Source organism: Dyella mobilis (assembly GCF_016904945.1).
Lineage (GTDB): Bacteria > Pseudomonadota > Gammaproteobacteria > Xanthomonadales > Rhodanobacteraceae > Dyella_B > Dyella_B mobilis.
Genome location: NZ_JADIKF010000038.1, coordinates 113,432 through 170,616, shown reverse-complemented (window position 1 = coordinate 170,616; position 57,185 = coordinate 113,432). Strand labels below are relative to the sequence as shown.

The window sequence follows — 57,185 nt, the reverse complement described above, 5'->3', positions numbered from 1 at the left end:
ATCAAGTGCCGATTCCTGCTTCGACAAGTTCAAGTTGCTTCTCCCCAATGCGGCCATTGAGAACCTTTCCTCGGCGTCGATGACTTCCGCTATGCCGCCGTAGGCAAATAGGGATTTGTGCCGATCATGCGGATGCATTGCTTTGCGCGTCCGATGCTGGATCGCGCTGCCGCCGGGATGCCTCCAATGCCTCACGCTATTCATGGGTAAGCTCCGTCGTCGCAGCCGATTTTAAGCGGCACGGAAAGCGGTGCTGCCCTAAGCAGATATTTGGATCTCATTTATCGGGCTGCTTCCTGTAAACGAAATTAAGGCTGACGTGCTTTCTTTTGGCATCATCGCCCGGGATCAGGACGATCTGATTCTTGTATGTTTGTGTAAGTGCAAAGGTATGGAACGGCTTTCCACCTCGTGCCAGCACGGCGTCGTGAAACGTGATCTTTTCGGCGTCGAGTGTCCACGTGCCGCCAGATCCGACTGGTTTGGTGATCAGGTCTCCACTTATAGTGCTGTCGAATGTGCCGTTGCTGTGAAGCACCAATTCTTCACCAGGACCGATCCCATCACCGAAGTAATAGGTGCCGACAACCTCGGATTTAGCGAGGCGAACGGACACTGAGTCGCTCGCACACGAGGTTAGGATAAGCATGGTTGCGAAAATGAAGGCCTGACCAACTTTTGCCGCGCGAAATATCAACCATCCCAACTGTGCGGTCTTGCCAGTCGTGACTATTCGCCCCGGCACATACGAGGACACCAGGCGTTCAATCATTCCGAGATCTCAACGGGGTGAAGTGTCGACCAGCGGCCTCGTTGAAACGTCCGCGTGGCACCGGTAGCCAATAGTCTATTTCCAATTAGCACCATAGTTCCTGCCCAACCAGCCGCGGCTTTGCACATTTTCCAGTTGGAAGGGGGAGTGCCATGCCGGGATGCCAGAGATTGAGCTGCCTCAGGATGTTCGGCATTTCGGAGTCGATAACGGGGAGGGTATTGCCGTCGCCATATCGAGTCGCACTGCGGTAGCGCAGGATTTGCTCGTATACACCTGTAGCACCAAGCCGGTCGACAATGACCCAGAAGCCAAATGGTGCGTCTTCGGTCGGTTCGGCGGAAATGATTGCTCCCTTTAGCGGACCCTCGGCGAAATAGCGGATTTCCTGATCGTTGTTCCTGTTTGTCCGCTTTTCATAAACGGGGGTGAAGGCGTCTCGGGTAGAGTCGTAAGCCAGGGCCACGGTTGCCTGACGCTGATCGCCGTCCATGGAGTGCTGGCTGGCGACCCGGATGAGCAGGAGGGGCCGGTCGTTACGAGGACGCACGATCCGCGCATCGATCAAATAATGCGGATCGGAATACCCGTCGCCTCCCGAAGGCGGGCGCAAAATGTGGTCAAGGTCGGGAAGGCACGATGCCCCGCCGTCGTGGGTAATGCACAGCGTGATTTTCCCGGGCATTGGTCCGACCACCTGATCAGTGGTCTCGGGGCTCTGCACAACCATGAAGCGCCAGTTTGATTTGGCGCCAAAAGATCGCGCCAGGTCGATCGATGAGAGGAGCGTGTCTCGCGCAGGGCGCGGTTTCGCGTCCTGTGCCTTTGCTCCACCCACGGAAACCGTCAGCAGGAAAGCTAAAAGCAGCGCTTGCGTGGATACGGTCATTCCCGACTCTCCAATCTCTTCGTTCCGTGAGTGTTGAGTGCCTTTCGCATCGGACGAGGCGGGTACGTTACGGGGTCGACTGCTTCGTTCCCTGAGCGCATCCAATGCTTTGTTTGCCAGGCATTGCGCCAATCTGTCCAGACAGCAGGGAATGAGGTTGGGTGCTTGCCGCTGTCCGGGAAGCCAACACTGCAAATAGCCCCAACGAGTCTGCAATGGTCCGTTTCATCTTGCCTCCCCTGTTTGCACCATTATGCAATGGCACCGGTGCTGTTCGAGTGGCCGGTGCAGGGAAAAATTCTGACGGCAGCGGGGGAGGGCGCTACGAGATGGATGCACCTCACGCCGTCGGGAACACGAGAGCATTAGCCTGCTGGACGCTCGCCTGCGAAGCCGGCGTCCATTACCCTAATCGGCGGGAATTCTCGGGGACTTCATCATCGTGACAGCATCGAGCAGCACGGTTGCCAGCCAGGGGGAGCCGGCGCGCGTCTCGCGTTATTGGCAGGTCTTCATCGTCGTGCTCGGGCTGTTGGTGCTCGTCCACAACGCTGGGTCGATGTGGGATGTATCAAACGGCTTCTCGGGTGCAGGATCGGTGGCCGAAGGCAGTGTCTTGGGCGATCTCAATCGACCGGACCCGGACGGTTACTGGTCCGTCATTGCCGTGATGCCGGGCAGTCCGCTGGCGATGGCCGGCGTGCGCCAAGGTGACGCCATCGGCTACGACCGAGCCATCGATGGATTCCGCTCGTTCCGGGCCGGCCAGGCGGTCGGGTTCACCCTTCGGCGCAACGGCGCAGTTTCACATCACGAAATGATCGCCGTGCCTGTCCCGGCTGCTTCGCCAGCCCAAGTTCGCCTGGTTGTGTTCTTGAGCGGAATCATGAGCATTCCAGGCCTCATCGGCGTGTTTGTGGCGTTGCGCAGTGGTCGCCGCGCGTCGACCCTGCTCTTGGGCGCTGCGCTGATCTGCCTCAGTTGCTCCGGCAATGCTCCCAATCTGGCCGAAAGCGCCGCCTGGTTCTTCCCTGCGTTCTACTGCGTCGCGACGGCCGTGAAGTACGCGCCGCCGGTATTGTTCCTCGCCTTCGCCCTCGTTGCGCGCCGGGAGACCAGCGGCAACATCCCGCGGGGCTGGATGATCGCCCTGGGCGCCTACGCCCTGATGCCGGCAGTCTTGACCGGCAACGATGTCTGGTCGGCCCTGGTGGGAAGATCGCTGCTGAATGCTCACGCGGTGGTGGTGGGGCGAACCACGTTGCTGGGTGCGGGTCTGCTGCTGGCGATCTTCGCGCTCGGTGCCGCATGGCGCGAAGCCCGCGGCATGGATCGCACGCGCTACGCCTTCATGCTGGTCGCCATCGGCCTGCTGTCGTGCCTGGAGCTCATGGGCGTCCTGATCAACCTGACCGGTACCCAATGGACGCTGGCCAATCCGCTGGTGCTGATCCTGATCGTGTGCACGATCATGGGCGCCAGCGTGTTCGCCTACGCGGTGCTGCGTCATCGCGTCATCGATATCGGTTTCGCGGTGAACCGCACGCTGGTCTACGCGGTGGTGAGCGCAAGTTTGCTCGCCACCTTCGGGCTAGTCGAATGGGCCGTGGATCACTTCGTGTCCATCGGCGGACGCGAAAAGAACGTACTGGTGGATGCGGCCGTCGCGGTCGGCGTGTTCCTGGCCTTCCATCGGGTGCGCGACTGGGTCGAGCACGTGATCGAGAGCCTGTTCTTCAGCCACTGGAAGAAAGCCGAGGCGGACCTGCGCCGGTTTGTGAAAGAGGCTTCCTTTGTCACCGAGGCATCGTCGCTGGCATCGGCTTTCGCCCGCGCCCTGAGTCATTACACAGGTGGCGCCGAGGCGGCGGTCTATGTGGCGGAGAAGGGCAGCTACACGCGAGCGGCAGGCAGCATCGCCAGTGCGCCGGCCGAGCTCGACGTGAATCTCCCCGCGCTGGTGAGCGTGCGTGCCGCGCCGGAACCGATCGAAGCGCACGAGGGTGCCCTTACCGGCTGCCTGGTCGCACCCATGATCAACCGCAACGAGTTGATCGGCGTGGCCATCGTCGGCCCCAAGCCGTCGGGACACGCGCTAAGGCCCGACGAAATCGAACTGATCGGCTGGGCGACGCGCCACGTTGGCCTGGACCTGCATGCGCTGAAGATCGAGCAGTTGAACGGTGAAATCGATCGGCTGAATGGGCAGATCGCGGCGTTTCAGGCTGAAACGGCTACGCTGCGTTCGCTCGTTACGCAGCGGGCATGAGTGAGGCTGGTTGCCTGGATTGTCGGGTTTGGGTCGAAAGCGGACATGCTGGCTAGGTGTCTCACCTGAACGAATTGCCAGAAAGAAGTCTTCGAATCAAAAGGTACGAAACCAAAGCGGTAGATGGAAAAGCTATGGCGTGCCAGAGCGGGAACAGGCCTACCAACCCTGCAAGCTCACCCCAAGACCAAGTGAATAGTGTAACGGTGAACAAGAAGCCGAACGGGACAGGTACCACGGTGATAGTTGCTGGGCCCAACGACGGCGTCAGCAGAAGCGTAGCCATCGCAACGAGAACGAGCGACCTCCAAGGATCATGCATACGCCTGACCGCGTACCAAACACCAATGAGCAGAAGAAACATGGGCGCGGCGAAAGCCAGATAAAAAAATAACGCGAAGATCATTTCGCGGCCCTCCGCTTAACCATACTCACCTCATACGTGAACTTCGGGCCGCCGTCGGAGGCAGACCTCATCTATCTGCACCTATCTTGATATTCCTCGATGTAGTGCTGGATAGAGTGCACCGTTCCCGTTTCTACGATATCCCCGCTATCGCGATCAACGATAAATGGTGCATTCCCCGCCAGAGCATATTCCAGAACCCTGTTTCGAGATATTGCTTCGATTGATAGAAGAATATCCAACCAGAATCGGTTTCTGTGGTTGAGGCGTCGACGATCACAATTTCGGCCCCAGGCGCCATGGGTCGCCACGTTGATATCCTCGCCTCGACCAGCCTTCGAGCCTCATCTTTCGTCACCTTGTGTCCCTCTAATTAGGTCTGCATTGGGTCGGAAGCGAACTCTTCACGACATACCGTCATCGCCTGATGACTGCTGCTCTCCAGGCACCAACACCCGTAGACAGATCGTCAGCCCTGTCGAAAATGGAAAGGTTCCTTCCCTGGAACCTGTGAACTGTACGACTGGTTCGATCTAGTCGTGAATTAGCGGGGCGATCTGCGTCTTCAGCACTTTGAACTGTGCGTCGATCATGAGCGGATTGGGATCATGACCTACCTTGTCGAGCACGATGTATTTCTTGGTCGGCGCCTGGATGCGATCGAAATACGCCTTGGTAACGACCGGCATGGTGAGGAGATCTTCTTTGCCCTGGATGATGAAGATCGGCATAGGAAAGGTCGTGCCAAGGGCTGGCAAGTCGATGCGCGAGAGCATGCCATCGCCCCTCATGCCCACGAACTGCATGTATGAATAGTCTTCGCCGGCGGTATAGGCCGCTTGGTAGGCCGCGGTCCCGTACTGCGACGGGTACTGCCACCACGAGTCCGGTGCAGGTTGAGTGGCTTTTGCCTCGTACCGACGGGTAATCCGGCGGACAATGCCGAAGGCGCGCGGATTTTCCCAGGGTGGTGCGCCAAGAGCTTTGAGCGACGCAATCGCCTTGTTGTCGCCAGCAGCGCGCGTCAGCTCCAAAGCGCGCTTGTAGGTCGCGTCCTGATTCGCGTGATATTCGACCAGCTGTGATGTGCCTTGATAGGCGGAGAACAGCTCGGGCCTCAGCTTGAGCATGTTGACTGCCAGCGCCGAACCCCAGGATCCGCCGAACAAGATCACCTGTCGCTTGGCCAGACGATGCGTCGCATAGGTCGCAACATCAACGCCGTCCCTTGCCATCAGTGCCATCGTGAGCGAGCTGTTGGCCGTGTCGGGATTTTGCGCAAACGTCTTGCCGCTGCCGCGCTGATCCCATTGAACGAGGGTGAAATCCTTTTCCCACGGACCATAGAGCTTTTCTGCAAAGGGTGTCGATGGATTGCCCGGGCCACCATGCACCATCAATACAACAGGATTGGCGCAATTCGCACCATGGATGGTCACCCATTGTTCGATCCCGTCGATCGGCACGAAACCTTCTTCCGAGATCTCTGTACCTGGTTTACATGCTGCGGGCGCGTGAACTGCAGCCGAAGGCGCAGACGTCAGCAATCCTGCGATCAGGCCGGCCGCAATCAACCAATTGTTCATACGCTCACCAAAGGTAGGCACGGTTCTGCCGATGGCACATTAGGACGAGTTGTCGGCTAGGTGCGTGGGTAACAAGTCATACGACGATACATTGTCAGTTTTGGGCCGGAAGCTGAAGTTGCCTTGAAAAGCGCAGCTCAAAGCCCTTAGTCCGGCAGACTGACCACCGTCTTGAAGCCGCCAAAGATCATGCGCTTGCCATCGAAAGGACAGTGAGCGGCGGCTTCCATGCGCGGGTCTTGCATGAATTTCGCCATGCCGGCATCGCGAGTGGCCTTGTCGGGCCATTCCACCCAGGAGAACACCACCGATTCATCCTGTGTCGCCTGCACGGCGCGGCGGAAATCGGTGAGCTTGCCGTCGGGCACATCCTCGCCCCAGCACTCCACCACTCGGATGGCGCCAAACTCCAGGAAAATGGCGTCGAAGGTTCGGGCGTGCGCGATGAACTGTTCGCGGTTGGCGTTGGGTACGGCGATCACGAAACCATCGATGTAGGACATGATTGTCACCTTGGCGAGAAGGGTGGCCGACACGGTCACCTGCATGTACGCGACGAATGAGCGCCTGCGGGATCGACACGGGGATTCTGGAGAGGCTGTCCGCTCCGGCTCGGAAGCGGGTGTACCGAAGTTTTCATTCAACCCTTATCAGACCCCAAAGCTCTGAGAAATTGTCTGCCACTTTCTCGATGCTGCCGTCAGGATCGATCGGGTCGAAGGAGATCACGGGCCATGGTTCTTGACCGCGCATATCAAATGCAAGATAGACGCCACCCTCATTCCCAAAAAAACAAATACACCCTACATGGTGTAGGTTCCGCTTCGCCAATAATCCAGAGCAAGCTCGGCGGAATCAATACGAAGATTAGGAGGTGAAACCGTTAGCTCGACTTCGCCACCATCACCTCTAGAAAGTAGGTCGAGATACGCCTCAGGAAGTGAAGGCACAGCATCTCGAAGTGCTTTCAAGGCGGCGTGGCTCGCAGGTTTGTCCGCCAACCATTTTTCTCTAGGCATTTGACTTTCTTTGATCAAAAAAATGGCCGCTTAGGGTCGAAAGCGGGCACTTACCTAGCAACCCAGCCTGCTTGAACCCTTCGCGCATAGATATCATGCCGCGGCCAGATATTCCGAAAACTTCTCGACTAACTGACCCTGAGCTTCGGGACGCCAAATCAGCGGCACCTCGCACTGCGAACCGTCCCTGAGTGTCACGCACAAGGTCACCAGGTCGTCGAACTTCGAGAACATGCTGCCGAGCAGCCGCCAGCTTTCCCCGGCCCTATGTTCATCGCCATCCGCATCAACGAATGACCTGAGGACCGAATAGCTTCTACCCGCTTCAAGCCCCTGAAATTCCGTGATTACGTGCTGCCAGTCCATCCGTCTCGCATGCATCGCCATGTCCAGCCATAGGTAGATTTCAACGTCGACCAAACCGCATAAGCCACTGCCAGGAACTGTCCGTTTTGGGTTGCGGATTCAGCCGGTCGATGCAGCGCACTAAAGACTGCGCGAGTAGCTGGGGTGTTGCATCGACCGGCTTAATCTGCAGCCCGCTCATGATAAAGCGAAGCATTCCAGTCAGATATCTATGCGCGTTTCAAGGAAATCCAGGTACTTGGGGTCATCTTCCAGAAAGATGTCCAGCCCGGCACCCATGTAGGCCCTGGTCAGCTCATCTGCCGATTTATCCAGGTTCCCCGCCTCGAAATAACTCTGCCCCAGGCGAAGATGGATAAAGGGATTGCCCAGGCCGTTGGCGCATTGCACCGCATTGAAAAAGCACTTGAAGCACTTTTCATAATCGGCAGTGCGAAAATGCACGTCACCAATGGCGACATAGATCCAGGTTGCCGCCTCCCACTGCTTATGGTCGCCGGGCAGGAGCTGTAGCGCAGACTCGTATTTTTCGCGGGCCAAATCAAAGTGCCGCGCCGTGGCCAGTTTGTCACCCTGTTTGCACAGGGCTTGTATTTGAGCGTGAACGGAATCATCCAACTCCATGGTTCTCTCCCCGGGTTGCTGATCGATTCGGTCATGGGTAGGAAGCGGACATCGTCCCTCAGACGATTTGTCGCGACTCTACGTGCCGCTTGAAGATATCAAGCGTTCCGGCCCAATAGAAGTGCAAATGCCTGTAGATGGCCACCGTGGGAAATCCGGATGCTTCGAACTTCAGAACCGTTCGGTCCCCGTCCGCCTGGATGACGAAGCTTAGTTTCGTGTCGCTCGACGGCTGATCCGGAAGGCGGGACAAAGAACTGCAATGAGTGAAGCTCAGTTCTTCGCATGGTTGGAATGCCAGGACTACGCCCGTGTTTTCGAATGAAAGATGGTGCCTGCCTCGGATGACAATGGTGCTCCCCGGTACCCAGGTCGTTTCCACTTCGACGGAATAATCGTCGCCGCCGAGCCATTCGCGCATGCTGTGAAGGTCGACGAGATGCTTCCAGACCGCGGAAGCGGGTTTATCCAGAACCACTTCTTCGTTGAAGCGTGCGGGGATTTCGCTGTCGTGGCGAGGTGCTGGATTCATGGCTCGAAGTCAAAAGCAGCGCATTCGTGGTCTTCAGGTTACCGAAGCTCCGCACACACCTGCGGTAGCTCCCACGTGCTCCCATGGAGCAATAGGCGACTAAGGGTGCGGCTAGCCGAAGAAGTGTTCAATCGCGGCGACGGGAAGTAATAAGGTGGTCGCAAAATAGACTAGGCCGAACACGCACGAACGCGCCAGGGGCGTCGCTGGATTCATCAATTGAAAGGTGAAATGCGCCATATTCGTCTGCGCCCAGATCGTCAGCGGCAATGCGATGCATAGCGCGACGCCTGGATGGTCGGGATGGTCGTACACGACGCTGCCAAAGCCCGCCGCGATTAAAACGACGATAAACTGCAGCATGAATGACACCGCAAAGGCCTGCACGAACCTCCAGCGTGTAGCTGCAGCAAACCTGGCGCCCCACGTGACAACGAAAGTGCCGACTAACTGCGCCATGGCAAAGCCGATTGCCGCATGCTTCAGAAGCAACTGCAGTTGCTCAATATCAGACATCGCCGCTCCCCTGTCGTCCCGGCTGCGGACAGTCTAGCGGATGCGCTGGGGTGGACGGCAGGGTAAACAACAAGCTCCGCCGATGCGGGGTTGATTCAATTCGGCGGGAACTTGGCCTGGACGCCGTAGTCCCCGTGCTTCGTGTCGAGTATGCCGGGGCGCAATCCTCTGTGATGGCACATTGAGCATCCGTTATAGAGATTGGCCATGCCCCTCAATCCTCCAGCAATGTGTTGCGCTGACCGGCTGAAGTCGCAGTCGAAAGCGGAAACTTCATGTCGCCCCGTCTACCGGCGCATCAATTTTCGACGTCTTTCCATCGGGCAATTCTTTGCATATACCGAGCGAGTAAATGCTCTCCGCCAAACAAAGTCACGATCGCAAATGGCCAGAGGACGGCATTCTGGTGTTCTCGCACCGGGACGCCCAAGGCGATCAACAGCTTGAGGTAGATGACGCAGCTTACTATGAGGCCCATGGATGACACGGCAATGAGCTTGATTCGGGATCGGAGGTCGATGGTGAGCCAAGTGCCGCAGTGCTCGCAGCGGTACTGCTTGAATGTTCCTGGTCGGGGGAAATAGTCCTTCGTCTTCGGGTAAATCGCTTCACCACAACATGGGCACGACACGGTTTCGTCACCCGTTTGGGGCCCATTCTTGCCAAGCATTGGCGTAAGCGCGCTGGGCCGAATCTTCTTCTTCGCCTGGCGATCAGCCAATCGATGTTGTTGTCGCGTTAATGGCATCGCCATCCTCCCAAAGCGAATGCTAAATGTATCTACGGACGCCCACCACGGGTCGTAAGCGGCTGTCTCCGCGACTCAGGTGACAGCATCTCTGCCCTCCAAACCCTTGAGGAGTCGCCAAGTCAGCCAGTAACACAAGGCACACCCGGCACCCCAGAAAGCCATTTGTGTAACCGTATCGGCATACAATTTCCAGCCCGCCAAAGTTGGCTTTCCATCCACGACATAGGCGACAAGCTTCGTTCCATCCCAAGCCGAGTATCCGCTGCCTTTCCCTGAAAAATAAGGCCATGAGCAAATGGCAGATGGCACACCCCCAACGAGCGCTCCCGCAGCGATAACAAGCCACCAGCGGAACCATTGGCGCTTTTGAAGCAGGAGAATAATTGGAAACGCAAGTATCCAAGCGTATGCCAGCGCGATTACGAGAGCGATCACCGCGACAAGTACCGAATGGGTGGCAAAACCAAAGAATAAGGCGGGAAGCATCGAAGCTGCCAACAGGGAAGCGCCGTTTGCGCTCAGTTTTTTCATGCTTTTCCCCCTTGAGCCAGATCGTGACGTTTTATTGGCTGGCCGTTGATCGCGGTATCGGTGTTGAATGAAAAACTCGTAGAAATTCAAGATTTCCAACGGGGGACTTGGTGTGGAAGTGGAATGAATCTTGCTCCAAAGTCACCCAATGAAAAACAACCTCCGCGTCCACCCAATGACCAATACCCGGCGCGGATCGCATGGCTGTATCCACCACGGCCTGGTTGAACTTTGCCACTGATCCGTCAAGATCGCTTTGCTTGACTCCAAGATCAATGAAGCAACGGTCGTTCTTGGCATCTACCAACATAGCGAAGTGCCTGAAATCCGTTTTGTAGATACCGTCGACGCGAAATATCGCTCCCTCTTGCGCTGGCCCAAAGCGAGTCAGTTCACAAACGGTGGCCACCTCGGGCGCGACCGAGGACGCCACGGATGGGGTGGACGTCAATATGGCCAAAATCGTGATGGCGAAAGTGAGTTCAATCGTTCTTGTGATCATGACTTATCCACGCGCGTCGTCGCGCCTGGTGACCGCTTGGGGCGAAAATAGGTGTCGTGCAACTTCATGATCGGTCGGAGATCCAGGTATTGGCGCGATGAAAGATCAGCCGTGCTCGATCGTCAAGTCACATTTCTGCCGAGTGATGCCTCCGCATGCGCCGCATCGTTGAAGATGTGAACGGTCAGCGGAAATTTCTCATTGACCCTGGCTACAAACTCCAATGTGGCGTCCTGGAATGTCACGAGATAGTGGTCCATGTCGGCAAGAAATCTTGCCTTGCTGTGCATTGGATGTACCGCATTGCGCATTTCAAGCATTTCTATGAGGCTTGAGTTTCTTATTCTATGGATCGAGTAATAGTCCAGTCCCGACTTGAACAGTGGGTGTCCATGCAGCGACTCATCATTGGGATGGCCGTAGACCAGGTAATGGCATTGATGGATTTCAATCACCGCAAGTCGTGCGTCACGTGTCGCATACGAGATCAGGTACGGACTGCGGCAAGCGTTGATACTGGCTTCGCCTACCGTTGACGGCTGGGGCCAGTCGTCGATTTTTTCGATGGAATCACGGGCCATCTGTATTCCTTGTATGGGGAGATTTTCTCCGGATGAGAGACGGACATCGTCTGCATCAGGTCGAAAAATGTCCTTCAGTAGTTGAAACAGGCCTGCTGCCCCGGCTTGAGCCTTAAAGTCGCAGTGGAAAGGTTGGGCGAATCTGCGAACTTCCCGGCCGGGAACACCCAGTAGACGGGCGCCTTGATCTGGCCGTTCGCGTCTGCGTGATAGGCATCGATGAGTATGGAAGCAATGCTATCCGCGGAAATACCTTCACTCGTCGTGCCGTCGAGCGTCAAGGCGAAGCAGTTGAGGTTCGCACTTTTGAGTTTCCTGGACGCGTCACTCAAGGTGAGTTCTCCATGGATGAAGAGCGAGTCCTGATGATGAGAAACGTGGTTGAGCTGCGCAGAGACGTGGGCGCTGCCAACAGTTAAGAGGGCTGTAGGAGGCGCTGCGGCCGAGCAGCCAAGAATGAACGTCGCGGCGAAGATCGCCAAAGCCTTGGAAAGCACGTGCATGATTCCTCTCAAGAACCGATGTGGTCTTCAAATATCCTCAAGCCCAGGCATCCGCCAAGCATCGGCGAAAAATGCCATTGAGTGCATCGAGCGTCGCCGAACCATTCGGCTTTGATGGATTCAGCCTGTCGAGGCGTTCCAGTTCAATCTCGATAAATGCCTGAATGGAAGGGACGGGAGGCTCGAGCCCCATTTCCGGAGCCGCTCTTTTCCTTTCCAGCAATGCGTGGATATCGGCCAGCAGTGCCGGCTGGTCTTCAATCAGATGCAGGAGCTTTTGGAACTCGATCGGCGCCGCATTGCCGTAGCGCTCCAGCCAACGCACGGACAACAGCGGTCGCAACACGTAGAAATATTTCTTCAACGGCACCAGCTCCGATTTCAGGTAGCCGCGATAGTTTCTCTTCGCCATGCTTCGATAGTGATAGACGCCGCTATCGCAAGAGTATGTGGAGGGCAGCAACTCCAGCGCGCGTTCGCGAAAAGCGGCGAATTGTTTATAGATTATCGGCGATTGAATCCACTCCACGAAGGCTGGATTGGATTTCCAGAACAGGCGCAGTGCCTTTCGCAGATCCCAGCCGTTCAAGTCGATATCGTCGACGATCTCGTATTCGATGACGTCGCGCTGGTCTTCCAGGTCGATCGAGGCATACCAGTCCCTTCGATGCACATAGATGAATCGGGCGTCGTAGTCGCTATTGGGCGACTCGAAACCCCAGGCACGGCTGCCCGATTCAACGGCCAGCAGCACTCGCACGTCGTGTTCCGACTCGGCTCGCTCGATGCGTCGTTTTATTTCGTTACTTACAGATGCTGGAATCATGATCTTTGCTATTCAGGCCGGACGGCCTTTCTCAAGTGTGGCTGCCCTTTCATGCCATCTCCGGCACGGAGGCAAGGCTGTTTCAAATCGATTCTACGAAGATAGCGCCGTCCGGGTGATGCTCCCGGATGGTCGTCACGGCCACTAAAACGGCTTCGCGGTCGAACGGGTCTATCCAGCGAGTGAAATGCGTGAGGTCGATGCCATCGGCTCTCAGCCGCTCCAGTTCCGATGCATCCACTATCCCGTGATTCACCCAGATCAGCGTTCGGCTTTGACGGGCCACGGCGAGCAAATCGCCGAGGCCGCGTTTTGTTAGCGCAAAGAGAATCAACGCGTTTTCCATCGGTAGAGGCATCCTGGCACTTCGTTGTTGCAAGTCGAAATGGATGGCACACGGACGCTCGTCACTACAGTTTGATTCCCGACCCGAGCACGAGGACAAAGATCGCCGATAGGCACACTGCGGGAGCGGCCCAGGCCCAGGACCTCGTGAAGGCGATGCCGCTGCCCGATGTGGGCATCCGCTTCTTGGCATAGATAGCCGCCAACAGCTATCAAAAGCCTTCTCACCGAGATCCCCTTGAGCCATCCGATTGCAGCGCGTTCCTTTCGGCCGAGTCGCCAGGATTCGAAAGCCGTCCTGAAACATCCGCCCCCCAAGGCATCAGGAAGATGGCCAATGGCGGATCCGGGCCGAAACCGGACTCTATCCCTGGATGCAAAAGAAGTCGAATGCGCGGCCTTCCCTGGCGCGCTTTGACACCGTCAGTTTTTTGCGCCCTCCGCGGCGAGCAGGTCGGCGATATATTCGGCCAGCAACCAGTGCTGCGACATGCCTTCATTGCTGGTCAGGGCGACAGCCGCGCCGGTCTCCCACACCATCTCCAGGTCTGTCGTCGTCCCTTGGATACCACCCTGATGACCACGGATGTGGCGGCCGTGCGAAAGGCGTTCGTCGATGCCGGCTCCGATGGCGCCGGCGCCGGCGGGTATGACGCCGTCGAACATCTTTGCCAGCGTTGCCGGGCCAAGCAGCTTGCCGCCCTGCACGGCCTTGGCGAACCGCAACAGATCGGCATTGGTGGAATAGCCGCCACCCGCGGGACTGCCCTTGTAGACGTTCTTCACCCAGCAGGCCTTCCACGTAGGGGAGAACACGCCATCGTCGTGGTAGTAGCCCACTGAGAGCTCCGGCACGATCTGGTCCGCGCTGTCGAAGCCGCTGGAGGTCATCTGCGCGGGTTTGAAGATGTGCTGCTGGATGTAGTCGAAATAATTTTCGCCCGACACGTTCTCGATGATGCGCCCGAGCAGCACGTAGCCGGCGTTGCTATAGCTCAACCCCTTGCCGGGCTCGCCCATCTTGGGCTGGCGGGCGATCAGGCCGAGATAGTCGGCCGGGTTGATGAAGTTCGTGGAGTGGTCGAAATAGTCGGGCACCATGAAATCGCCAAGGCCCGACGTGTGATGCAGGAGTTCCCACACGGTGATCTTTTTCGCCGTTGCCTGGTCGGGATATTCCGGCACCAGTTTTGCCAGCGTGTCGTTCCACGACAGCTTGCCGGCTTCGACCAGCTGCGCAATGGCAACCGCGGTGAACATCTTGCCGACCGAGCCGATGTGAAACTTCGTCTGGTGATCGATCGGCACGTTGAAGCTGCGGTCCGCCAGGCCGCGGCATTCGTCAAATACGATCTCGCCGCCATCGGCAACGGTGACGCAACCGGAGAAATCGGATTGGCTCACGAGCTTATCCAACACCACGTGAATCAGCTTTCCCAATTCCGCGTGCGACACCGGCCCCTTGGGCCAGTTGTCAAAAAGCGGGTCGTCCATTTCGACCAACATGGCCTGTGCCAGCTGGTCCGGATGCGCCGGATCGGTCTGCAGCCAGAACAAGGCGGCGGCCTGAGCATGACGGTGTGCCTTGACCGCTACTTCGAGCATGCCCGGTTGATGCGGGTCGGTGCGCACATCGAACACATTCACGCCGCCGCTCTCGCTCGCGACAGAGGCGAGATCGGTGATAAACGCGGCTTTGTCGTCGGAGGCGACCGACGACGACAGGACACCTGATGCCCATTGACGGAGCTGCGCGGGACTGTCGGTATTGACGTGACGGATCAGCTCGCCGGCGAGCCGGCCCACCGGCGAATCGGGCAATTGCGGGTGCATGAGTGGTGCGGCGATGGACGGAGCCGATGCGCAACACAGCGAAATGGATGCCCACAAGGGAGCGAGCCGGAGCGCGCGAGCCGTAGCCCGAACGATAAAAGTGCGGTCGATCATGGAGAGTGCTCTCTGGATTACCGGCCGACGTGGCGGTATTGATCCCTTGGATGCGGCAACTCCGCCGATCGGATTCAACCAGATGGGTTTTAGCCGGAGCCTGGCAGGAAACGAGTGACCTTCTGGCGCAGCAGCTGCACGAGCGCGGGTTCCATGAAGTCGTATTGGTCGGGGATATCCAGGCAAATCACTCGCTTGCCGCCCAGGTATTTTTGGAATTTCGCGGAGAGCTTGCTGCGATGCGCCTTCTCCATCACGAAGATCAGATCCGACCACGCCAGGACTTCCGGCGAAACGGGCACGTTGGCGTCGTGGCCGAGCCCCGCCGATTGCGTCTCGATCCCCGGCCAATCCGCGAAAACCTGCTCGGCGGTCGGACTTCGCAGGCGATTTTGCGTGCAGATGAAAAGAACGTGGCGTGGCAAAGGTGACCTCGAGGCTTGGCTGGCTGATGGACTTGCCTGCACGTAAGCGAACGCCGGGTTCGTGCTCAAGTCGCATCAGCCAGGCATGTTACGTTGATCATTGCTCTTGATGCGTCTTCGCATAGTCCTGATGAAGAAATTTCGCCACGGAAAAACAACCAGGCGGGCTTTGGTTGCTCAGCGTGACAATCGTTTCGCCAGTAAGTGGATAGGTGCGTATATCGGTGCACACGCCACTGGCAGAGCCGCCATGTCCCCAACGAAAATCGCGCTTGGGAATGTTCGGGCCATAGTCGGTCGCGAAGAATCCCAGGCCCATGAACATGCGGTAGGTCTTCGTGGCCCGTGCGAACAGCGCGGGCGGAATGAGCTTGCCGGTCTGCAAGGCTTGAACGAAACGGTACATGTCGCCGGCCGTCGCTGCCTCGCCGCCGGCTGGAAAGCCGGGCAAGGTTTCGCAATCGAATTCCAGCTTGCCATCGTCGGCGGTGTAGCCCCGGGCGAGATCCGGAGCCGTCGATGCGCAGTCGATAAATCCGCTGTGCGCCATGCCGGCCGGCTCGAAGATGTGGCGGCGCAGGTAACTCTGGAAGTCCTCGCCCGAGACGACTTCAACCATGCGGCCTAGCACGACGAACCCGAAATTGCTGTAGACCTGCTTGGTGCCGGGCGGGAAGGCGGGCGGGTTCTTGCTTTCCAGCGCGACCATGTCGGCAACACTGTGCACGCGTGCCCGATTGGCCGCATTCTCGGTACCCAACAGCCCGGCATCGCCCGCGCCACTGGTGTGCGTGAGCAGTTCGCGCACGGTGACCGTGTCGGCAAAGCTGCGGTTGGGGTAATCCTTCAACACGTCGCCGACGCGGGTATCAAGCGACAGCCGTCCCGCCGCTATTTGCTGCAACACCGCCACACTGGTGAACATCTTGCCGGCCGAGGCGAGATTGAAGCGCGTATCCAGCGTGGCCGGATCATCACCCTTGGCGTCACGCTTTCCGTAGGCCTTCTCGAACAATACGTGCCCATGCTTCGCGACCAGCACGACGCCCGAGAACTTGCCTGCTTTAGCCAGGTCCGCCGTAAACCCATCGAGTCTTGCCAGCGCAGGGTCACTCGAGTGTGCTGGTCCTGTATCGGGTTGAGCAAGACACGCCGTCGCCAGAGCCGTTAAAAGCATGGCGGCAACGCAATGAGCTAAGCGACTGTGAGTTGCGTGCAAGTGTCACATCTCCAAAAAGGTAGGTGCGTTGCAGGGGATTGTTTCGGTGGTTTGCGCGACGAGGCTCAGTCGCGCGAGGGTGGGTGAGGGATATCTCTTTGGAGCCTGTGCACATAGTTTCTACTATGAAGTCAGTAGATACTCGGGGCGAACCGGCTTGTCAACTATAGATATAGTTGAAGAGATGCTTGTCGTGCGGCGAGGCAAATATTTGCTGCCCGATGGCGCTCACGGTTACGCCAGCTTCGGAAAGTGACAGCAACTAAATCGATAGCAGGCGGTGTGAGCCAAGCACATTCGCGTCATCGTTCTCTGCGCCTCAATCTATGATGAGGCGCTTTTTTATCTGACTAAGATTCCGACGCCGCAATGAGCGCCGTCTGCAGATCGTCCACGATGTCCTGTCCGCGCAAGCGTTCGCGCCACGTTGCGGGTATGCCGGACAAACCGAAGCGTATGCCGGCCATGCCGCCTGCGACAGCGGCGGTGGTGTCGGTGTCATTGCCCAGGGCAATCGCTCTTCGAACGGTGCCTGCATAGTCGTTCGCCTCGTCGAGCACCAGGCGGGCCGACCACAACGTGTCTACGACGTAGCCGCTCCCGCTTGCCCGTTGCAGATGCGCGGGATCGAGCACCAGCTCGATCTCTTCGGAGGGAAAGCCGGCCTCGGGGCCAAGACGGCGCAGTGCTGCCTCGGCCTGCTGCCAACTCGACGCCACACCGGCAAGTTCCGCGCGCGCCCACAGGCAGAGCAGGGCGCAAGCCACCGCGGAGCGTGGGTGTCCATGCGTGGGCAAACATTGCTTCGCCGCCATGGCGATCAGCGACGGATCATCGCCGGTATGCCACAGCGCAAGCGGCAATACGCGCATCAATGCGCCGTTGCCATTGTCGTATTCGCCCGCCGGTCCGGATTGCTCAGGCGGAACGCCGGCCTTCAGCGCTTCCACCGCGCGAAACGTCTGCACGCCGATATCGAAGACGTAGCCGTCGACCGCGAGATAACCCCAGCCCGCCCAGTTGAGCAGCCGGCCCGCGAAGTGGCGCAGATCCAGTCCGTTGCATGCCAGCAGCGAGGACAGCAGGCACAAAGCCTGGGCGCCGTCGTCCGACCACGTGCCCGGAGGAACGCCCAGGTGGGATCGAGAGAAGCCGGCGGGAGGGTTGAAATCGATGAGCGCCAAAGCAGGGATGTCCGCGGCGTCGTGAAACTCATAAGGAACGCCCAGCGCATCGCCGATCAGCAGTCCTTGCAGTCCGCCAACGATGCGATCCTTTAGTACGTCTTGTGTTGTTGGCTCCATCGTGTTCGCTCCGTACGAGGCTAGTTGATATTGCGCAATTCCTTCGCGGGGAAGGTTTTCATGACCCCTTCTCTGGATAGCTGGAACGAACTTGGAGACTCGAGCTTGCTATCCATTCGTTGAGCTGCTCGACGGCCAACCGCTTTTTACACAGGCACGGCTTCGACGCCAGCCACACGGGCCGCCGTGACCTCGGGCACATAGACGCTCTCGCTTGGCACCTCAAGAAGTCGGATATCGCTTTCGAGGTGTCGGCGTTGTACCGCGACGAAGTCGGTGATGTCGGTGATGGAGAGTACCTCTCGCTCGCCGTATCGACGCAACATCTCTCCCCGAAGTCCCAGCTGGACGGCGCGCCGCTCCAGCGCGCGCCCGCTTGGGTCGTGATCAGGGTCCCACTGCATTCGCACGTCCGATTCCGCAACTGCCTGCCGCCACGACGCGTCGGAGTCGAATCGCTCAGGGTCACGGGACGAGGGGACGGAGGACCGCAACAATTCATCGAAAAAGGTGACGCCAAGGCGGATAGCCAGGATGCGTTCTTGCCCTTCCTTCGTCGCCCATCCCGAGCGATACATCATCCACAAGAAGTTCGGTTTGATCCAACTCATGCGTGCATAACTGAAGTCACCGCCAAAACGCTGGTTTGCGACGGCATATTCGGCAATGGAAGGCCGGTAGGCCTGGTATACATAGATGGATCTTTCGTCGAACTGCCCCAGGATGTGGCGTCCAACCTGCGGCCAGCTGCGTACCAGTTCCAGATAGTTTTTTGTTTTCATTGGCGATCCGTTCGTTGCTGCATCGCATTCGCGTGGGTCGATGAAGTCATTCTTGAAGAACCAGTTCTCGACGCTGCACATCCATCGTAACCACGCGACGATCAGTGCGCGCAGGCCCCCACGCTTCTGCCGCCAGTGCAATACCTACGGCTGCGGCGGTGGCGACAGCCAGGTCGGCAACGGGCACGCTGGTGCCGTTGCGCCGAAACACCGTTGAACCCATCTGGTCCAGGCAGGTGACTTCCAGCATCGGATGCACCGTCAGCGTTTCGTTGCGATCTGGCGTGCTTGAAGTCTTTGATATCGCGATGCGTTGCAGGTCGCTGCGAATATCCCTGCGCAGCGCGTCCGGATCGAGATGCGCAAAGCGCAAGGTACCTTGGTATGGGTTCAGCCGATTGGTCGGGTCGGAGAATCCCGGTGCAGGCGGGGCAGGGAGTTCGTCGGGCAGAGGGCCGGCGCCATGACGGGTCAGGTAGGCACGCGTCACGTAATGCGCCTGGAGCGGGGCCAAGGCGCACAGTCCCGCTTCGCGGGCCATGCGTGCGATGCCGGGCAATCCCGTCTGCGAGCGGGTTACGTAGGGAAACTCGCCCAGGTCCTGGTCCAGGCGCAATCCCTGTGCAGCTTCGAATACGAGCGCGTCCTGCTCCGCCAACACCAGCGGAGTACGCCATTCGAATCGCCGGCCCAGGCTCAGCGCATCGGCCACGAAGCGATCGACCAGCGCCGGGTTGTCGACGAACGTACCCAATGCATCCAGAGGCAGACCGACTTCTCGCAGTCTGCGCGGCAGATACTCGTGGCGTATCGCTGTCAATCGTGCGCGCACACGTGCTTCGGACATCAGATCCGCGCCTTGCAGTGCGTAGCCGGGATGTTGCGAGCGCTGTACGGTTTCGCCGAAACCTACGCCGCAACTTCCATGGCGCCCCGCACCACGTGCGTGCTCCAGCGCCTGGTTGATCATCGCATCCCACGGCACCGAAACAGGCGCGCGCGGATCGGCCAGCAGGCGCGGTGCACGCACACCCAGATCGGCCAGGGCTTCCAGCTCGGCATCCAGCAACCAGGGATTGAGCACCACCTCGGCGCCCAGATAAGTCGGGGCGTCGAGAAACGTGCCGCTGCCCAGTTGATGAAACACGTGCCGGCGGCCATCCGGAGTCACCACGGTGTGCCCCGCCTGGGCGCCGCTGTTGAAGCGCACGACCCAGGGGCGCAATCCGTCGCGTTGCGCGTTGGCGACGAGCGCATCGACCGTGCGGCCTTTGCCTTCGTCGCCGAATCCCGCACCGATGACCGCCTGCATACGCGTGAGCATGACCGATCCCGAGGCTCAGAACCGCGTCAACGCAGGCGCAGGGCCCGCGCTGGGGCTGGTAAGCCCGGCAAGCGCGTGACGCACCACCAAGGCGGTGTCGCCCGACCAGCTGGCAGCGACGTCCGCAACGTGAGCGCCCTCGTTGGCCTGGATGGTGGAGACCAGCACCTCGGACAACCTGGTGTAATCGGATAACGGGATGACGCGCTGGCCCATCAGTTCGCGCCACGTTTCGAACACGGCGGCGCGACTGGCGGGCGCGCGGCAGGCATTGCCCTGTTCCACGATGATGTGGAACACGTGATACGACCGCTCGGCCAGCGCCAACAGGTCGGCAGGGCTGTAGTCGCGCTCGATGGTGTCGCCGAAGACTGCCTGCGCCTGCGCTACGGTCAAGGCCGGAGGCACTTCTTCGTCGCCGACGGTGAAGAGATAGCCCTTGGTATGGCGCTTGGCCATGGAATCGATCTTGGTGCGCAGGCCGGCGAAGTACCACGGCAAGTGATAGGACTCGCTCTTGTTGCCGCCGCCACCGCCTTCCAGAAACATCGCGGCCAGCTGTTCGGCAATGCGCAGGTCCGCTTCGAACTGGGTGACCTGCAACGGTGCGCGATCGTAGAACGCATCGCCCACGCCCATGAACATCAAGTGCGGGTCGGTCACCGGCTTGCGGCTGTAGACCTCTTCGATGAAGGTGCCCAGGCTGCCCTTGATCAGCGCTTCGGGAATCGTGCCCATGGACCCGGTGACATCCAGCGCAACGATGAGCGGCGTCGATTGCGGATTGACGTCCGAATCGACCGATTCGCGCACGCTGATGTGCTTCGGATCGAAGGCGGGATTCATGCCGCGCGAAGCGAAGATGGCATCGCGCGACTTGCTGCTGGTGCTGGCGGCATAACGATCCCAGTCGGCGGGATTCCAACGTGCAGAGCCCATGTCAGTTCTCCGGATAGATGAGGGTCGGGGGAAGATTCCAGGCCGAAAAGCGACGAGGACCGAAAGCGGCCTCTATGGCCTTTTGCCAGGATCGGTATTGCTCGACCGCGGTGCCGGCGGCCGGACTGCGGGCGAAGGCGGCGAGCGGTGCCGGTGCGCAAGCCGGCACGGGGCCCATGCCGGTGACGTCGCCAAGCAACTCCCGCAACAGGCGGCGGATCTTGATGTGGCCCAGCGCGCTGCGCTGCACGGGATCGCTGCGCCACACCGGCGTGACATCGGCCAAGGCGCTCGCGGGAAGCGCTGCCCACCGTTCGCCCAGCGCACCGGCGTAAGCCCATCCGCCAAGTAGCGCCACGCGATGACGAGCAGTGTCGATCCACACCGTGGAGGCATCGATCACCGGATGCGCGCGCTGCGCGTATTCCAGATAGCAGGCGAGATTCCACAGTCCGCTGCCGATCCACGCCACGTGCGCGGGCGGAACCGTGCCGACGTGCGCCACCACATCGGCGAGGCGTATCAGGTCGGGGTCGCGCGAACGCACCACCAGCACGGCGTCGGCGGTGCGATGTACCGTGGCGGCGGCGGGCAGGCAGGGGCGAATCTGACGTTCCATGTCGGAAGAGACAAACCTCCAGTGAGCCGTCTGCGCGGCGTTGCGCGCGGCCAGATCGGCGAGATCCGGCGAGACTACCTCAAGCAAGGTGCGCCGGCCGATATACACCGTGCCGAGTTCGTCGGCGTAACTTGCCACATACGGCATGGTCCAGCGCCGGCCGTCGGCGGCCATGGTGCTTGCAAATACCGGGTGCGCTTCCGTCGCGCGGCGATCGGCGGCGAGCGTGCGCGTGTCTCCCGCTACGTGCCGGCGTTGCAACTGGATTCTGGCAAACACCGCGCCGGCGTCAGGGTCGGCACAGTGGTCGGGATGCCAGCGGCCGGCCAGGCGGCGCAGGGTCATCAAGCGATCGGAAGCCGCGGCAGGCAGTGCTGTTTCCCACAGGCTATCGGAGGCGGCAAGCAGATCGGCGGCGGTGGCGTTGAACAGGTCCATGCAAAATATGCTAGCAAATATTTGCTATTTGCAATTAAATAAATACGAGGCAAATAACAAGGCTAAAGCCGTTGTTATAGTTAATAAAAAGGCATACTTTCTTGCAAAATGAAAAGAAATCCGGAGGGCCGTTTCATGAGCGAGGATTTCCCCAAGCCGATCGTGACTGTCGATGTCGTCGTTCTCACCTTGAAGGACGGCGTGTTGCAGTTGCTGCTGGCACAGCGGGCGAAAGATGCGGCCATTGCGCCCGGGGTGTGGACCCTGCCTGGCGGCTTCGTGCACGTGGATGGCGACGACTCGCTCGAAGACACGGTGCGCAGAGTATTTCGCACCAAGACCGGCGGAGAAGTGGCCTACATGGAGCAGCTTTGCACCTTCGGCAACGCCAGGCGCGATCCGCGCGGCTGGTCGCTATCGGTGGCTTACCTGGCGCTGCTGCCCGAGCACAAGGTCACCGGGCTCGACGAGCAGCGCACCCGATGGGCAACGGTGCGCCCTTGTCCGGACCTGCCGTTCGATCATCGCGCCATCGTGGCGCAGGCGCTGGCGCGTGTACGCGGCAAGGCCGCCTACTCATCGTTGCCGGCGTTTTTGCTGCCGGACACCTTTACGCTTCCTCAGCTGATGGCGGTCTACGAGGCTGTGCTGGATCAGCAACTGGATCAGTCGACGTTCCGGCGCAAGGTGGCCGAGCAAGGCATGATCGTCAAGGCACGCGGTGCACACTTGCATACGGGTGCGGGGCGACCGGCGGCCCTCTACAAACTCTCGCGGCCTGCGCTACAGGATTTTGGACGCGTGTTGCTGGGCACGCGGGATGCGTGAACAGACGGCCGCGAAGCTACCGCGAGCGGCTCGCCAGTCTCGGAAATCGCTTGCGCAGCGAGTCGTCCAGTTGCAGCAGGAATGGCTGGCCGTAGGGCCCCGCTTCAAGGCCTCGCCGTAGTACATCCGGCGTGTCATCGACATAGTCCAGCGACACCGACGCCACCCCCATGGCGATCGCCGCCACACTGTCCACGTCGCCGCCGTAATTGACGCAGTCACGCAGCAGGCCCGACGTGGAACGGTTGTTGAGCAAGGCGGTATGCACCGCGTGCAACGTTTGAATGGCGTCGCACTCCACCTCGCCGTGCCAGTCGCCGCGCAAGCGGAAACCCGTATCGCGTTCGACGAGCCGTGCAAGCTCGGCTACCGCTTTGTCCTGGTACAACGCGTAATGCACCATTAAGGCGACCACCTTGGACGAAAGAATGCCCTCGGGCGTGTCATGCGTGACGACCGCCTGCGAACGCGAGACCTGATCGATCTCGGCAACCGATGCCAGCAAGCCAAGCGGAACCGAGCGCATGGCGGCACCGTTGCGCCGGCTGCCCGGACGGATCAGCGAACGAAAGTGTCGACCATCGCGGCTTTGATCGAAAAGGCCTTGCAGCCCTTTGGCATAGCCCTGCCGCGGATCGCGGCGATAGCAGCGGACAAATGCCTCGGCGAATTCGTCGCTGCTGGCTGGCCCACCGGACAACAATACTTCGCAGACGGCAATGCTCATCTGCGTGTCGTCGGTGTAATGGCCCGCAGCGATGCCCGTTTCGTGCGGCACGAAACGCATCAATGTATTGAAGCGTTCGATTTTCTCGCGGGGTGCGAACTCGAAGCCGGCACCATAGGCATCTCCGATGGCGATATCGACAATCACGACGAAACTCCCGATGACGCGCTTCTAGCGACTGTAAGACGGCGCTTCCATGTTCATGGGGGCGGGATTCAGAAGCACCCAGGACACCGCCAATTGCGCCAGGCGCTCCGGATCACCGGATTTGCGCTTCACCGCCGCGACCAGCGAACGGGTCTGTTCGATATCGTCCGGCGGCAAGGCATGACCTCGCTGCACGATTTGAAGGAACGCATCAGCCATCTTTTTGAAGTCCGTATCCCAGTTGTTACCGCCGTTGTGGTGAATTTCGCGAAATATGCGCCCCGTTATGCGAATGGCTTCGCCTTGAGCCGTCATCGCGTGGCCGTTTGAAGGAACCAGCAGCTCCCACAACTCCTGATGTTGCTCCTGCCACGTGTTCGACTTCACGCGGATGGGTGATTTCGAATCGTGCATGACGCGACGCTCCACGGGTTGCACCGAGAAAAGGTCGTAGAGCTTGTCCAGGCCGGTGCTGGCGGCATCGATCAGGTCGGGATTGAAGCCGCTGCGGTGAAACTCGAAGCGTTTACCGATGGCTTCCACCAGCTCCTGCATTCTCGCGGTTCGCTTGGCGCCAAGTTCGAGCAGGCACTCGCCAAACTTGGCCATGCGCTCCAGATCGGCGTTGTTGCATCGGCTCAATGCCAGCTCCAGGGCGGTCAATCCCTGCTTGTTCGGTCGATCGATCTCAGCCCCCCAGTTAACGAGAAGCCGCACATTGTCGACGTGATAGGAGCTGGCTGCGCAGTGCAGCGGAGTGCCCAATGAGGACGTATCGCTGTGGATATCGGCACCCAGGTCCAGCAGCACGCCAATGCTGCTTCGGCGGCTGCGCGCCCTGGCGTGCAGCGGCGTAAAGCCCCAGGTATCGGCAGCCAGCAGGTCTGCACCTTGAAGAACGAGCCACGCCGCCAGCTCATCGGGGCAATTGTCAAAAGCCAGTGTCGTTTGTTTGGCGAATCCGCCGCGCGCATTGACGTCGCAGGTGTCGAATACGGCCTTAAGTTCGGCGACATCGCCTAGCTCCAACAACTGTTCGATGTCCTTGGGCAGAGATTTCTTCTTGGTCTTGGTCATGCAACGGGATCTCTTTATTTGGTCGCTGGCCCGGGAGCGGCAACCGGTATCGCTCCCATCTTTTTCAGCGATTCGCGCAGCGAGGGAATGCCGTTCCATCCGGCGAATTTGCCCGACAGTTGCCCATTCTTGAAGACGTAGAACGTGGGCATTGCCCACGAATCCAGGCGGGTCCATTCGCGCTCCTGCCATGCAATGTCGATAGGCATGTCCGGAAACTTCGTGTTCCAATCCCTGACTTGATCGAACGCTTCGTCTTGCGAAGCCAGCCAGATGGCGTGCTTGACGAACAATGCGTGCAGCGAGGGATCGCTTTCGATCGCCCGCGTCGCGTCCTGCGAGAAATGGCAGGACGCCACCACCACGATACGCAGCGGCGTCGACAGATCGAAAGCCTCGCGGGTGGCCACGTTGGTCGTGCGGTCGAGCGAAAGCGCAGTGGGCCAGCCCTCGTGCAACGGGCTTTGCACGTGGATCGTCGGCAGGCTGTCGCCGCCCATCTTTGGATGTTGCGCGGACAGCTGGCGGGCGGCATCGAACTGACGCAGCGTAATCAAGGCGTGATACAGACCGGCATAATCCGTGTCATCGGCCATGCCGCGACGACCCATTTCGGCGAGATCGAAGTGAAGCTGGCCGACTTCTTCATCGTGCGGATCGAGCGAGACGGCCGCCTGCGCGGCGCGCTTGAGCAAGCGAAGGTCGGGAGCGCTCACCGACCGGATGGTCGCCGGATTCTGATACATGCCAAAAAGCTGCTCATAGTGCTGACGGTAAGCGTCGAACCGGGCCTGGTCGGGCAAGGCAAAATTTTCCTTGGCAAGTACGAGATGATCGTAGCGCTGCTCGATGTCGCTCTCCGGGCATTGATCGACGGCACAGCCGCGCCGTTTCGCATCCGCTTCTCGTTCGCCACGCAACTGCGCTGCCTTGGCGTCGTCCAGGCCGATTCCTTGCGTATAGGTCTGCAGGCCGAACAGTGCGTACACCGCTGCGGCTTGTGACTTGGTCAATTCATTGGACGCATCGTCCATGCCGAATGTGCCGAGGCCCCGTGGCGTGAAACCCAGGGACGCCAGGAAACGCGTGCGTGCGCCCGGCGAAAATTGATCGAGCGGGGAAGCACCTTTGGGTGTTTCCTTCAGGTACGCATCCAGTGCCGCTTGCGTCGTAATGACGGATCTCGCCGTTGCCGCGGCCTTGGTGACGATGAACAAACGGCAGCCCGTGGCGCAGGCGAAATAGGCCTTGCCGTGCTGGTAATCCAGCGTCATCACGAAGTGCTGGTAGATGTTGGCGCCTGCCGAGCCCTGCACCGGGCCGCTCATATAGTTTTCGAGGTTGTCGATGTTTCGGTCTGGCCGTTCGGTAAACCACACAGGGCCGACCGACCAACCGGCGATTTGTACTTGCGGTACGCGAATCAAGCGCGAGTGGCCCACCAGGTCGTCGCCGTTCTCGACAACGGGCCACTCCGGATGATGTGTATGCCAGCGGTCGATGAGGCTGCGCGGGGCGTAGCTCGTTACCCCATAGCCGTGCACGGTAGGCGTGCCTGCGGCCTGTTCGCCTGCCGCGGTGGGCTTGGCCGTGGCGCCGGTATCCAGCAGCATCGGCAGGTCTTCGCCGTCGATTCGCAGATGAATGCGCGGCAGGCCCGCCGGATGGCCGTCGGGATCGTGCGGCAGTTCCATCGCTATTTCGTGGTACCGGGGTGTTGGCGTCCAATGGCTTGCTTCGCGCCACAGCTGCTGGTGCGGATAGTCGAACGTCCACGTCTGGCCCGGCAAATAGCCGGCGCCGAGAATGCCATCCAGGTTGCCGGCGCCAAACACCTTGTCGGGCAGCACCATGGCCGTCGCGTGGCAGGGCGTCGCGCGTGACGGCGACGGCAGCGATGCCGCCAGCAGCGGCGCGTCGACTACGGGTATTTCAGCATTGCCGAACCCGCACGACCTGGTGTTCCATCCAAGTCGTTTTACGGTTGCGGCGGCAAGCACGAACAATCCACTTCCGCCGGCTCCACCCGTATCGACCAGCAAACGCAGCGGCTTGCTGCCGGGAATGGAAGGCAGGACATAGAAATGGCCAACCTCATACACCGCGTTTATCTGCTGGCGAACATCTGGCTCGCCGGCCGCTACGTTGCCGGCCATGGCGGCAAGCGCCATCCACATCACTGCATGTCTCACTAACCGATCTCCTCGTGGTGCTGCTCGGCGATGGCAGCGACGGTGATGGCCTTCATCTATGCGGTTGCCGCAGAGGCTGCCTCGTTGATCAGTGCGGCGACCTCGCCTGGCCGCGAAGCAAGCGAGGCATGGCTTGCTTCGAGATGGATGGTCTTTTTGGCGTTCATTCGCCCGGACATCTTTTTCTGGTTTTCAGGATGGATCATCCGGTCGTGGTTGGAAATCTGATACCACGACGGTTTGTGCCGCCAGGCCGGATCGGTCACGGTGTTGCCGAATGTGGTCGCCAGCGGTGCCTTCTGGGTCACGGCCATGATCAGGCCTTCGTCGGCGCTCAGATCCTGGCAGAAGCTCTCGTGAAACTTGTCCTGCTTCAGCCACAGATATCCGTCGCTGTCCGGCGCCAGGTTGGGCGCGGCTTCCGGCGGGTTTTCCTGCGTGATGCCACCCGGGCTTTCGCCGGCATCCGGCGCAAAGGCCGCGATGAAAACCAACGCACGGACGTTCGGCTGGTTCCCCGCTTCGCTGATGACGGCGCCACCGTAAGAATGGCCCACCAGTACCACCGGCCCCTGGATCTGGGCCAGCATCTTGCGCGTGCGTTCGGCATCGTCGGCGAGAGAGGTCAGTGGCATCTCGACCGCATGAAGCTCGTCGTAGCCCAGGCGTCTGAGTTCCAGAATGACCTTGGCCCAATGAGCCGCTCCGCCCCAGAAACCGTGAACCAACACGACAGCAGGCTTGTTGCTCATGATCTTCTCCACCCCTGGATGTGGTTGAAAAGAGGTCGTTTGCCCATTTGCAGACGGCGTGCAGCAATCGCTCCGTCCGGGATGCACCATGCCAACTGAGGACATTGGACCCTCTGCCCCGGCAGGAACCTCAACCGGGGCAACGATTCTGCGCCCAAAGAAGAGCGCTCACCAAGTGGCAAACGCGCAAAGTGACGAAGTGGTTGTCAGCGTTGCGAACGACCCAAGAAGGACCCGCACCACGCCACTATCGCTTGCGCGAAGCCCATGCCTCGCATCGCCGAACATCCGCCTCGCCGATTCTTCGCGCCACGATGATTTGGTTATCGGGCTGCCCCGATGCCGCCTCGACGGCATTCCAGGAATCGCCTTCGCCGAACAGGCCGTTGGGCGTCGGCTTTACCGTGACGCCGTAGCCCGCATCCGGTGAACGAAAGAGCTCCAATGTCACCAAGCTGTCCAGGTAACGCCAATCCGTAATGCCAAACGGCGAAAGACCCGCGTATCCGTGGTATCCGCGCTGACTCATGCGCGTCAATGCGTAGCATGCATTGGGTCGCGCACCCGGTGCCGAAGGGGAATACGACGAATCCAGGCGACTCACCGTGGATCGGTCCAGCGTTTTGTCAAAGAGCACCACGTGCCCTTTCACCAGGACATTCGAGCTGTCCGCCGAAGCGCACAGCCCGCGGCAAATCCATATCTCGTAAGTGCCCGCTATCGACGGTGCCTGGGTATCCGCCGCTGCGGCCTGCCTGTTTGCGCCAACCAAGCTGCAGGTGCCGAGTGTCAGTACGAGAAGCCAGCATCGACGGACCTTTGCAACCTGTGTGGCGATGCTCACGTTGCTCCTCCTTGATGTGATCGATCGCAGCGACGAAATTAACTAGTAATGATGTTCAATGTCTGCAGGCATCGATACCCAGCCGTGCATCCGTTCTTCGTAATTGGATGCGACGGGCGCGGGAAAGCGCGGGTCCGCGAACGCACCTACGGGAATGGCGACGAGATCCTCATTACCTTCGGTGACGTAGTAAACCGTGGTGCCGCAGTGAGGGCAGAACTCGAAGTGGGCTCTATTGCCCTCGTCGCTGATCCGAACATACCGGGTCGACGTGCCCGACAGCTCCAGGCCGTCCCGGCGAAAACGCGCCTGTACGGCGAACACGCTGCCGGATCGGCGCTGGCAGTCGAGGCAGTGGCAAATCGACACCCGGATGGGGTCTTCGGATGTCGTCACGGACAGCTGGCCGCAGCTGCATGAGGCGATGCGTTTAGTCATGGGCAGACCCAATGGTTGAACCGGCGACGAGCGCTAGTTACTGACGAATTTCGGCTTCGACCAGCTGCGCCAGCAACACCAGCGACTCCTGCCAGCCCAGATAGCACGCCTCCGCGGGAATCATCGGCGGAATACCTTCCTGCACCACGGTCAGCTCCGTACCGCAGAAAACCTCGCGCAGCGATACCGTTGTCTGCATGGTCCCCGGCAGATTCGGATCGTCGAATACGCCCGTGTAGCGAAGCCGCTCGTTGGGCACCAGCTCCAGGTATTCGCCGCCGAACGAGTGGCCGCCGCCGGTGGTGAAGTTGGTGAAGGACATCCGGTAGTTCCCCCCCACCTTGGCATCCAGCGCGTGGACCTTGCCGGTAAAGCCGTTGGGCGGCAACCACTTGGCCAGGGCTTCGGCATCCAGGAAGGCGCGATAGACCCGCTCGGGCTTGGCACGGAGAACGCGGTGGAGCCGCACGGTTTGAGTCGACATGGATTAACTCCGCAAGTAGAGGACAGCCCTCTGATCTCTACGACGAATGTGGCAAGCCGAAATGGACACGCCTATTCGACGGCTTCCCGCAACGTCGCGCTGGACAATGCCGCGACGTAGAGAGGGAATAGCGCATAGCCAGACAGCATCGACAGGACCTGCGCGATCGAGCCGTATGCGCCACCCTGCTCGTCGCCGACGAAGAACGAAAAGAACCAGAACGCCCCCATGGCGATCAATGTAACGCGGCTTGCTGTCGAATGGCCGGTGGTTGCCAGGCATGCGGCTGGAAACAGCCGCGCCAGGAAATGCCAGATGATCCAGCCGGCGGGCAGAAGCAGGCACAACAGCAGGCCCCAGCCCGGCAATCCCAACCCCTGGGCAGCGAGCGCCATGTCCGCATGGGTGGCAAAAACCCGCATGGGCACGTAGCTCCATACATTACCGGCGCACATCAGCGCGAACCAGAAACAGGCGAGTGCGGCCCAGCGGCGATTGGCCAGGCGATAGAAAGCGGCCATGGCCAGCAGGTAACCGAGGCCATTGCCGAGGAAGGTGCCGGCGAGCGCGATCATGGCAGCAGCGACGCGATGGCCACTGGCGAAGATCGGGGTGTAGCTCACGTTGTCGGAAACGTCGCCAAGAAAAATGACGTTGGACAGCGTGGGGCTCCCATAGTCGATCCCGAACGGCGAGGACATCCAGCCAAGCGACCACGCCAGCACGCTATGTGCATATTCGTGGATCAGGTAGGCGGCGGCGTGCGCGGCGATCGAGAGCAGTATGCACATCAGTGCAAAGCGAGCCAGACCATCACGCAGGTGCATCGAGGGTGCTGCACGTTTCATTGACCTTCCTCTGGTTGTGGCTGGAAATATCCCTTTCGGGTCGGAGCTGTTGCCTCAGGCTGACACGTGGCGAAGCATCGATGTCCTAGCGATCTATTCGTGAACGGAGCGGATGAAACGCGCGGGATTGCCGCCAACGAGGCTGTTGGGAGGCACATCCCGGGTGACCACCGAGCCTGCTGCGACGACGGCATTCTCGCCCACCGTTACCCCGCCAAGAATCGTAGCGCCGGCCGCGATCCAGACGTTCCGTTCGATCACGATCCGCTTGCCGATCGTAACCGACCGGCGTTGCGCCGGATCTAGCGGATGGCCCGACGTGATGATGCTGACATTCGGCCCGATCATCACGTCGTCGCCGATGTGCAGGCCGCCCAGGTCGTAGAACGTGCAGTTCTGGTTGATGAAGACATTTCGCCCCACGCTTATCTCATCTCCGCCGGAAGTGTAGAAAGGCGGGATCAGGGTGAAGCCCGGGTCGACCGGTTTGCCGATGAGTTCGCCGAACAGGGTGCGAATGTCGTCGCCGTCGCTGAATGTCAAACGGTTGAGCGCGGCGGTGATCAGTCCCGCTCTTTTGACATCGGCGACCATCTTTGCCGATTCCGGCGTTCTGCCGCGAATGATCTTGGTGCGATCGCCTGGTTGCATTTTCTCGCGCGGGTGAGTCGTGGAAGTGGGTGACACTCTACAACTGAGTCCAGGCATTCAATATCGCGGGGCTATGCGACCGTAGTCAATGCATCCTCCGGCACATACGCACCGAGTGCTGGTGCGCTTTGATATCAGCGAGCCGGGCGATTAGGCGCCTGGTCATCAAAAGGGGCTCCATTTATGTCAAAAGTCACGTTGGCGGCCGCGCTCGTTTTTTCCTTGGCGACCATGCACGCAACGGCAGCGTCAGCCACGGAGCAAGCGGGTGGCGACGACGTTGATCGGGTGGTAAGGCAGTACATGCAGCAAAAAAAGATCCCCGGCGCCTCGGTGGCTGTGATCAAGGACGGCAAGTTGGTCAAGGAAGCCAGTTACGGTCTGGCCAGTGTCGAGTTGAACGTGCCCGTTACGGACAAGACGCTGTATACGCTTGCTTCCACCACCAAGGAATTCACCTCCGTAGCCATCATGGCACTGGTGGAGGACGGCAAGGTGTCGCTGGACAAATCCGTTCGTGACTATCTGCCGGAGCTCCCGGCCAGTTGGGGGGCGGTCACCGTCCGGCATTGCCTGTCGCATACCTCGGGCCTGCCCGATGGAGACGCCGCCGACAACGTCAATGTCACGCCGCTGGCGGGCACACAAGCCGATCTGATGAAGCTGTTGGTGACGCGTCCCGTCGGGCAGCCTGGCGTGAAGACGGTCTACAACCAGACCGAGTTCATGCTGCTCGGCGACATCATCGAACGCGTGACCGGCAAGCCGTACAAGCAATACATCGAAGACCGGCTGCTGAAACCGCAGGGCATTACCGACATGCAGTGGGGCGATGCCTGGACGGTGGTCCCTGGTCGTGCCTCGCTTTATACGGCGGTGGAACCGACCTCCGATCGCTTGAAGCTGCAGATCGACGCGAAAGGCGAACCGGTGATGTCCAAGACCGGCATTCACGCATTTGGGTCCAAAGCGGTTCCCGAATGGCTGACGCCTGCCGCGGGCCTCAATGGCAACATCCAGGACATGGTGCGCTGGGAGTCCGCGCTTTGGAGCGGAAAAGTCATCAAGCCGCAGACGCTGGCGATGATGGGCGAAGCCTACAAGTTGCGCGATGGTAAAGCGGGCGACTTCGGATTGGGATTGATCCCCGACCCGTTCCCGGGAACAGGCGAGCCCACCGTATCCTCGGGCGGCGGAGCGGCAGTGTGGATCGTTACGCTTCCCAAGAGCCACATCACGACGATCGTGCTGACCAACCTGCAAGGGTCATCGCCTCCGATGTTGGCGCTTGAGGTGCTGCAGGCTTACCGCAAGCAACCCATGCCGACCGGGATTTGAAGAAATTGGTTGATCGCTAATAGCGGGAAAATGGTGGCCGGGCGTGGAAGAACCTCACGCCCGGCTAGCAGCGACACCTGCTACGCGAGCGCATAGGGCAAGACGTGCAGAAGCTAAAGTTCCAAATGGAGGAACTGGTTGAAGGCACTGGGCGTGTAATCAGCAAACGCTTCGCCTTGCTTGAATCCGCGCTTGCGGTACAGGGTAAGCGCCGGTTCGAACGGCGCACCGCTGCCGGTCTCCAGGCTTAGCCGTTTCATGCCGCGCTCCCTTCCTACGCCGATGATGTGCTCCAGAATGGCCGCGGCACCGCCCAGCCGCACGCGATCCGGATGAGTGCGCATGGATTTCAGCTCGCCGGTGGCGTCCCCTAGATCCCGCAGTGCGCCCACCGATACGATCCGGTCGTCGAGCCATGCACTCCAGACGGTGACATTCGGTTCCTTCAAGCCGGAGAGATCGAGCGCGAACACGCTGCCTGCCGGCGAGCTGGCGTGCATTTCCCGCAAGTGAAAGGTCAGCAGATCCTGGGTGAATGGACCGGTCAGATCGTCTTCGCGGATAACGAAGACGGGTGCGCGAGTGTGCATGGCTTGCGTATCCTGCTATGGCAGATCATCGAACTTTTCTGTGGCGCTTCGCTGCGGCGATCACGAAAGCATCAACGGCAACCACATGCCGATCAGTGCACGATAGACGCCAAAGCCGGTCAATGCCGCCAACGCCACGAGCAGCGTGGCAACCGCGTAGCGACCCGCCGCGGCGCGTGCCTTTTCGGCGCGCAGATAGGCCTCGAGCACCAGCAGCGGCACGATCCATTCGCCAGCTGCCAATGCAAGCAATGCCGGTCCGCGCATCGTTCGCGGATCGAAGCCGGCAACGCCGCCGTTGATGGCGATCCACGAAGCCAAGCCAATACGAAAAAGCCACACGCCGGCAGCGAGCACGAACAGCCGCAATGCCCAGCGCCGATGCGCCGCAAAATCGCCGGCGCGTGCGCGCTGCCACGCCAGCACCGCGCATGCCAGCAAAAGCACGCCGTTGATGGCGACGTTCCCGTTTTGCGAAGCGCCGACGAGGTCGCGACCGGCTGCCATCATGACCAGTCCCGCCAGCCCGACGATGATCGCAACCGTGGCGTAGATGCGGCCATTCCAGCGGTGGAACCACGGTGCGTGGCGGCGCAGCGCGGGAATCAGTTGCAGCCCTCCGCAGCAGGCGACGATCGCGGCTAGCAGTACGTGGACGGCAACGATCAGATTGGCCAGCGGCTGGTCGCGGACATAGCCAGTGGGAAACACGCGGTTCCAGGTCGCCACGCGACCGGTCAGCGTCGCGACGCCATAAGTGCCGACGATGTATGCGCCGAATGCGGCCTGGCCGGCCATGGCGACGGCCCACCAAGTCGCCGCGGCGAACCGCATCGCGGGAAGCCCTGCGGCGGCGGTGCGTACCGCTTTGTGTCGGCCCGACGCCTTCTCGGCGCTTGGAGCCACAGTCGAATCACCAGGCTCTCGTATCCCTGATGCGGTCGCGGTGGTGTCTTGCATGGACTTTTCGCTCCACGTCGGTTTCGTAACGCGCCGGATAACGTCTCAGCTTCGGGCAAGCATGGTCTTAAGGCGTGATTTGCATGTCCATGAAAATCGGTAGCCCATCTTCACTGGCATAGGCGGGCAGTGCGGGGAACGGTGCGGCCGCGAATTTGGCTGCGAAGCACTTGGCCATTTTCGTGGCCGGCCGCACCTCTATGTCACTGGCCGAACCGTTGCTCAAAAGGGTTGCGACCAAGGTGAAGCGCCCGGTGTCTGCCTTTGTGCCCTTCGGAAAGCAAAGGACCATGGCCTTTTGCACGTCGTTGCCAATGGCGCCATACAGGACCTTGTCGTATGCCTGGCCTTGCGGCGTCTCTTCCAACTTGCTGGCCGTCGATACGCGCTGGTCAAAGGAGTCCTTGGCCGTTGTGCTTGCCGAAGCCAAACCGAGCATTGCCAACAAAAGCGCTTTCATGCGCGTTCCCTTTTTGCGGTGGTCGTTCGGCAGCGCGTTCCGTCTGTCCAGAGAGCATGGCACAGCCGAAACCGGCAGCTCAATTCTTCGAAGGAACCGGCGCGAAATAGCTGGTCGCCCCCATCGCACCGAACGCATCGACGCCTCCGCCAGTACCGGTGCCCAACGTCCACGCGCACGTTGCGTAGTTGCCTACAGCGTCGAAATACATGAAACCTTTCACCAGCGGAAAGGCATAGCCGCCGGGATTGGGCTTGCCTTCGAGTTCCGCGGCAGCGAGGCCCAGGTAGGTGGCCTGCTCGGCGGGACATTCGCCCGTTTCCGAGATCAACATGGGCTTGCCCTTGCTTTGGAACTCCGCATAGAAGGGACTGAAGATCGGGCCGAAGTCGTTGACGTCCTGTTTGTCGTAGCCATCGACGCCGATCCAGTCGACCACGTCGTCGCCGGGATAGTAGGGCATGGGGTCTTCCGAGGAATCATCGGCGCGGTTCGGATTCCACAGCCAGGTCACATTGGTCACTCCCTGGTTCTGGAAAATCTGGTGAATATAGCGCCACGCCTTGATATAACCGGCGGCACCGCTGGTGCCGAGGCAATTCTGGTGATTGGCGTCCGGCAGATTCATCTCCCAATACCAGCGGATGAAGACCGGATGGCCGAAGGCCTTGATGGCATTGGCGGTGTTCTCGATCAAGGCGTCGTCCGCGCCGGCCACCACGTTGTCGTCGCTGTCGCCGCAATGCCAGGTGACCACTGGTGTACGGCCGTTCAAGGCATCGTCCTCCATGGTCGAGTCGGGAAAGCTTTGGGTGTCGGAGCCCGGCTTCAGGCGCCACGCGTAGTAATGCATGTGCAGCGCCAAGGTACGGCCGATGGCGGTTTCCAGATTCTTGGTGGCTTGGGGAAACTGATCGTTGGTGCCGGGCGGATTGACCCATGCGCCGAAGTAAGCACCGCTGGCGGGTGGTTGAATGGTCTGGGCCAGGGCATTGTTGACGAGCAAAGGCAGGCACAGCGAACCGACAACAGTTAGAAAAGCGATACGGCTTGGCATGATCGAATCTCCTGTCAGTGAGTGGACTCGCGCAAATACAGCCGATATCAACGAAGCGCCACGCTTGCGCGTTGACTGGCCAGTGTTGCGAGCCCGGCTTCCTGCTTGCGCCGTCACATCCTTGCGGCTGTCGTGACAGTGATCTGACCGTTTACCGTCACGAAATCGCTAGGCGGCGAGCGCAATGTTTTCGACTGCGTCGAGGTGGCGTGAAGAGCATTGTTTCTTTCCGGCTTTCACGGCGACAGCCTCGCGCAAGCCTATACTTCGCGCATTCGGCCGCGACTCGCGTTGTTTCCACATCGAAGGGGAATGTGTCCGTGCAACGACGTCAATTTCTGCGCCACGCGAGCACGACGCTCGCGCTCGCTTCCACCGCCACGCTTGCCGGTTGCGTCCGCCAGGCGGTCATGCCGAGCGCGAAGTCGGCGGTTCCGCGCGCTGCGCAACTGGCATCGGGCATGGCGGAGCTGGCGCCGGTCAGGGCCGAGGTGGACCGCATTACCGGTGTCTATGTGTGCACGCGTCCATTCCGTGCGGCAGGCCCGCGCATCGAGCTGGAAAAGCTGGGCGAGAAAGCCATCGTGCACAACTACGGACACGGCGGCAGCGGTTGGTCGCTGTCGTGGGGTTCGAGCACGCTTGCCGTGCGCATGGCGCAGACCACCGGCGTGCGTGAACTGGGCGTCATCGGCTGCGGCGCGTTGGGACTTACTTCGGCCTTGCTGGCGCAGCGTGCCGGCTTGTCGGTGCGCATCTACGCCAAGGCGCTGCCGCCGGATGTGTTTTCGATGCGTGCCACCGGCCTGTGGACGCCCGATTCGCGCATCTGCGATGCGCAGCACGCCGCCGAATTCGGCGACCGCTGGGAAACCATGGCGCGCATCTCGTATGCCCAGTACCAGAGCATGCTGGGCTTGCCCGGCGATCCGATCGAATGGATCGACGGCTATCACCTGCTCGATACCGCTCCTGGCCAGCAAAAAGACGTCGTTTCCGATGAGCCCGACTACGGCGATCTGAGCGATCGCATCAGCGATCTGGGGCCGGGCTCCGTCACGCTTCCCCTCGGCAGCACGCCGTTTCCGTTGCCGGCACGCCGCTTCAGCATCATGATGTTCAACATCACCAGCTATGCGCGCATGCTGATGTCCGATTTTCTGCTCGCGGGCGGAAAAATCACCGTGCGCGAATTCGTCCATCCGCGCGAGTTGCAGGCATTGCCCGAGCGCACTCTGATCAACGCTACGGGCTACGGCGCCAGGGCATTGTTCAACGACGACTCGATCATTCCCGTGCGCGGCCAGACCGCACGGTTGATTCCGCAACCTGAAGTGAATTACGCGCTCAACGCGAAGAACCTCAGCATGGTGCCGCGCCGCGACGGCGTACTGGTGCAGGTGCTGGGCGATACCGGCAATTTCAACAATGCCGACCTCACGCCCAACCGCGCCGCCTCCGAAGCGGCGGTGCGGCAGCTGGCCGGCATCATGGCGAGCATGCGCAATACTTGAAAGAGCCTAGGGCTCGGCGGGAGGAGGAGGCTGCAGCTTCACCAGCAGTTCCTCGAAGGCGGCGATCTGCTCGTCCATGGCGTCGTGCAGTTCGCTCTGTCGCGTCATCAGCGTTTCGATCGCTCCGGCCTGCTTGAGCTTCTTCAGTTCGCCGTCGAACAGCAGCCATTGCGCCGTCAGTGTTTCGACGTTGTTCCCCGCATAGTGGCGCATCTCCTTGAGTTGCGCAATGACGTCGTTGACGTGCTCGAACGGAGTCTTCGTAGCCTCGGACATGGCGGCATCTCCAGTCTGATCGTCTCGACAGGGTAGCCGCTCCAAGCTGGCTGCCGGCGAAACGTCATCGCGGCGTGATGGCCGGCAGCACCGGCTGGAGACGTGCCCCGACAGGGCCGGCGCCATTGGTCATGCCGGTGACCAATGGCACTGGGTGCCGGTGCGGGCGGCGATGATGATTCCATCGAGGGATCTCTCTTGCGCGTTTCCGAAGTGCCTGGAACAGGCTTGTCAACGCAGCGTCCCGGGGGACTTATGAGCGATCGGCGATATGTACGCGGTGTTTCCACGGCGGCAGTGGCTGCCGCTTTTCTGATGCTTCTGCTTTGGCAGCGCGCTCACGGCGGCGTGCCGAGCCATCATCTTTTCGATCGTGCCGACCTGCCGGCCTTTTCGAACTGGTGGGGCGGTTTGCTGCTTCCGCTGATGACGTGGTTTTTGATTGGCCGCACGCAGAAGCGCATCGCATTGCAGGGCGAGGGTGCCAGGCGCTACGCGCTGTTCGGTTTTGCCGCGGCCGTGCTGTTTGGTGTGCTGTTGTCCGTATTTTTCACGCTCGACATCGAGGCGGTCAGCAACGGCATGTTCGAGTCGCTGTTTCTGCTTGCATTGTTCCTGCCCATCTATCGGGCAGAATGCCTGCTGGGCCTGGTGCTCGGCATGGCCTATACGTTCGGCGGCGTGTTGCCGAGCATCATCGGTTCAGTAATGGCGCTGATCACGATGGTGATCTATTGCTACGTGAGAGCCTGGTTGTTGTGTATCGGCTACTCATTCGCTGGAATGTTCAAGCGATCCAGAACTTAGAAGTTTCCATTACGAGCAACGTAGAGAGGGCGTGTCCATGCATTCGTCTTTTCGTACACCGGGGTGGTTTTACTTCGTGCTTGCGTTTGGCATCACGTGGGCGTTCTGGCTAGTGCCCGTGCTGGCAAGCCGCGGCGCGTTGCCGGTAGGCCATGGCGTGCAACTGGCCTGCCTGTTCGCCGGCTCCTTTGGACCTTTTATAAGCGCTTTTGTCGCCGTCTATCGCGATGGCGGTTGGCTGGCGGTACGCGAATTTGCCGGTCGCGCCCTGCGTTATCGCATGGGACTTTTCTACTTTCTCGCGGCGATGTTGCTGGTGCCGATCGCCGGCGCCGTGTCGATGTTGTGGATGGCCGGCCACGGCGGGGCGCCGTTCGCCCTGCAGGTCTCGCTGAGCCACTTTCCCTTGCTGTATGCAGAACTGTTCATCTTCGGCGGTTCGGTCAACGAGGAGTTCGGCTGGAGCTATGCCACCGATCGGCTGCAGCAGCGCCAGAGCCTGCTGCGTGCGGCGGTGTGGCTGGGCGTGATCTGGGGCTGCTGGCACATTCCGCTGTTTTTTATCACCGGCCTGACGCAGTCGTTCCTGCCGTTCTGGGCGTTCCTGGTGTTTACCGTCGCGCTGCGCATCGTGATCGTGTGGGGCTACGTGAGCACGCGGCAAAGCATCCTGGTCGCGTTGCTGTTCCACACGGCGAGCAATTTTTCGTTCAACCTGTTCGCCGTGGTGGATCGCTCACCCAAGCACGACGAGCGCGGTTTCATCGGTTATGCGTTGGCCATGCTGGTTATTGCGCTGGTGGTGGCCTTTACGGCGCGCTGCTACCGCGGTGCCTCGCAGGATTCGATCGCAAGCGCTGCGCGTTAGACCGACGCGCGACGATAGTCGCGGTGCCACCGTCCCGGCGTATCGGGGTCGAGACGGTGGTTACGGCTGTGGTGGCGCTTCCCGCTCCCGCGCATATCGCGTCGGCGCCATGCCGACGTGGCGCGTGAACGCGACGCTGAAGGTGCTGGCGGAGCGGTAGCCGACGCGTTCGGCAATCGCGGCAATGCTGCCTTCTTCGCGACGAAGAAGGCTTTTTGCCAGCGCCATGCGCCAGGCAAGCAGGTACGACATCGGCGGAACACCTACGGCGCACTGGAATCGCTCGAAAAATGCCGAACGTGATAATGCGGCTATTTTCGCCAACGAAGCGATGGTCCAGGGTTGCGCCGGCTTCTCGTGCATTTGCCGTAGCGCGGAGGCAAGCCGTTCGTCGGCCAGGCCGCGCAAGAGTCCGGGCGATGCCTGTGTTTCGGCGGCGGATCGCAAAGCCTCGATCAACAGCACTTCCAGCAGGCGGGCCAGAACGACATCGCGCGCTGGCCGCATTTCCAGCGATTCGTCGCGGACCAGTTGAACGAGGGTGGTCAAACGCTTTTCGCCGCGAATGTGCACCCGTTGCGGCAGCAGCGAAACCAGCAGTGCTGCGTCGGGCGATCCGAATACGCAATGCCCCACCAGCAGGCGCACGTCGGGAGGTCCGCTTTGTCGGCCGTGCCGCACTTCGTTACGTGGCAGGAACGTGGTCGAGGTCGCGCTGTCGTCGGGACCCTTCGGTTCCAGTGCGGACATGACGAAATCGTCGGCAGCGGGAACCAGCAGGAAATCGCCTTCGCGAAGGAGAATGGATTCGCCGCAGGTTGGGGTGAATACACAACAGCCTTCGAGAATCGCACAGTAATAAGGTCGCCCCATGCGCGCGCGCTGGACGCTCCAATGCCCGGCGGCGCTGACCAGTTTCGAATTGGGGCGCGCCGGGTTGGAGGAGCGTGACGACTTCGGCGAGCGGGTCGATCATGCCTGGACTCCTGCCAATGAAAAGCGGACTTTTTAGTGTAGCAAGTCCGGATTCCAGTCCCTATCTTGTTTGGACACCCCTTTATTGGACTCCCCCATGAAGACCATCCTCATTACCGGATGCTCGTCCGGCTTTGGCTTGGCGACGGCACGCCATTTCCTCGATCGCGACTGGAACGTGATTGCCACGATGCGTACGCCACGCGAAGACGTGCTGCCGCGTTCTTCTCGGCTAAGCGTGCTTCCGCTGGATGTCACCAGCCAGGAAAGCATTCGCGCGGCGGTGGATGCGGCAGGACCGATCGATGTGCTGGTCAACAACGCCGGAATCGGCTGGCTGAATGCGCTCGAAGGCACTCCGATGGAGGTGGCTCGCAGCATCTTCGAGACGAACACGCTGGGGACCATGGCCATGACCCAGGCCGTGCTGCCGCAATTTCGCGAACGCAGGGAGGGTGTCATCGTCAACGTCACCTCGACGGTGACACTCCGGCCGCTCAGTCTGCTTTCCGTGTACACGGCGAGCAAGGCCGCGGTGAACGCGTTTACCGAGTCGCTCGCGCTCGAGCTGGAACCCTTCAATGTGCGCGTGCGATTGGTCTTGCCGGGCCGCTCACCGGAGACCCGCTTTGGCGAAAACGCCCGCGCGCGCATGCAAACGGGCTATCCCGAACCTTACGTCGACACGGTTCAGCGCGTCTTCGCCGGTTGGCAGCAGCCGTCCGCGCTCACCACGGCGCAGGATGTCGCCGAGGCCGTGTGGCGCGCCGCCAACGATCCGGCGTGCCCGATGTCCACGCCAGCCGGTGCAGATGCGATCGAGTGGGCGGCGGCCCGCTGACCCACGTTTTCTCTCACCTCTGTTTGCGACCCGAAGCTGGTCTCGTACGGCAGGGAGGGTATCTGCACAACAGTAGACCGCTCCGCTTGAGTGATAACGTCTGTCGATCCGGCAGCGCTCCGTTCGTCGCTATGCGTACAACGACCACTCTTGTTGGAGGTTCCCGTGTCCAGGCTCAAAGTCCAGGCTTTCTCGGTATCGATCGATGGTTTTGGCGCAGGTCCCGAGCAAAGTCTGGAGAACCCCCTCGGGGTTGGCGGCATGTCGTTGCACGAATGGTTCTTTCACACCCGCACCTTCCATGAAATGACCGAACAAGGACCGGGCGGCGATACGGACATTGACGATGAAATTGCGAAGCAAAGCTTCGTCAACATCGGTGCGTGGATTCTCGGCCGCAATATGTTTGGCCCGGTGCGTGGCCCGTGGCCCGACGACAGCTGGAAGGGCTGGTGGGGCAACAATCCTCCGTATCACGTGCCGGTATTTGTGTTGACGCATTACCCGCGCGAGTCGATCACGATGGAGGGAGGCACGACCTTTCACTTCGTGACCGGCGGCATCCACGAGGCACTGGAGCGGGCCCGGGCAGCGGCGGGCGGACGGGATATCCGCCTGGGTGGCGGCGTGGAAACCGTCCGCCAGTATGTGCAGGCAGGGCTCGTCGACGAATTGCATCTGGCGATATCGCCTACGTTGTTGGGTCGCGGCGAGTCGCTGCTGGGCGGCATCGACTTGACCAAGGCTGGCTTCCGCTGCGTGCGGCATTTAAGCTCGCCCCGCGCCTTGCACGTATTTCTTGCACGGGAGTGATGCGCAAAAACGCAGTCGTGCTCGCTCGTCAGGTAGCCGCGCACCATGCCCGGCATCGCAATAAATTGCCGCATCGCCAAGGGGGTAACGCAGTGACTGCGCATCATCTGACCATCATGCATTACCCGCCACGCCAGCCTTATCGATGCATGGAGGTGGAATCGCCTAGTTGGGAGGACATTGCCGCCGCGATAAGGCGGATGGACGACAACGAATACCCCGTCGTTCAATTGAGCTGGGAAGACGTGGAAACCTGCTGCGAAGACGAGTCCTCGTTCAATATCTTCGGTGGCGTGGCCTGCGGTTTTGCGCTGTCGGAGATGAACGGCTGGCGGCTGGAAGACCCGAACGGAAGCGACGAAGAGGTTCGTCTCTGGCAAAGCGATCAAGGTTATTTTTGCGAGCGCAAGAACTTGATCGTGGAGATCGAGCTGGTGCTGAAGCTGACCCGGATTTATTTCGAAACCGGTTCCTACGACGAGGTTCGGCGCGCCTGGTCCGAACATCTGGCGCCATGCAAAAGCGCTAACTAGTCGATTTGCCGAGTGTTATTGGGGTTTGCGCGATCTGCATCGCCATCCTGCCCGGTTTATTGGACGGCCAGGTTCAGTGCGCGCCTTCGTCGTGAGTGCCTACGAAAGCGATCAGGTGCATTTCAAAATCTTCGCTGCGTTTGGTCTCTCTGATGGACGCTGCATAAACGCGCCGCAAGGCATTGCTCCCTCGTTCATCCAGCCGTGAACAGAATCCGCTGGATTCGTTTCGAAAGGTGCAGGGTGATGACCTGTGCGAGGGAGCCTAGAATCGATTGGATGGATGCGCTGCGTGGGGCCGCAGCCATACTCGTCCTGATTCGGCATTACTTCAAAATCTCGGCCTTGGGGCCTGTCGCGACCTATATCGACCCGGGCACGATGGGCGTCGTCGCGTTTTTCTGCATCAGCGGCTATGTCATTCCCTGGTCGGTGTTGCGCAAACCGACGACGGTGGGACAGTTCGCGTTGAGTCGCGCGTTCCGACTTTATCCCGCCTATTGGATTTCTCTCGCGTTTGCCGCCCTGGTGTTTCCCCTTGCCACGCATCAGTTGTTGGCGAATATCACCATGGCCCAGCGTTTCATCGGCGTGCCCGATGCCGTCGGCGTCTATTGGACGTTGCAGGTGGAGCTCATCTTCTACGTGCTCATCGCGGGGTTGTTGTTCGCCGGCAAGCTCGCCGATCCGCGCGTCAGTGTCTGGTGCCTGTTGGGTGCATGTGCACTGTCTGTCGTGATGGCGATTCCGCGCGTCGCGCTGTCGGTGAAGACACCCGTCGCGCCGGCTTTCAGCCTGGTGGTGATGTTCGCCAGCTTCGTGCTGTATCAGCACCGGCATGCCGGTTATCTTTCGCCACGGCAGTTGAGGGCCTTGCTGTGCGGGGCGGCGGCGATTCTTACCTGTTGCCTGCTCCTGGCCTACCGCACGGACTGGGGTGCCGGCGAAACGCCGCATCGATTCATCGTGGCCTACCTGGTAGGCATCGGCCTGTTCGCCGCCTTCATGCGCTGCAACATCGACACGCCCGTGCTGCGCTGGCTCGGCCGCATCAGCTATCCGCTTTACCTGATCCACGTGCCGGCGCGCCAGCTCATCGTCGATCTGATGCCGAAACTCGGCGAGACAGCCACCGCGACGCTCGGCATCGTGACCACGCTCATCCTCGCCGCCATCATGCACCGGGTGATCGAAGTGCCGTTCGTCAACGCGGGAAAATCCGTGATCGCCCGATATCAGGCCATGCGCTCCACGGCGAAAGCGGATGCCGTCTGACGGCGTGAAGGGGGAGACGCCGGACGATTTTGCTCTGGCGGACAAGCCGGCCCCAACAGGACAGTGCCGCAGAACGCGCGCCTATTTCTAAGGACAATAGGCCGCGGCGCCACAGTTCGGCTTGACGCGCGCCAGAGCAAAGCCACAATTGCCGGCTACGTTAGTGTCACCGCAGGTGTACAGGGTCTGCGGTGACGAGCGCGCATCGCGTTCGCTGCCTGCCAGCATGCTCAGCAAGGGAAATCATGGAACGAAAGCCGGGGCTGGATCTGCTACGTGCGGTCGCCATCTTGTGGGTGATGCCCTTTCACAGCTACCTGGCCGGCTACACGGGCGGAGGCGTGCTGCGCTGGAGCGGCTGGATGGGCGTGGATCTGTTCTTCGCGCTCTCGGGCTTCCTGATCGGCTCGCAGGTTTTCAACGCGCTTGCCTCGCGCGGCAGGGTCGACTTCGTCGACTTCTATCTCCGGCGCTGCTTTCGGACCTTGCCGGCGTACTTCGTGGTGCTGGCTGTCTATGTCGCGTGGCCTTCGCTGCGCGAAGAGCCGGGCATGATGCCGCTGTGGCAATTCCTTACCTACACGCTGAATCTCTTCATCGACCCCAATCGCGGTGCTTTTTCGCATGCGTGGTCGTTGTGCGTGGAAGAGCAGTTCTATCTGGTGTTTCCGTTGCTTGCCTTGCTGCTGGCGCGCAAAGGTCGGCTGGGGCGCGGCGTGGCCGTTATCGCGGCGCTGATCCTGGGCGGCATCGTGCTTCGCGCGTGGCTCTGGCTGCATGCCGTTGGACCGGTGGAAGCCAAAGGCGGCGATGACGGCGTGACTTACCTGAAACTCCTGTACTACCCCACCTATGCACGCCTCGACGATCTGCTTGGCGGCATTGCGCTGGCCGCCGCGCGCAGCTATCGCACGCGCGGCTGGGCGTGGATCGAACGCAACGCCAACGTCGTGCTGTTGGCCGGCGTGGTGCTCACCGGCCTGTGTATGTGGGGTTTCAACGGGCAGCAACGCTTTGGCTTCGCGGCCAACGTGTTCGGCTACCCGATGCTCGCCCTGGCCATGACGGCACTGGTGGCAGGGGCGGCGGGCCAGCGCAGCGTGCTGTCCCGTATTCGAATTCCGGGCGCGGCGTGGTTTGCGGCGGCATCCTATAGCCTCTACCTGACCCACAAGATGGTCTACGGGCAATTGCACGGGCGTTTTGCGCCGTGGGTCGATGGCCACGGCATCTGGACCGCGTTGATCTACGCGGCAGCCGTACTCGCAACGGGAGCGGCGCTTCACTATCTGGTGGAGCGTCCGTGCCTGCGGCTGCGCGAGCCGGTGCGCCGGATGTGGGCACGGCGGGAAAGTCGGTACGCGACTACGCCGATAGCCTGAGTATCCGCTCCGTTCCACGGCAGTCACCGGCAGCTGGCCGCGGTCCAGCAGGTTGCGAGCGCTGTCCGTTGGCGGACAGCACGATCCGGATGTGGACAATGCGCTAGGGTAACGACAACGAACCGGCCTTGATTCGCGAGGGTTTTTTTACTTGAAGCCGGTTGGCATGCGGCTTGCCACTTGTGGTCGATGCCCATGCACGTTCTGCGCGGGGACCGAACCCATGGAAGAGGCCATTCGCACGTGAATATCTGGCTCGTAGAAATCTGGCGCACCTGGCGTGCCGCCCTGCGCCGGCCCGGCTTCCTGTTGCTGGCTGCCGCTGTACTGGCGCTTGGCGTGGGTTCGGCCAGTGCAGTCTTCACCATGATCGATGGCGTATTGCTGCGCCCCCTGCCCTATGCCCAGCCGCATCGGCTGGTGGCGCTGGGTCCGATGCAGGACGGCGTGGTCCGGCCCGTGTCGCCACAGCAATACCAGCAACTGGGCGATCTGCCTGGCGTGGGTTCGCTAGGTATCTTCATGGGCGAAACAACCGCCGCCAACATTGCCGGCTATGGCGAGCCGATGCAGGTGCCGGCGCTGGAAATGGATCGCGGCGTACTGCCCACGCTGCGCGTACAACCTGCGTTCGGGCGCAATTTCACGGCACAGGAGGATCAGCCGCACGGACCTGCGGCGGTGCTCCTGTATCACGGTTTCTGGCTGCAACGCTTCGGCGGCAATCCGGCGGTGATCGGCCAGACCCTTCAGGTGGAAGGCGTGCCGCACACCATCGTCGGCGTGTTGCCGGCAGGTTTCGACCTGGGGCAGGCGGCGATTGCGCTGCCCATGGCCTTGGTTGCGCACTCGAATGACGATGGCACCAACTACACCGCCGTAGCCAGGCTCGCGTCCGGCTTCACGCCGCAAGCGCTGGGCGCACAAGTGCAAACGCGCCTGCATGCGTTCTACGTTGCGCAAGGCAAGCACGCCTATAACGACAATTTCTGGCATCGGGTGCAATTCGGCGCACAGGACTTCGGTTCGGAAGAACACGCGGGTCAGCAAGCAACCTCGCTGATGTGGCTGGCCTGCGCGGCATTGCTGCTACTGATCGCGATGGTCAACCTCACCAACCTGATGATGCTGCGCACGATGGGGCGGAGCCACGATGCCTCCGTGCGCGGTGCGCTCGGCGCGCCAGCCTGGCGGGTGGCATTGCCCTCGATGGCGGAGGGCCTGCTGATCGGTCTGCTCGGCGTGCTGTTCGGGCAGGCGCTGGCTGCGTTGGCGTTGTGGGCGTTGCACACGTGGATGCCGGTCGACTGGATGTCGGTGGAATGGATGCGTCCCGGCGGCCTCAGCATGGGCTGGGCCGCTTGGGCTCTGGCGATGGCGGTCGGCCTGTTCGGCGCACTGGTCGCCACCGTGCTGGGTTTGTGGCGCGGTCATGCCGCCTTGTCGATGGACAGCCTGCGCGAAGGCGGCCGCAGCGGGCCGGGACACCGCAGCGGTTTGCTGGGCAAGGTGCTGGTGATCGCCCAGGTGGCGCTCGCCTCGCTGCTGCTGTGTGCGGCGGGTGTGTTCCTGCACAGTTTGCTGATGGCGTCCAAAGTCGATCTGGGTTTCGACGCGCGCGGCGTACTCACCTTCGAACTGGCACCGGTCAAGGCCACGTATCCGGACGCGGTCTCGGTCCAGCGGCTGTCGCAAAGCGTGGTCGATCGCCTGCGACAGATCCCCGGCGTACGCCACGCAGCCGCCGGTACCAATCTGCCGGCGGGCGGCTTGACGGGCCAGTGGAATGTCGGCGCCCTGCACCTGCCGCGCGGCGAGAATTTCAGCGCGCAGTTCCATGCGGTAGACCCCGGCTTCTTCCAGGTCTTCGATATCTCCCTTCGCCAGGGCCGCGTGTTCGCAACGACCGACGTGCGCGGCGGCGAGGCGGTGGCCATCGTCAATCGCGCTTTCGCCGACGAATATTACGCAGGCCATGCCTTGGGCCAGACGATCCAGCAGGGCTCGGGCGCTGGCATGCTTTCGGCGCGCATCGTGGGTGTGGTCGCGGACACGTATCAGTTCGGGCCCGTAGATCCCGACTCGATCCAGCCCATTCTTTACCTGCCGCTGGCGCAGATGCCCGACGACGCCCTGAGCATGTTCCGCGCGTACGAACCGATGCGTTTTGCGCTCAAGGTGAGTGGCGAACCGGAAGGCTATCGTGCAGCGGTCGAGCGGGCGGTGGCCGAAGTGGCGCCCAACCAGCCGATCAGCCACGTGTACAGCATGGCCTACGTCGTGCACGACACCACCACCGACATCGAATTCAATCTGATGTTGATCGGCTTGCTCGGCGGCCTGGCCCTGCTGCTCGCCGGCGTGGGCATGTATGCGGTGATGGCGGTGGCGGTTGCCGCGCGCGAACGCGAATTCGGCGTACGTGCCGCGCTGGGTGCGTCGCCGCTTCGCTTGCTGCTGCTGGTGTTGAGCGGCGGCCTGATGCAGATCGTGCTGGGCTTGATAGTAGGCATGGCGTTGGGCGCGGCCGGATCGAAGGTGCTGCGCGCGGTTGTCGTGCAACTGGGCCGCAGCGTGTTCGATCCGTGGGCGATGCTGGTCGCCTGCGCGGTGCTTGCCGGTGCCGGCGTGCTGGCGTGCCTGGTGCCGGCGGTGCGCGCCGGGCGTACGCCGCCGATGCGCGCTCTGCTTGGGGAATGAATCCTCGCGTGGAGCCTATGCCACCTGAACCCTCGTTCGTAGACAACAGGATTTAAAGCGTGAACGGATATCGCTGCATCTTCAAAGTTACGTTGGCTCTTTGCACGACATTCCTGGCCATGGCACCCGCCGCCGCCTCCGACCTGCTTCCGACATCCGACTATCTGCATCCGCAAAAGCGCGTGCAGGTTGCGCCAGGACGGCAGCTCAATCTTTACTGCATCGGCGAAGGCGAGCCGACGGTATTGTTCGAATCCGGCCTCGGTGACGGCACCCTGGCGTGGCGTGCGGTGCAGGGAGAAGTCGCCAAGACAACTCGCGCGTGCTCCTATGATCGCGCCAACTATTTTTTCAGCGACCCCGTCGACCGCAAAGCGACTGCGTAGGCGGCCGTGGACGACATGCTGGCGCTGATCGACCACGCTCAGCTCGGCAGTCGCGTGATTGTCGTCGGCCATTCGCGCGGCGGTTTGAATGCGCGCCTTTTCACCTATCAGCACACCGATCGCGTGGCGGGGATGGTGTTGGTGGATCCGTCCGTTACGGAGAAGTTGTCGCCGGCGACGACGCTCAACTATGTCCGTACGTACGAACGGTACCTTGGCCGCGGCCAGCAAATGCAGGATTGCCAGCGCGCCGCCTTGCAGCACGCGTTGCAGTCCGAGGCGGCAGACCCGTTGAAGTGCCTGGACGATTTCGATACGCAAGGAGACCCGCGCGAGGAGGCGCTGGCGCACGCGATGCGGTCGATGGAGACACGGCCTTCCTACCAGGCAACGCTGTTCTCGGAACGGCAAAACCTGTTCTACCCCATCGACGACCAGGGCGATTCGACCGATGGACGGAGCATCGCCCAGGCAGATCACTCGCTTGGCAACCTGCCGCTGGTGGTCATCCTGGCGGATTGGTTCAAGGCGTCTTCGTTCAAGGGAAAGCCGACCGCTGAGCAGGCTCGGTTTATCGTCTGGAATACGCAGCAAATGCAGCGCATTGTCCACGAGTCGACGCGTGGTTCGCTGGTCGAAGTGGCGGCCCGCCACTATGTGCAGAAGGAGCGGCCCGACGTGGTGATCGACGCCATCCGGCACGTGATCGAGCTGGCGCGAAGCTCCGCTGCGGATCAGGGGCAATCGACACCCTAGTGGGCACACTCAGAGGTGTCGAAATGGATCGGCCTGATTCGTCGCCATGGAGACTGCACAACTTTAAGGGACCGCGCGATGAGCATCGTCATTACCGCCTTTGAACGTTCGCCCGACGGCGGCATGGGCCTGGCACGCGATACGCGCGTTCGCTGGGCGCTGGAGGAAGCCGGCCAGCCCTACGAGGTCCGGCTCGTTTCCCGCAGTGCGATGAAGGAACCGGCGCATCTTGCCGTGCATCCGTTCGGCCAGATTCCAACCTATGAGGAAGGCGATCTGGCTTTGTTCGAAAGCGGCGCGATCATCTTTCACATCGCCGAGCGTCACGCGGGCCTGCTGCCGCAAGACGGCAATGCCCGCGCCCGCGCGATCACCTGGATGTTCGCCGCGCTGAACACGGTGGAGCCGCCGATCCTCGAATTGGTCACCGTCAGGTTCGTTGAAGGGGACAAGCCCTGGGCGAAGGAACGCATGCCGCTGGTGGTGGAGCGCATTCGCAGCCGGCTGCACCAGCTTTCCGCACGCCTGGGCGATGCCGAATGGCTCGATGGTGCGTTCAGTGCCGGCGACCTGATGATGGCCTCGGTGCTGCTCAGGCTGAAACCGTCGGGCATCATCAACGAGTTTCCGAGTCTGGCTGCCTATGTCGCCCGTGCCGAAGCAAGGCCAGCCTACCAGCGCGCTTTCGCTGCCCAGCTGGCAATCAACGCCGCCCCGCTTCCGGCCAGTTGATCGGGCAGGCAAACGTTGTAGCACCTAGTGCTAACAGGCCCTAGCCAGGGGAATGCCACCCGTTTGCCAGACGCAGCAGGTAGCATGCGCCAACTCCCTGACCAGGCTCTCGCGCGTGGACGACTTTCGCTTGCCGCCGTCGCAGTCGACCCCACGGCCTGGAGACCGGCACGTGCCGCGTCGCAGTCGGTACGCAGTGCGACTTGCTCTGGCCTTGTTGCTGTTGCCATGGGTTGCGCAGGCGGCGGATATTCCGCCGTTCCCTTCCGCCGGTGCTTTGCCGCTAGGGACGCCTCGGCAGCTGGCGGGCGGCAAGCTGCAGTGGGTGGCTGCGGAATCGACCGATAACATCATCAGCCTGTGTGCCGAGGACAACCAGCTGGCGCTGCGCAGCTGGGACCCCGCCACGGGTGCGACTAGCGTTCAACCACTCGGTTTCCGTGGCACCGTCGAAGACCAGATACCAGTTGTCGGCGGTACCGTATTTTTGTGGGACCAATCGAACTGCGGCGCCAAGCATTGGGTTACCGCCGATACGTGGACGATTGGCTGGCTTACGCCGCAAGGCCTGGGCAGCGTCGTCATCCCGACCCCCGACGACGTGCGCACGATACGCATGGTCGCCTTGTCCGACGATACGGTTTTCATCCTGGAGCGCTCGCCCAAGCGTGGTCGCCTCGGCGGCTACCTGGCCCGTCTCAAAGGGTCGCAGGTTGCGTTGGAACCCATGCCGGAGTTGCCGGTTGCACACTCGGGGTATGCCCTGGTGGCGCTGGATGATCATCGCGTCATGCTCCTGGGCGGTTCCAGCTCGATAGATTACGGCTGCTACGGTGTCCATGATTGCCTGGCATCGACTCACATTCTGGACGTACGCAGCAAATCGTGGAGCAACGGTCCGGATCTGCTGCAGCCCAGGGCCGGGGGAGCTGCTTTTCGTCTGCCCGATGGTTCCGTGTTGGTGGCGGGCGGCTGGACGCCGACCGATCGCTTGGGCGTGGGCCCTTCGCGTTCCGCAGAACGGTGGGACCCTGGCCGCAATGCGTTCGAAGCGTTGCCGCCCATGCCTGCTGCCACGGCGTTTGCAAAGGGCAGTTGGCTGCCAGGCTACGAGGGGCGCATCGTGCTGTTCGGGCGAGGCATCAGTGCCCATCTTCCCGCGTTCGACGTAGCGACGCGTACGTGGTTTGACGCCGGCGCGTGGGAGAGGGGCGATCAGCTCGGCGCTTCGGGCTTTTTCCCTTTCCAGCTCGAAGGCCGTTTTTACGCCTGGCACTGGCATCTGTCTTCGCCCGATGATCCGCCCGGGCTCGCATCGCTGCGTTTTCCAGGCGATATCGTGCCGCTGCCAAAGCGCGACGGGAATGCAGGTACGATCGCTACGAATCGCGAGATGAGCGAAACGGCGTTCCTTCCGCCCACGCAGAAGCAACCGGCACTGTTGGTCGGCGGCACGGCGAACACCGGTGGCAACTATTTTGTGTATGCGGGAACGGTGGAAGGCGTAACGCCTTCGGGCGACCTGCTCGCACTGCCCACCCTGCATGACGCGCGCAGCAGGCCTCGCGTTTTCCGGATCGGCGAGAGCGTTTTGGTGGTTGGTGGAAAATTGCCGACCGCTGGGCGTGACGCACCGTCTCCCCCTGCGGAGTGGTTGTCATCCACGCGGCGTGGCCTGCACGTGCAGTGGCAGGTGCTGTCCGAACTCAAGCTCGATGCGGATGACATCGTCGGGCAGGGCCGCGACGGCCGGTTGTTCGTGCTGGGGCAAGGCGGCGACATCGATCAGCTTCTGGTGCAAGTGAAGAACGATGTTCCGCATTTCACCCGACACCGCTGGCTGCACCTCAAGCGCGCCCGGCGCAACGGGACATACACGAACATCCGCGTGCGTGAACTTGCCGATGGGCAAGTGGTCGTGGCCGGTGGCGAAGTGCAAGGCAAGGGTGGGAATGCCGATGATTTCGCGCTGGCGCAAACGGTCGAGATCTACACGCCTGCCACGCATCGCTGGACCGAATCGGCACCCTCTCCTACCCCGGGTGGCTGGCCGGTGATTGGCGAAGATGGCAGCGTGATCGAGGTCCACGTGGGCGACCAGAACCATCCGCGCATTCGCATTGAATATTTCAATCCGTCATCGCATCGCTGGGCCGTAGGTGCCGGTCCGCAGCCGGGGTTTCGTTTCCCGGGGGGCTTCGGCGGGTGGTGGTTCGAATTGCAGGGCAGCGTGTATCTGACCGGCGACACCGACGAGCCGCCGGGCCCGAAAGGGCTCTATGTGCATCCGCGCGGACTGCAGCGATTCGATCCCGCTACGGGGCAGTGGAGCTGGTTCTGGAGAGACCCGCAAGGGCAGTTCATCCAGCACTATCAAGGCTTGCTGATCAGCCGTACCGTGGGTGGCGAGGAGCAGATGTTTCCGGCGGGCGAGGTCGGTTGCGTTCTGTCCGATTCGACGTGCGCGCCATGAGTGTGAGGAGGGGTGAGTGCTCGCGTATTACTTCTCGGAAGCCATTCGAGCCCTCAAGCACAACGTCGGGCTGACCATATTGATGGTGTTGGTGATCGGTTTCGGCGTAGGCGCCTCGACCACCACCTATGCCGTCTTTCGCGCCGTCTCCGGCGATCCGATTCCGTGGAAGTCGGCGCACCTGTTCGTGCCGCAGATCGATCCTTGGGGGCCGGTGCATGCCATTCGCCGTGCCGGCGAGCCGCCGGATGCGCTGACGTATCTGGATGCCACCCGCTTCATGCAGGATCACCGCGCGCGGTTCCAATCCGCCATCTATGCCATCACGCCGCTGGTAGCGCCGGCCGACGGCATCCACCACCCGTTCAATGCAAACGGCCACGCGGTTTATGGGGAATTCTTTTCCATGCTGGATGTTCCATTCCGCTATGGCAGCGGATGGAATGCACAGAGCGATACGCAGCGCGCAGCCGTTGTCGTCATAAGCGACAAGCTCAATCAGAAGCTGTTCGGCGGCGGCAACAGCGTGGGCAAGGTGCTTAACCTGCAAGGCAAAGACTTCCGCATCGTAGGTGTGCTCGATCACTGGAATCCGCAGCCGCGCTACTACGACATCATGGATACCGGCACCGGCGGCTTTACCGGGCAGGGCGACGACGTCTTCATGCCGTTCACGACGGCGATCGATACCTCGATCGAGAACGACGGTTTCACCATGTGCGCCGAACGGCCGTCATCGCAAACCTTCGCAGGTACTCGGTCTTCCAGTTGCGTGTGGGTTGCCTACCTGGTCGAACTGGACAGCGCGGAACAGATATCGGCCTACCAGCGCTACTTGCTCGACTACGCCCGCGACCAGCAGCGGGCAGGGCGCTTCGCCTGGTCTCCCAATGTGCGCTTGCGCAGCCTGATGGGCTGGCTCGATTACCATCACGTAGTGCCCAGCGACACACGCTTGTCGTTCCTGGTGGCGCTGGGTTTGCTGATCGTGTGCCTGGCCAATTCGGCGGGCGTGATGCTTGGCCGCTTCCTGCGCCGCGAACGCGAGATTGGCGTGCGGCGAATGCTTGGTGCGCCCCGTTCGGCGATTTACCTGCCGTGCTTCGTGGAAGCGGGGCTGGTGGGACTGGCCGGGGGCCTTGCGGGTGTGATGCTGGCATGCGCCGGCCTGCAGGTGCTGGATTGGGTATTGCCCAGAAATATCGCCGTATTGGCGCATCTGGATGTCTCCTTGCTGCTGCTGGCGGTCGCAGCCGCCATGCTCGGTGCGTGGCTCGCGGCGCTTTATCCGGCCCTGCGCGTGGCGCGCGCACAGCTTGCCGGGCGCGCGACGACTCTTCGCGCATCGGCAAGGTTCAAGCTGAGTTTGCCGCCTCTGCTCTCGGTGCTGCATCGGCACAAGATGAGCGTGTCGCTGATCGTGTTGCAGGTGGCCTTGAGCCTGGCGATCGTGGCCAATGCACTGTTTGTCATCGAGCAGCGCGTCGATCGGGTGCGGCAGCCGAGCGGGCTGGACGAGCAGAATCTGTTCCTGCTGACGCAGCAATGGATCGGCATATCCGATGCGGATTCGCCATCGGGCCAAAGCCGGCTCGACAGCCTGCTTCAGGCGGATCTTCGCACCTTGCGCAGCCTCCCCGACGTGCAGGCCGTGACATCCATCAGCGCGTTGCCGTTGACCGGCCCCTCTTCGAATGTCTATCTCAACCTCAAGCCGATGCAGCCGCACGGCGAGGCGTTTGCCGGCTTGTATGCCGTCGACGAATCGTCGTTGAAGACGTTGGGTGTCCGCCTGCTCGAAGGGCGGGATTTTTCGGCGGCCGATGTGAAGTTCGATACCCCCTCGCAGCCCTTCGTCATCGTGACGCGCCCTTTGGCGGACAAGTTGTTCCCCGCGGGCGATGCGCTCGGCAAAACCGTTTATCTCGATGGCGGCAACCTGCCGAGCAGCATCGTTGGCATCGTCGATCGCCTGCACGTGTCTTCTGTTTATGGACAGGAAGCCAGTTCGCCCTGGTACTCGGTGATGACGCCGGTGCACGTGCCATCGGCTGCCACGCTCTATGCGGTTCGCGCCAGGCCGGGTCGCCTCGCAGCAGCCATGGCCGCGGCGAAGCCCGCGTTGTATGCCGCCAACGCCGCGCGGGTGATGGATGAGGACAGCTTGAAGAGCTTTGCAAGCATTCGTGCCGAGGCCTACCGCGCCGACATCGGCACAGCCTCGTTGATGGGAGTCATCAGCCTCTTGCTGCTGATCGTTACCGGGGCTGGCATTGCCGGCTTGAGCCAGGCCTGGGTCAGCGAACGGCGCCGGCAGATCGGCATACGCCGTGCGCTCGGTGCCCGCCGGCGCGACATTTTTCAGTATTTCCAACTGGAAAACGTGGTCATGGTGGGGAGCGGTGCCGCTGTTGGGCTGGGTGTCGCCTACGGCCTCAACAGGTTGTTGATGCACTATTTTGAAATGGAGACCTTGCCCGTCGCCTATGTGCTGGCGGGTGCCTTCGTGGTGATGGCCATCGGCCAGTGCGCCGTGTTCGTGCCGGCGCGACAGGCCTCCCGCGTGCCGCCGGCCACGGCCACGCGTTAGCGGCCAAGGCTGACCGGTTTGGTCACACGCCCCTGCGCGGCACATCGCCGCCGACACGGCATGCCCTTCACGGTTGCCTGAGGGGCGGATCGGTATAGGTGCCGGAACTTGGGGGCGGCACCCCAAGAACTTGGGGTTGCCTGACTGCCGGGGGGCGCACAGGCTAAGGATGGTGTGGTTCGAACAGCCGTCACCTTCGATGGCGGGTGGTTCGCAGCATCGTGCCCGGATGGCGGCCGACCTCGAAAAATTGCAGCGGTCCGCACCCCCGGATAGCCAAGCACTATCACAAGATTTCATGTCAAGAGCGTGACGGGCATCACAATATAGGCCATGCTTGGAGCGGGTTATGCATGGTTTGGCACGTACCGAGCGTGGGCGGGGCCACGAGCCGTAAGGGGACAAAGGGGGCGGTTATGGGTAATCCTGCCAATGGGGCGACGCTGCTGACCGTGGCGTATTGGGTGGCAATCCTCACCCTGGTGCTCGCCTTCAGCCTGTTAACGGTCATCGTTTTGATGCGGGCGCGTTCGCAACGGCGCGAACTGCGCGACAAGCGCGCGCAGCGGCACTGGTTGCAGGTGATGCAGCACGCCCTGGCCGGCGAAGAGGTGCAGGTGCCCTCGTTGCGGCGCGACGAAGTCGCCGGCTTTATCGAAGCCTGGAACGCCACCCACGAAACATTGGGCCACGCGGACCTGGCGCCGCTGCTGTCGCTCGGCCATCACGTGGGCCTGGTGGATGCCGCGCGGCGCATGCTGCAGGGCAACTATCACGATCGCGCGATGGCCATCGTGGCGCTTGGACACTTGCGCGACCGCAGCGTGTTCGAAGAGCTGGTGCCGTTCCTCAACGACCGCAGCCCGATCGTTTCGCTGTGCGCGGCCTATGCGCTGGGGCAGGTGGATCCGCCCGAGGCGATGGCGATGTTCGTGCCGATGATCCTGGAGCGTGACGACTGGATGCCCGGCAACGTCGCCCGCATCCTGGCGCGCAACGAAGACGGCAGTGCGGTGCGCGAACTGGACAACGCACTGTTGCGTGCGAACACCACCACCATGCTGAAACTGGTGCGCTTCCTGGTCGACATCGATCCGCAGCGCGCCGCCGGAGTGATCCGGCAACTGCTCGACAGCCCGGTAGACGACCACGCCATCTCGATCTGCCTGCAACTGGTGAGCGACAAGCAGGATCGCGAGCGGGTGGCCGGCTTTCTGAGTGCAGCGCGCTGGCACGTGCGCATGCACGCGGCGTCGGCATTGGGCCGCATCGGCGAAGCATCCGACAGCCTGCGGCTGGAACCGATGCTGGCCGACAAGGTGTGGTGGGTTCGCTATCGCGCCGCGCAGGCGCTGCTGGCGCTGCCGGGCATGGGGGCGGCTGCATTGCGCGAGGTGCAGCAGCGCCAGAGCGATGCCTACGGCCGGGACATCATCGACCAAGTGCTTTCCGAGCACGACATGGGGGCCGCGGCATGAACACCTACTGGAATGCGTTCGTGACCGCCTTGCAGAGCGGTCCATGGGAGCATGCGCTGGCGTCCATCCAATGGATCTTCATGATCTATTTCGTGGCGATCAACCTGGTCTACCTGCTTCTCAACTACATCTCCGCCTACCAGATCGTGCGCTACATGCGCGAATACCGGGCCAACTACCTGCCGCCCGGCCTGCGCGAATACCAGCCGCCGGTAAGCATCGTGTTGCCCGCGCACAACGAAGAGAAATCGGTGGTGGCGTCGGTGCATTCGCTGCTCAAGACCAACTATCCCGAATTCGAGATCGTGGTGGTCAACGATGGCTCCAGCGACCGCACCTGCGAGGCGCTGATCGAGGCGTTCGGCCTGGTTAAAGTGCCCGAAGCCTACCGTGCCCGCCTGCATACCGCGCAAGTGAAAGGCGTGTACGCCTCGGCGCGCTACCCGCACGTGCGCATGGTGGACAAGGTCAATGGCGGCAAGTCCGATGCGATCAATGCCGGCATCAACTGCGTGCGCTATCCGCTGTACTGCGTCATCGACGCCGATTGCATCCTGCAGCCGGACAGCCTTTCGCGTGCGGTGCGCCCGTTCCTGGAAGACCGGCGCGTGGTCGCCAGCGGCGGCGTGCTGCGCGTGCTCAACGGCTGCAAGGTGGCCAACGGCATGCTGGCCAAGGTGGGCCTGCCCGATCGCTGGCTGCCCGGCTTCCAGGTGATCGAATACCTGCGTGCGTTCCTGTTTGGGCGCATGGGCTGGTCGCCGATGAATGCGCTGCTGATCATCTCAGGCGCCTTCGGCGTGTTCTACAAGGAACGCGTGATCGCCATCGGCGGTTATCGCGACGATACCGTGGGCGAGGACATGGACCTGGTGGTGCGCCTGCACCGCAACCTGCGCAAGGAAAAACGCGACTACCGCATCGTGTTCGTGCCCGATCCGGTGTGCTGGACCGAAGTGCCCACCGACATTTCCTCGCTCGCCCACCAGCGCGTGCGCTGGCAGCGCGGACTGGCCGAAAGCCTGTGGTCGAACATCGGCCTGATGTTCAACCGGCGCGGCGGTGCGGCCGGCTGGGTGGCATTTCCGTTCATGCTGATATTCGAGTTCTTCGGGCCGGTGATCGAAGTGGTCGGCTACTTTTCGATGATCGTGCTGGCCCTGCTCGGCCTGGTGCCGCTGAAAGCCTTCCTGATTTTCCTGGCGGCGGCGGTGGGCATGGGCGTGCTGCTGTCGGTCAACGCGATGCTGCTGGAGGAACTGTCCTTCGGCCTGTATGCGCGGCCCGCGCAGCAGTTCCGCCTGTTTGCCGTAGCGGTGCTGGAAAACTTCGGCTACCGCCAGATGATTTCACTGTGGCGCTTCTACGGCACCTTGCT

General features: G+C 61.2%; 57 protein-coding genes and 1 pseudogene (2 of these 58 running past the window's edge). 19 read left to right on the top strand and 39 right to left on the bottom strand.

Annotation, left to right across the window (positions count from 1 at the left end):
• From ISS99_RS08400 to ISS99_RS08390, 3 genes are all read right to left on the bottom strand, one after another.
• A protein-coding gene (locus tag ISS99_RS08400; protein ID WP_204631162.1) for a hypothetical protein crosses the window boundary here: on the bottom strand, positions 1-204 show its 5' portion. 231 nt of this gene lie to the left of the window's left edge; 204 of the gene's 435 nt are visible here — the first part of the coding sequence; it begins with the start codon at positions 202-204; its stop codon lies beyond the left edge, outside the window.
• A 73-nt stretch (positions 205-277) separates the two neighbouring features.
• Entirely contained in the window at positions 278-772 is a 495-nt protein-coding gene (locus ISS99_RS08395) for a hypothetical protein (protein ID WP_204631161.1), read from the bottom strand.
• Positions 773-857: 85 nt separating this feature from the next.
• On the bottom strand, positions 858-1,661 hold the full coding sequence (locus ISS99_RS08390; RefSeq protein ID WP_204631160.1) for a hypothetical protein: 804 nt from the start codon (positions 1,659-1,661) through the stop codon (positions 858-860).
• Positions 1,662-2,103: 442 nt separating this feature from the next.
• Between ISS99_RS08390 and ISS99_RS08385 the strand changes: the two genes are divergently transcribed.
• A complete protein-coding gene (locus tag ISS99_RS08385; RefSeq protein ID WP_204631159.1) occupies positions 2,104-3,930 on the top strand; it encodes a hypothetical protein in 1,827 nt (608 codons plus the stop codon).
• Between the two features lie 939 nt (positions 3,931-4,869).
• Here the strand turns inward: ISS99_RS08385 and ISS99_RS08380 are convergent.
• The 21 genes from ISS99_RS08380 to ISS99_RS08280 form a co-directional block, all read right to left on the bottom strand.
• The gene (locus ISS99_RS08380) at positions 4,870-5,922 is read right to left on the bottom strand and encodes an alpha/beta fold hydrolase (protein WP_204631158.1); all 1,053 of its coding nucleotides are present in this window, start codon (positions 5,920-5,922) and stop codon (positions 4,870-4,872) included.
• Between the two features lie 146 nt (positions 5,923-6,068).
• The gene (locus ISS99_RS08375; protein WP_204631157.1) at positions 6,069-6,425 is read right to left on the bottom strand and encodes a DUF1428 domain-containing protein; all 357 of its coding nucleotides are present in this window, start codon (positions 6,423-6,425) and stop codon (positions 6,069-6,071) included.
• A 609-nt stretch (positions 6,426-7,034) separates the two neighbouring features.
• Positions 7,035-7,361: a DUF3601 domain-containing protein gene (locus ISS99_RS08370; protein WP_204631156.1), complete on the bottom strand. Its 327-nt coding sequence runs from the start codon at positions 7,359-7,361 to the stop codon at positions 7,035-7,037.
• A 147-nt stretch (positions 7,362-7,508) separates the two neighbouring features.
• The gene (locus ISS99_RS08365; protein ID WP_204631155.1) at positions 7,509-7,931 is read right to left on the bottom strand and encodes a tetratricopeptide repeat protein; all 423 of its coding nucleotides are present in this window, start codon (positions 7,929-7,931) and stop codon (positions 7,509-7,511) included.
• A gap of 58 nt (positions 7,932-7,989) precedes the next feature.
• On the bottom strand, positions 7,990-8,463 hold the full coding sequence (locus tag ISS99_RS08360; protein WP_204631154.1) for an SRPBCC family protein: 474 nt from the start codon (positions 8,461-8,463) through the stop codon (positions 7,990-7,992).
• Positions 8,464-8,574: 111 nt separating this feature from the next.
• Positions 8,575-8,979 carry a hypothetical protein gene (locus ISS99_RS08355; protein ID WP_204631153.1) on the bottom strand — a complete coding sequence of 135 codons (405 nt, stop codon included), beginning with the start codon at positions 8,977-8,979 and terminating at the stop codon, positions 8,575-8,577.
• Positions 8,980-9,277: 298 nt separating this feature from the next.
• Positions 9,278-9,727 (bottom strand): hypothetical protein, encoded by a 450-nt coding sequence (locus ISS99_RS08350; protein ID WP_204631152.1) that lies wholly within the window; start codon positions 9,725-9,727, stop codon positions 9,278-9,280.
• A 75-nt stretch (positions 9,728-9,802) separates the two neighbouring features.
• A complete protein-coding gene (locus tag ISS99_RS08345) occupies positions 9,803-10,261 on the bottom strand; it encodes a hypothetical protein (RefSeq protein WP_204631151.1) in 459 nt (152 codons plus the stop codon).
• A 31-nt stretch (positions 10,262-10,292) separates the two neighbouring features.
• A complete protein-coding gene (locus ISS99_RS08340) occupies positions 10,293-10,763 on the bottom strand; it encodes a hypothetical protein (RefSeq protein ID WP_204631150.1) in 471 nt (156 codons plus the stop codon).
• A 122-nt stretch (positions 10,764-10,885) separates the two neighbouring features.
• Positions 10,886-11,344: a hypothetical protein gene (locus ISS99_RS08335; RefSeq protein ID WP_204631149.1), complete on the bottom strand. Its 459-nt coding sequence runs from the start codon at positions 11,342-11,344 to the stop codon at positions 10,886-10,888.
• Positions 11,345-11,418: 74 nt separating this feature from the next.
• On the bottom strand, positions 11,419-11,847 hold the full coding sequence (locus ISS99_RS08330) for a hypothetical protein (protein WP_204631148.1): 429 nt from the start codon (positions 11,845-11,847) through the stop codon (positions 11,419-11,421).
• Between the two features lie 37 nt (positions 11,848-11,884).
• Positions 11,885-12,673, bottom strand: a complete 789-nt coding sequence (locus ISS99_RS08325; protein WP_204631147.1) for a nucleotidyltransferase domain-containing protein — start codon at positions 12,671-12,673, stop codon at positions 11,885-11,887.
• A gap of 82 nt (positions 12,674-12,755) precedes the next feature.
• Complete coding sequence (locus ISS99_RS08320) at positions 12,756-13,019, bottom strand: hypothetical protein (RefSeq protein WP_204631146.1); 264 nt, start codon at positions 13,017-13,019, stop codon at positions 12,756-12,758.
• Positions 13,020-13,441: 422 nt separating this feature from the next.
• Positions 13,442-14,965, bottom strand: coding sequence for a serine hydrolase domain-containing protein (locus ISS99_RS08315; RefSeq protein ID WP_239537806.1), 1,524 nt, complete (start codon positions 14,963-14,965; stop codon positions 13,442-13,444).
• 89 nt (positions 14,966-15,054) lie between these two features.
• Positions 15,055-15,390 (bottom strand): low molecular weight protein tyrosine phosphatase family protein, encoded by a 336-nt coding sequence (locus tag ISS99_RS08310; protein ID WP_204631145.1) that lies wholly within the window; start codon positions 15,388-15,390, stop codon positions 15,055-15,057.
• A 97-nt stretch (positions 15,391-15,487) separates the two neighbouring features.
• The gene (locus ISS99_RS08305) at positions 15,488-16,567 is read right to left on the bottom strand and encodes a serine hydrolase domain-containing protein (RefSeq protein ID WP_275578129.1); all 1,080 of its coding nucleotides are present in this window, start codon (positions 16,565-16,567) and stop codon (positions 15,488-15,490) included.
• A gap of 392 nt (positions 16,568-16,959) precedes the next feature.
• Positions 16,960-17,913: an ADP-ribosylglycohydrolase family protein gene (locus tag ISS99_RS08300; RefSeq protein WP_204631143.1), complete on the bottom strand. Its 954-nt coding sequence runs from the start codon at positions 17,911-17,913 to the stop codon at positions 16,960-16,962.
• A 146-nt stretch (positions 17,914-18,059) separates the two neighbouring features.
• Complete coding sequence (locus tag ISS99_RS08295) at positions 18,060-18,776, bottom strand: DUF4291 domain-containing protein (protein ID WP_239537805.1); 717 nt, start codon at positions 18,774-18,776, stop codon at positions 18,060-18,062.
• On the bottom strand, positions 18,742-20,019 hold the full coding sequence (locus ISS99_RS08290) for an adenylosuccinate synthetase (RefSeq protein ID WP_204631142.1): 1,278 nt from the start codon (positions 20,017-20,019) through the stop codon (positions 18,742-18,744). Before ISS99_RS08290 ends, ISS99_RS08295 begins: the two co-directional genes overlap by 35 nt.
• Before the next feature lie 15 nt (positions 20,020-20,034).
• Positions 20,035-20,958, bottom strand: coding sequence for a hypothetical protein (locus ISS99_RS08285; protein ID WP_204631141.1), 924 nt, complete (start codon positions 20,956-20,958; stop codon positions 20,035-20,037).
• 1 nt (position 20,959) lies between these two features.
• Positions 20,960-22,015 carry a hypothetical protein gene (locus tag ISS99_RS08280; RefSeq protein ID WP_204631140.1) on the bottom strand — a complete coding sequence of 352 codons (1,056 nt, stop codon included), beginning with the start codon at positions 22,013-22,015 and terminating at the stop codon, positions 20,960-20,962.
• A 135-nt stretch (positions 22,016-22,150) separates the two neighbouring features.
• On the opposite strand from ISS99_RS08280, the gene ISS99_RS08275 reads away from it, so the two are divergent.
• Positions 22,151-22,843: an NUDIX hydrolase gene (locus tag ISS99_RS08275; protein WP_204631139.1), complete on the top strand. Its 693-nt coding sequence runs from the start codon at positions 22,151-22,153 to the stop codon at positions 22,841-22,843.
• A 16-nt stretch (positions 22,844-22,859) separates the two neighbouring features.
• Here the strand turns inward: ISS99_RS08275 and ISS99_RS08270 are convergent, their stop codons facing one another.
• The 9 genes from ISS99_RS08270 to ISS99_RS08230 form a co-directional block, all read right to left on the bottom strand.
• A complete protein-coding gene (locus ISS99_RS08270; protein WP_204631138.1) occupies positions 22,860-23,717 on the bottom strand; it encodes an ADP-ribosylglycohydrolase family protein in 858 nt (285 codons plus the stop codon).
• Positions 23,718-23,741: 24 nt separating this feature from the next.
• The gene (locus tag ISS99_RS08265; RefSeq protein WP_204631137.1) at positions 23,742-24,794 is read right to left on the bottom strand and encodes an ankyrin repeat domain-containing protein; all 1,053 of its coding nucleotides are present in this window, start codon (positions 24,792-24,794) and stop codon (positions 23,742-23,744) included.
• Between the two features lie 14 nt (positions 24,795-24,808).
• Positions 24,809-26,986 carry a pepsin/retropepsin-like aspartic protease family protein gene (locus tag ISS99_RS08260; protein ID WP_204631136.1) on the bottom strand — a complete coding sequence of 726 codons (2,178 nt, stop codon included), beginning with the start codon at positions 26,984-26,986 and terminating at the stop codon, positions 24,809-24,811.
• Between the two features lie 56 nt (positions 26,987-27,042).
• Complete coding sequence (locus ISS99_RS08255) at positions 27,043-27,738, bottom strand: alpha/beta hydrolase (RefSeq protein ID WP_204631609.1); 696 nt, start codon at positions 27,736-27,738, stop codon at positions 27,043-27,045.
• Between the two features lie 247 nt (positions 27,739-27,985).
• Positions 27,986-28,582: a hypothetical protein gene (locus ISS99_RS08250; protein WP_204631135.1), complete on the bottom strand. Its 597-nt coding sequence runs from the start codon at positions 28,580-28,582 to the stop codon at positions 27,986-27,988.
• Between the two features lie 42 nt (positions 28,583-28,624).
• A complete protein-coding gene (locus tag ISS99_RS08245) occupies positions 28,625-29,020 on the bottom strand; it encodes a GFA family protein (protein WP_204631134.1) in 396 nt (131 codons plus the stop codon).
• Between the two features lie 37 nt (positions 29,021-29,057).
• Positions 29,058-29,504: an SRPBCC family protein gene (locus ISS99_RS08240; RefSeq protein ID WP_204631133.1), complete on the bottom strand. Its 447-nt coding sequence runs from the start codon at positions 29,502-29,504 to the stop codon at positions 29,058-29,060.
• A 71-nt stretch (positions 29,505-29,575) separates the two neighbouring features.
• On the bottom strand, positions 29,576-30,352 hold the full coding sequence (locus ISS99_RS08235) for a hypothetical protein (RefSeq protein WP_204631132.1): 777 nt from the start codon (positions 30,350-30,352) through the stop codon (positions 29,576-29,578).
• Positions 30,353-30,445: 93 nt separating this feature from the next.
• A complete protein-coding gene (locus tag ISS99_RS08230) occupies positions 30,446-30,946 on the bottom strand; it encodes a sugar O-acetyltransferase (protein WP_239537803.1) in 501 nt (166 codons plus the stop codon).
• Positions 30,947-31,186: 240 nt separating this feature from the next.
• Between ISS99_RS08230 and ISS99_RS08225 the strand changes: the two genes are divergently transcribed.
• On the top strand, positions 31,187-32,341 hold the full coding sequence (locus tag ISS99_RS08225; protein ID WP_204631130.1) for a serine hydrolase domain-containing protein: 1,155 nt from the start codon (positions 31,187-31,189) through the stop codon (positions 32,339-32,341).
• A 113-nt stretch (positions 32,342-32,454) separates the two neighbouring features.
• On the opposite strand, the gene ISS99_RS08220 is transcribed toward ISS99_RS08225, so the two are convergent.
• From ISS99_RS08220 to ISS99_RS08205, 4 genes are all read right to left on the bottom strand, one after another.
• On the bottom strand, positions 32,455-32,931 hold the full coding sequence (locus ISS99_RS08220; RefSeq protein WP_204631129.1) for a GNAT family N-acetyltransferase: 477 nt from the start codon (positions 32,929-32,931) through the stop codon (positions 32,455-32,457).
• A 60-nt stretch (positions 32,932-32,991) separates the two neighbouring features.
• Positions 32,992-33,837 (bottom strand): DUF2306 domain-containing protein, encoded by an 846-nt coding sequence (locus ISS99_RS08215; protein ID WP_204631128.1) that lies wholly within the window; start codon positions 33,835-33,837, stop codon positions 32,992-32,994.
• Between the two features lie 121 nt (positions 33,838-33,958).
• Positions 33,959-34,351 carry a hypothetical protein gene (locus ISS99_RS08210; RefSeq protein ID WP_204631127.1) on the bottom strand — a complete coding sequence of 131 codons (393 nt, stop codon included), beginning with the start codon at positions 34,349-34,351 and terminating at the stop codon, positions 33,959-33,961.
• Positions 34,352-34,430: 79 nt separating this feature from the next.
• Positions 34,431-35,408, bottom strand: a complete 978-nt coding sequence (locus ISS99_RS08205; RefSeq protein WP_204631126.1) for a glycoside hydrolase family 26 protein — start codon at positions 35,406-35,408, stop codon at positions 34,431-34,433.
• Positions 35,409-35,728: 320 nt separating this feature from the next.
• Here ISS99_RS08205 and ISS99_RS08200 point away from each other — a divergent pair, with 320 nt between their 5' ends.
• Positions 35,729-36,922, top strand: coding sequence for an FAD-binding oxidoreductase/lyase (locus ISS99_RS08200; RefSeq protein ID WP_204631125.1), 1,194 nt, complete (start codon positions 35,729-35,731; stop codon positions 36,920-36,922).
• Between the two features lie 6 nt (positions 36,923-36,928).
• Here ISS99_RS08200 and ISS99_RS08195 read toward each other — a convergent pair whose 3' ends face one another.
• Positions 36,929-37,198 (bottom strand): hypothetical protein, encoded by a 270-nt coding sequence (locus ISS99_RS08195; protein ID WP_204631124.1) that lies wholly within the window; start codon positions 37,196-37,198, stop codon positions 36,929-36,931.
• A 255-nt stretch (positions 37,199-37,453) separates the two neighbouring features.
• On the opposite strand from ISS99_RS08195, the gene ISS99_RS08190 reads away from it, so the two are divergent.
• On the top strand, positions 37,454-38,005 hold the full coding sequence (locus ISS99_RS08190) for a hypothetical protein (RefSeq protein ID WP_204631123.1): 552 nt from the start codon (positions 37,454-37,456) through the stop codon (positions 38,003-38,005).
• Positions 38,006-38,042: 37 nt separating this feature from the next.
• Positions 38,043-38,873: a CPBP family glutamic-type intramembrane protease gene (locus ISS99_RS08185; protein ID WP_204631122.1), complete on the top strand. Its 831-nt coding sequence runs from the start codon at positions 38,043-38,045 to the stop codon at positions 38,871-38,873.
• Positions 38,874-38,933: 60 nt separating this feature from the next.
• Here the strand turns inward: ISS99_RS08185 and ISS99_RS08180 are convergent.
• Positions 38,934-39,849 (bottom strand): annotated as a pseudogene (locus ISS99_RS08180) (AraC family transcriptional regulator).
• A 96-nt stretch (positions 39,850-39,945) separates the two neighbouring features.
• Here ISS99_RS08180 and ISS99_RS08175 point away from each other — a divergent pair.
• From ISS99_RS08175 to ISS99_RS08110, 13 genes are all read left to right on the top strand, one after another.
• Positions 39,946-40,689: an SDR family oxidoreductase gene (locus tag ISS99_RS08175; RefSeq protein ID WP_204631121.1), complete on the top strand. Its 744-nt coding sequence runs from the start codon at positions 39,946-39,948 to the stop codon at positions 40,687-40,689.
• A 165-nt stretch (positions 40,690-40,854) separates the two neighbouring features.
• Positions 40,855-41,502 carry a dihydrofolate reductase family protein gene (locus ISS99_RS08170; RefSeq protein WP_204631120.1) on the top strand — a complete coding sequence of 216 codons (648 nt, stop codon included), beginning with the start codon at positions 40,855-40,857 and terminating at the stop codon, positions 41,500-41,502.
• Between the two features lie 92 nt (positions 41,503-41,594).
• On the top strand, positions 41,595-42,035 hold the full coding sequence (locus ISS99_RS08165) for a hypothetical protein (protein WP_204631119.1): 441 nt from the start codon (positions 41,595-41,597) through the stop codon (positions 42,033-42,035).
• A gap of 279 nt (positions 42,036-42,314) precedes the next feature.
• Entirely contained in the window at positions 42,315-43,310 is a 996-nt protein-coding gene (locus ISS99_RS08160) for an acyltransferase family protein (protein ID WP_204631118.1), read from the top strand.
• 245 nt (positions 43,311-43,555) lie between these two features.
• Complete coding sequence (locus ISS99_RS08155) at positions 43,556-44,692, top strand: acyltransferase family protein (RefSeq protein ID WP_204631117.1); 1,137 nt, start codon at positions 43,556-43,558, stop codon at positions 44,690-44,692.
• 243 nt (positions 44,693-44,935) lie between these two features.
• Positions 44,936-47,392, top strand: coding sequence for an ABC transporter permease (locus tag ISS99_RS08150; protein ID WP_204631116.1), 2,457 nt, complete (start codon positions 44,936-44,938; stop codon positions 47,390-47,392).
• A gap of 59 nt (positions 47,393-47,451) precedes the next feature.
• On the top strand, positions 47,452-47,778 hold the full coding sequence (locus tag ISS99_RS08145) for a hypothetical protein (protein WP_204631115.1): 327 nt from the start codon (positions 47,452-47,454) through the stop codon (positions 47,776-47,778).
• Between the two features lie 15 nt (positions 47,779-47,793).
• The gene (locus ISS99_RS08140) at positions 47,794-48,534 is read left to right on the top strand and encodes an alpha/beta fold hydrolase (protein WP_239537843.1); all 741 of its coding nucleotides are present in this window, start codon (positions 47,794-47,796) and stop codon (positions 48,532-48,534) included.
• Positions 48,535-48,612: 78 nt separating this feature from the next.
• Positions 48,613-49,266: a glutathione S-transferase family protein gene (locus ISS99_RS08135; RefSeq protein ID WP_204631113.1), complete on the top strand. Its 654-nt coding sequence runs from the start codon at positions 48,613-48,615 to the stop codon at positions 49,264-49,266.
• A gap of 172 nt (positions 49,267-49,438) precedes the next feature.
• Positions 49,439-51,739: a Kelch repeat-containing protein gene (locus ISS99_RS08130; protein ID WP_204631112.1), complete on the top strand. Its 2,301-nt coding sequence runs from the start codon at positions 49,439-49,441 to the stop codon at positions 51,737-51,739.
• Between the two features lie 16 nt (positions 51,740-51,755).
• Entirely contained in the window at positions 51,756-54,329 is a 2,574-nt protein-coding gene (locus ISS99_RS23650; RefSeq protein WP_306482340.1) for an ABC transporter permease, read from the top strand.
• A gap of 416 nt (positions 54,330-54,745) precedes the next feature.
• Complete coding sequence (locus tag ISS99_RS08115) at positions 54,746-55,807, top strand: HEAT repeat domain-containing protein (protein WP_204631111.1); 1,062 nt, start codon at positions 54,746-54,748, stop codon at positions 55,805-55,807.
• Positions 55,804-57,185, top strand: partial view of a glycosyltransferase family 2 protein gene (locus tag ISS99_RS08110; RefSeq protein WP_204631110.1) — the 5' portion only. The gene runs 130 nt beyond the window's last position; 1,382 of the gene's 1,512 nt are visible here — the first part of the coding sequence; it begins with the start codon at positions 55,804-55,806; its stop codon lies off the right edge, out of view. Before ISS99_RS08115 ends, ISS99_RS08110 begins: the two co-directional genes overlap by 4 nt.

Excerpts from the sequence above, each read along its gene's own strand:
- ISS99_RS08395 (WP_204631161.1), bottom strand. The coding sequence starts at position 772 with ATGATTGAACGCCTGGTGTCCTCGTATGTGCCGGGGCGAATAGTCACG.
- ISS99_RS08390 (WP_204631160.1), bottom strand. The coding sequence starts at position 1,661 with ATGACCGTATCCACGCAAGCGCTGCTTTTAGCTTTCCTGCTGACGGTT.
- ISS99_RS08380 (WP_204631158.1), bottom strand. The coding sequence starts at position 5,922 with ATGAACAATTGGTTGATTGCGGCCGGCCTGATCGCAGGATTGCTGACG.
- ISS99_RS08375 (WP_204631157.1), bottom strand. The coding sequence starts at position 6,425 with ATGTCCTACATCGATGGTTTCGTGATCGCCGTACCCAACGCCAACCGC.
- ISS99_RS08365 (WP_204631155.1), bottom strand. The coding sequence starts at position 7,931 with ATGGAGTTGGATGATTCCGTTCACGCTCAAATACAAGCCCTGTGCAAA.
- ISS99_RS08360 (WP_204631154.1), bottom strand. The coding sequence starts at position 8,463 with ATGAATCCAGCACCTCGCCACGACAGCGAAATCCCCGCACGCTTCAAC.
- ISS99_RS08355 (WP_204631153.1), bottom strand. The coding sequence starts at position 8,979 with ATGTCTGATATTGAGCAACTGCAGTTGCTTCTGAAGCATGCGGCAATC.
- ISS99_RS08350 (WP_204631152.1), bottom strand. The coding sequence starts at position 9,727 with ATGCCATTAACGCGACAACAACATCGATTGGCTGATCGCCAGGCGAAG.
- ISS99_RS08345 (WP_204631151.1), bottom strand. The coding sequence starts at position 10,261 with ATGAAAAAACTGAGCGCAAACGGCGCTTCCCTGTTGGCAGCTTCGATG.
- ISS99_RS08340 (WP_204631150.1), bottom strand. The coding sequence starts at position 10,763 with ATGATCACAAGAACGATTGAACTCACTTTCGCCATCACGATTTTGGCC.
- ISS99_RS08335 (WP_204631149.1), bottom strand. The coding sequence starts at position 11,344 with ATGGCCCGTGATTCCATCGAAAAAATCGACGACTGGCCCCAGCCGTCA.
- ISS99_RS08330 (WP_204631148.1), bottom strand. The coding sequence starts at position 11,847 with ATGCACGTGCTTTCCAAGGCTTTGGCGATCTTCGCCGCGACGTTCATT.
- ISS99_RS08325 (WP_204631147.1), bottom strand. The coding sequence starts at position 12,673 with ATGATTCCAGCATCTGTAAGTAACGAAATAAAACGACGCATCGAGCGA.
- ISS99_RS08320 (WP_204631146.1), bottom strand. The coding sequence starts at position 13,019 with ATGGAAAACGCGTTGATTCTCTTTGCGCTAACAAAACGCGGCCTCGGC.
- ISS99_RS08315 (WP_239537806.1), bottom strand. The coding sequence starts at position 14,965 with ATGATCGACCGCACTTTTATCGTTCGGGCTACGGCTCGCGCGCTCCGG.
- ISS99_RS08305 (WP_275578129.1), bottom strand. The coding sequence starts at position 16,567 with ATGCTTTTAACGGCTCTGGCGACGGCGTGTCTTGCTCAACCCGATACA.
- ISS99_RS08300 (WP_204631143.1), bottom strand. The coding sequence starts at position 17,913 with ATGGAGCCAACAACACAAGACGTACTAAAGGATCGCATCGTTGGCGGA.
- ISS99_RS08295 (WP_239537805.1), bottom strand. The coding sequence starts at position 18,776 with ATGTGCAGCGTCGAGAACTGGTTCTTCAAGAATGACTTCATCGACCCA.
- ISS99_RS08290 (WP_204631142.1), bottom strand. The coding sequence starts at position 20,019 with ATGCTCACGCGTATGCAGGCGGTCATCGGTGCGGGATTCGGCGACGAA.
- ISS99_RS08285 (WP_204631141.1), bottom strand. The coding sequence starts at position 20,958 with ATGGGCTCTGCACGTTGGAATCCCGCCGACTGGGATCGTTATGCCGCC.
- ISS99_RS08280 (WP_204631140.1), bottom strand. The coding sequence starts at position 22,015 with ATGGACCTGTTCAACGCCACCGCCGCCGATCTGCTTGCCGCCTCCGAT.
- ISS99_RS08275 (WP_204631139.1), top strand. The coding sequence starts at position 22,151 with ATGAGCGAGGATTTCCCCAAGCCGATCGTGACTGTCGATGTCGTCGTT.
- ISS99_RS08265 (WP_204631137.1), bottom strand. The coding sequence starts at position 24,794 with ATGACCAAGACCAAGAAGAAATCTCTGCCCAAGGACATCGAACAGTTG.
- ISS99_RS08255 (WP_204631609.1), bottom strand. The coding sequence starts at position 27,738 with ATGAGCAACAAGCCTGCTGTCGTGTTGGTTCACGGTTTCTGGGGCGGA.
- ISS99_RS08245 (WP_204631134.1), bottom strand. The coding sequence starts at position 29,020 with ATGACTAAACGCATCGCCTCATGCAGCTGCGGCCAGCTGTCCGTGACG.
- ISS99_RS08240 (WP_204631133.1), bottom strand. The coding sequence starts at position 29,504 with ATGTCGACTCAAACCGTGCGGCTCCACCGCGTTCTCCGTGCCAAGCCC.
- ISS99_RS08235 (WP_204631132.1), bottom strand. The coding sequence starts at position 30,352 with ATGAAACGTGCAGCACCCTCGATGCACCTGCGTGATGGTCTGGCTCGC.
- ISS99_RS08230 (WP_239537803.1), bottom strand. The coding sequence starts at position 30,946 with ATGGTCGCCGATGTCAAAAGAGCGGGACTGATCACCGCCGCGCTCAAC.
- ISS99_RS08225 (WP_204631130.1), top strand. The coding sequence starts at position 31,187 with ATGTCAAAAGTCACGTTGGCGGCCGCGCTCGTTTTTTCCTTGGCGACC.
- ISS99_RS08220 (WP_204631129.1), bottom strand. The coding sequence starts at position 32,931 with ATGCACACTCGCGCACCCGTCTTCGTTATCCGCGAAGACGATCTGACC.
- ISS99_RS08210 (WP_204631127.1), bottom strand. The coding sequence starts at position 34,351 with ATGAAAGCGCTTTTGTTGGCAATGCTCGGTTTGGCTTCGGCAAGCACA.
- ISS99_RS08205 (WP_204631126.1), bottom strand. The coding sequence starts at position 35,408 with ATGCCAAGCCGTATCGCTTTTCTAACTGTTGTCGGTTCGCTGTGCCTG.
- ISS99_RS08195 (WP_204631124.1), bottom strand. The coding sequence starts at position 37,198 with ATGTCCGAGGCTACGAAGACTCCGTTCGAGCACGTCAACGACGTCATT.
- ISS99_RS08190 (WP_204631123.1), top strand. The coding sequence starts at position 37,454 with ATGAGCGATCGGCGATATGTACGCGGTGTTTCCACGGCGGCAGTGGCT.
- ISS99_RS08185 (WP_204631122.1), top strand. The coding sequence starts at position 38,043 with ATGCATTCGTCTTTTCGTACACCGGGGTGGTTTTACTTCGTGCTTGCG.
- ISS99_RS08175 (WP_204631121.1), top strand. The coding sequence starts at position 39,946 with ATGAAGACCATCCTCATTACCGGATGCTCGTCCGGCTTTGGCTTGGCG.
- ISS99_RS08160 (WP_204631118.1), top strand. The coding sequence starts at position 42,315 with ATGGATGCGCTGCGTGGGGCCGCAGCCATACTCGTCCTGATTCGGCAT.
- ISS99_RS08155 (WP_204631117.1), top strand. The coding sequence starts at position 43,556 with ATGGAACGAAAGCCGGGGCTGGATCTGCTACGTGCGGTCGCCATCTTG.
- ISS99_RS08140 (WP_239537843.1), top strand. The coding sequence starts at position 47,794 with ATGCTGGCGCTGATCGACCACGCTCAGCTCGGCAGTCGCGTGATTGTC.
- ISS99_RS08135 (WP_204631113.1), top strand. The coding sequence starts at position 48,613 with ATGAGCATCGTCATTACCGCCTTTGAACGTTCGCCCGACGGCGGCATG.
- ISS99_RS08115 (WP_204631111.1), top strand. The coding sequence starts at position 54,746 with ATGGGTAATCCTGCCAATGGGGCGACGCTGCTGACCGTGGCGTATTGG.